At 65.6% G+C, this 43,528-nt stretch carries 31 protein-coding genes and 2 pseudogenes; 10 read left to right on the top strand and 23 right to left on the bottom strand.

The genetic code is table 11. The features are described from left to right. The 4 genes from JOY90_RS00885 to JOY90_RS00870 form a co-directional block, all read right to left on the bottom strand. A partial coding sequence (locus tag JOY90_RS00885) for a filamentous hemagglutinin N-terminal domain-containing protein (protein ID WP_291689289.1) occupies positions 1-9,156 on the bottom strand: 9,156 nt, incomplete at its 3' end. A 162-nt stretch (positions 9,157-9,318) separates the two neighbouring features. Continuing rightward, the gene (locus JOY90_RS00880) at positions 9,319-10,287 is read right to left on the bottom strand and encodes a FecR domain-containing protein (RefSeq protein WP_291689288.1); all 969 of its coding nucleotides are present in this window, start codon (positions 10,285-10,287) and stop codon (positions 9,319-9,321) included. Next, on the bottom strand, positions 10,284-10,883 hold the full coding sequence (locus JOY90_RS00875; protein WP_291689287.1) for an RNA polymerase sigma factor: 600 nt from the start codon (positions 10,881-10,883) through the stop codon (positions 10,284-10,286). Before JOY90_RS00875 ends, JOY90_RS00880 begins: the two co-directional genes overlap by 4 nt. After that, positions 10,880-11,566 carry a secretin and TonB N-terminal domain-containing protein gene (locus tag JOY90_RS00870; protein WP_291689286.1) on the bottom strand — a complete coding sequence of 229 codons (687 nt, stop codon included), beginning with the start codon at positions 11,564-11,566 and terminating at the stop codon, positions 10,880-10,882. Before JOY90_RS00870 ends, JOY90_RS00875 begins: the two co-directional genes overlap by 4 nt. Before the next feature lie 599 nt (positions 11,567-12,165). Here JOY90_RS00870 and JOY90_RS00865 point away from each other — a divergent pair. Further along, the gene (locus tag JOY90_RS00865) at positions 12,166-15,153 is read left to right on the top strand and encodes a patatin-like phospholipase family protein (protein WP_291689285.1); all 2,988 of its coding nucleotides are present in this window, start codon (positions 12,166-12,168) and stop codon (positions 15,151-15,153) included. 81 nt (positions 15,154-15,234) lie between these two features. Here the strand turns inward: JOY90_RS00865 and JOY90_RS00860 are convergent, their stop codons facing one another. From JOY90_RS00860 to JOY90_RS00845, 4 genes are all read right to left on the bottom strand, one after another. Further along, positions 15,235-15,981 (bottom strand): Crp/Fnr family transcriptional regulator, encoded by a 747-nt coding sequence (locus JOY90_RS00860; protein WP_291689284.1) that lies wholly within the window; start codon positions 15,979-15,981, stop codon positions 15,235-15,237. After that, complete coding sequence (locus JOY90_RS00855) at positions 15,981-19,148, bottom strand: CheR family methyltransferase (protein ID WP_291689283.1); 3,168 nt, start codon at positions 19,146-19,148, stop codon at positions 15,981-15,983. The genes JOY90_RS00860 and JOY90_RS00855 overlap by 1 nt, the downstream gene beginning before the upstream one ends. Before the next feature lie 660 nt (positions 19,149-19,808). Then, positions 19,809-20,075, bottom strand: coding sequence for a hypothetical protein (locus JOY90_RS00850; protein WP_291689282.1), 267 nt, complete (start codon positions 20,073-20,075; stop codon positions 19,809-19,811). 10 nt (positions 20,076-20,085) lie between these two features. Beyond that, positions 20,086-21,087, bottom strand: a complete 1,002-nt coding sequence (locus JOY90_RS00845) for a chemotaxis protein CheB (RefSeq protein ID WP_291689281.1) — start codon at positions 21,085-21,087, stop codon at positions 20,086-20,088. Positions 21,088-21,212: 125 nt separating this feature from the next. Here JOY90_RS00845 and JOY90_RS00840 point away from each other — a divergent pair, with 125 nt between their 5' ends. Together JOY90_RS00840 and JOY90_RS00835 are read left to right on the top strand one after the other, a co-directional pair. Continuing rightward, a complete protein-coding gene (locus JOY90_RS00840) occupies positions 21,213-21,608 on the top strand; it encodes a response regulator (protein ID WP_291689280.1) in 396 nt (131 codons plus the stop codon). A gap of 146 nt (positions 21,609-21,754) precedes the next feature. Next, positions 21,755-22,075, top strand: coding sequence for a hypothetical protein (locus JOY90_RS00835; protein WP_291689279.1), 321 nt, complete (start codon positions 21,755-21,757; stop codon positions 22,073-22,075). Positions 22,076-22,400: 325 nt separating this feature from the next. Here the strand turns inward: JOY90_RS00835 and JOY90_RS00830 are convergent, their stop codons facing one another. The 6 genes from JOY90_RS00830 to epmA form a co-directional block, all read right to left on the bottom strand. Further along, positions 22,401-22,616: a tRNA 5-methylaminomethyl-2-thiouridine synthase gene (locus JOY90_RS00830; RefSeq protein ID WP_291689278.1), complete on the bottom strand. Its 216-nt coding sequence runs from the start codon at positions 22,614-22,616 to the stop codon at positions 22,401-22,403. A 61-nt stretch (positions 22,617-22,677) separates the two neighbouring features. Continuing rightward, positions 22,678-22,875: a hypothetical protein gene (locus tag JOY90_RS00825; RefSeq protein ID WP_291689277.1), complete on the bottom strand. Its 198-nt coding sequence runs from the start codon at positions 22,873-22,875 to the stop codon at positions 22,678-22,680. A 288-nt stretch (positions 22,876-23,163) separates the two neighbouring features. Further along, complete coding sequence (locus tag JOY90_RS00820) at positions 23,164-23,589, bottom strand: hypothetical protein (protein ID WP_291689276.1); 426 nt, start codon at positions 23,587-23,589, stop codon at positions 23,164-23,166. A 227-nt stretch (positions 23,590-23,816) separates the two neighbouring features. Continuing rightward, a complete protein-coding gene (locus tag JOY90_RS00815) occupies positions 23,817-24,062 on the bottom strand; it encodes a hypothetical protein (protein WP_291689275.1) in 246 nt (81 codons plus the stop codon). A 44-nt stretch (positions 24,063-24,106) separates the two neighbouring features. Next, on the bottom strand, positions 24,107-25,189 hold the full coding sequence (locus tag JOY90_RS00810) for a lysine-2,3-aminomutase-like protein (RefSeq protein ID WP_291689274.1): 1,083 nt from the start codon (positions 25,187-25,189) through the stop codon (positions 24,107-24,109). A gap of 5 nt (positions 25,190-25,194) precedes the next feature. Then, positions 25,195-26,247, bottom strand: a complete 1,053-nt coding sequence (epmA, locus tag JOY90_RS00805) for an EF-P lysine aminoacylase EpmA (RefSeq protein WP_291689291.1) — start codon at positions 26,245-26,247, stop codon at positions 25,195-25,197. Positions 26,248-26,385: 138 nt separating this feature from the next. Between epmA and efp the strand changes: the two genes are divergently transcribed. The 3 genes from efp to JOY90_RS00790 all read left to right on the top strand — a co-directional run bounded on the left by efp (position 26,386) and on the right by JOY90_RS00790 (position 29,921). Further along, positions 26,386-26,952, top strand: a complete 567-nt coding sequence (gene efp / locus JOY90_RS00800) for an elongation factor P (protein ID WP_291689273.1) — start codon at positions 26,386-26,388, stop codon at positions 26,950-26,952. Between the two features lie 78 nt (positions 26,953-27,030). After that, positions 27,031-28,593 (top strand): peptidoglycan DD-metalloendopeptidase family protein, encoded by a 1,563-nt coding sequence (locus JOY90_RS00795; protein WP_291689272.1) that lies wholly within the window; start codon positions 27,031-27,033, stop codon positions 28,591-28,593. A 95-nt stretch (positions 28,594-28,688) separates the two neighbouring features. Next, the gene (locus JOY90_RS00790; protein ID WP_291689271.1) at positions 28,689-29,921 is read left to right on the top strand and encodes a lytic murein transglycosylase; all 1,233 of its coding nucleotides are present in this window, start codon (positions 28,689-28,691) and stop codon (positions 29,919-29,921) included. A 2-nt stretch (positions 29,922-29,923) separates the two neighbouring features. Here JOY90_RS00790 and JOY90_RS00785 read toward each other — a convergent pair whose 3' ends face one another. Then, positions 29,924-30,727, bottom strand: a complete 804-nt coding sequence (locus JOY90_RS00785) for a glucose 1-dehydrogenase (protein ID WP_291689270.1) — start codon at positions 30,725-30,727, stop codon at positions 29,924-29,926. 26 nt (positions 30,728-30,753) lie between these two features. Beyond that, the gene (gene recJ, locus JOY90_RS00780; RefSeq protein WP_291689269.1) at positions 30,754-32,598 is read right to left on the bottom strand and encodes a single-stranded-DNA-specific exonuclease RecJ; all 1,845 of its coding nucleotides are present in this window, start codon (positions 32,596-32,598) and stop codon (positions 30,754-30,756) included. 192 nt (positions 32,599-32,790) lie between these two features. On the opposite strand from recJ, the pseudogene JOY90_RS00775 reads away from it, so the two are divergent. Together JOY90_RS00775 and JOY90_RS00770 are read left to right on the top strand one after the other, a co-directional pair. Beyond that, positions 32,791-33,063: pseudogene (locus JOY90_RS00775) on the top strand (methyl-accepting chemotaxis protein); the annotation flags it as partial. A gap of 386 nt (positions 33,064-33,449) precedes the next feature. Further along, entirely contained in the window at positions 33,450-34,022 is a 573-nt protein-coding gene (locus JOY90_RS00770; protein WP_291689268.1) for a hypothetical protein, read from the top strand. 51 nt (positions 34,023-34,073) lie between these two features. Here JOY90_RS00770 and JOY90_RS00765 read toward each other — a convergent pair whose 3' ends face one another. From JOY90_RS00765 to JOY90_RS00745, 5 genes are all read right to left on the bottom strand, one after another. Then, positions 34,074-34,793 (bottom strand): haloacid dehalogenase type II, encoded by a 720-nt coding sequence (locus JOY90_RS00765; protein ID WP_291689267.1) that lies wholly within the window; start codon positions 34,791-34,793, stop codon positions 34,074-34,076. Between the two features lie 86 nt (positions 34,794-34,879). Further along, positions 34,880-35,881: a class II fructose-bisphosphatase gene (glpX, locus tag JOY90_RS00760; protein WP_291689266.1), complete on the bottom strand. Its 1,002-nt coding sequence runs from the start codon at positions 35,879-35,881 to the stop codon at positions 34,880-34,882. A gap of 72 nt (positions 35,882-35,953) precedes the next feature. After that, entirely contained in the window at positions 35,954-37,273 is a 1,320-nt protein-coding gene (locus JOY90_RS00755) for a homoserine dehydrogenase (protein ID WP_291689265.1), read from the bottom strand. Between the two features lie 27 nt (positions 37,274-37,300). Next, on the bottom strand, positions 37,301-38,521 hold the full coding sequence (locus JOY90_RS00750; RefSeq protein ID WP_291689264.1) for an LL-diaminopimelate aminotransferase: 1,221 nt from the start codon (positions 38,519-38,521) through the stop codon (positions 37,301-37,303). 217 nt (positions 38,522-38,738) lie between these two features. Then, positions 38,739-39,137, bottom strand: a complete 399-nt coding sequence (locus JOY90_RS00745; protein WP_367276863.1) for a transposase — start codon at positions 39,135-39,137, stop codon at positions 38,739-38,741. A 290-nt stretch (positions 39,138-39,427) separates the two neighbouring features. Here JOY90_RS00745 and JOY90_RS00740 point away from each other — a divergent pair, with 290 nt between their 5' ends. Together JOY90_RS00740 and JOY90_RS00735 are read left to right on the top strand one after the other, a co-directional pair. Further along, a complete protein-coding gene (locus JOY90_RS00740) occupies positions 39,428-41,233 on the top strand; it encodes a class I poly(R)-hydroxyalkanoic acid synthase (protein WP_291689263.1) in 1,806 nt (601 codons plus the stop codon). A 152-nt stretch (positions 41,234-41,385) separates the two neighbouring features. Then, on the top strand, positions 41,386-41,784 hold the full coding sequence (locus JOY90_RS00735) for an MAPEG family protein (protein ID WP_291689262.1): 399 nt from the start codon (positions 41,386-41,388) through the stop codon (positions 41,782-41,784). Between the two features lie 142 nt (positions 41,785-41,926). On the opposite strand, the gene JOY90_RS00730 is transcribed toward JOY90_RS00735, so the two are convergent. Further along, positions 41,927-42,862, bottom strand: coding sequence for an alpha/beta fold hydrolase (locus JOY90_RS00730; protein WP_291689261.1), 936 nt, complete (start codon positions 42,860-42,862; stop codon positions 41,927-41,929). Between the two features lie 205 nt (positions 42,863-43,067). After that, positions 43,068-43,528: pseudogene (locus tag JOY90_RS00725) on the bottom strand (N-acetyl-gamma-glutamyl-phosphate reductase); the annotation flags it as partial.

The raw sequence follows: 43,528 nt of genomic DNA, 5'->3' as shown, positions 1-43,528 counted from the left end.
GCTGACGGACGCGTTGATCTTGATGTTGTTGAGGGCACGCAATGCCAGCGTGCCCGGCTCGTTGCCGTGCGTCGTCCTGAAATAGAGGGTCGTATTGCCCGACGAATCGTCGGTGCCGGCGCCGAGATTCCAGTTGCTCGCGACGGTGATGTTGCCGCCGTTGATCGAGGCACTGGGATTGACGAGATCGATCTCGGGGCGCACGTGGATATTGGAGCCCGACGCGGAACCTACAAGACTGAAATTCTCGATGAACAACGGCAGCGTGCCGCTTGCCGTGCCATTGGGGTCGACGCTGCCATAGAAGCCGGTGTGATCCGGGTTCGGGGACGTGACCGTGAAAATCTGCCCGGTCGACAGCGGCGATTGCGGCGTGGGAGCCAGGATCGCCTTGCCATTCTGATCCTTGCCCGGCAGCGCATTGCCCTTGTCGTCGAACCATCCGGCGGGATCGATGATGCCGTCGAAATGCGTCTTGCCGGTCGTGCCGCCGGCATCCGTCGTGCTCCACACCGCATAGGCGTTGATCACGACGCCCTTGCCGATCGCATGGCCGCCCGCATCCGCGACGCCGGCTACGGCCGCACGGAAGTCGATGTTGACGGAGTTGACGGTGTCGGTCTTGTCGGAAAGAAGCGGCGCACGAAGGTCGATTTCGCCGCCGGAATTATCGATGTTCGGCCCGCCCAGGCCGCCGCTGACGTCGAGCAGCGCGCCGTCGACGACGATGGCGCCCGAGGCATGGACCGTCCGCGCACCATCGCTGGTCGTGATCGTCTGGGCCGCCGCGACATGCTCATAGCCATAGGTCGGGTTGAGCTTGCCGTTGGGGGTGCCTGTGGTGCCGAGCGTGATGGTGCCACCTGTCTGCACCATGGTGGACGCGCCTTTGGCATAGGCGGGATCGGCCGGGTCATCGGCCTGGTAGCGCGCCAGCAGCCGCGCGCTGGGCCCCACATAGACGCCGCCGATGACGTCGGTGTACGAGACGCCGTCCACGTCCTTCACGGTCGAGGCCACGCCGGCGCCGTAGAGCGCGATCCGGCCGCCGCTCGGTCCGCTGGCGTCGATGGTGCCGTCGACGATCACGCTGCCATTGTTGGCGACCAGCAGCACGCTGCCGGAAGTGAGGGTCATGCCGGCATCGATGACGATGTCGCCGCTGCCGATCCGCAGGGCAAAGCTGCCGGTGAATTCGCTCGCCGGGATCGGGCCGAAGACCGTCCCGCCGGTCGTCAGCGAGAAATTGCCGCCGAGATCCTTGAAGGCAGCACGTCCGTTCATGACGCCATCGAGCGTCGCATTGCGGGCCGCGAGGATCGACAATGATCCGGCATAGCCGAAGCCTGCCGCGGAGACGTCGACCACCGCGTCCTGCCCGATCACGACATTGCCGGTCGTCGACGTGAGCCGGACGTTGCCGGCGGGTGCGTCGTCGATGAGGTCGAGAATGGCGATCTGCGAGCCCGCGGCGTTGATCACCGCTCCCGCGCCGAGCACGACATCGCCCTGGGTCGCGGTCAGGCTGACATTGCCCGACAGCGCCTGGATGGTCACGGTGTCCGTGATGGTGCCGGCGGTGACGGCAAGCGCGCCGCCGATATTGCTGGCGGCGAGCGCCGGCGGCGTGCTGCCGGGCGTCGCAGCCATCGTGATCCGGCCCGGCGCCGACAAGGATTGCGACGCGCCGCTGTTGACCACGATCGCCGGCGCGGTGAGATGCACGTTGGGACCGGAGAACGTGATCGTGGGCACGCTGGTATAACCCGAGCCGTCCGCGCCCAGCGTGATCCCGGTGATGACGCCGCCGGATACGGCCGCCGTCGCGGTGGCGCCGGTGCCGCCGCCGCCGGAGATCGTGATGGTGGTCGCAATGCCATAGCCGTCGCCGCCCTTGGTGACGCCGATGCCGACGATGCCCAGCGAGGCGCTGAGGGTTGCGCCGCTGCCGCTCGCGCTCGCGACGCTGACCGCGGTGATCGGCCCGGTGAAACCGCGGCCCGTGCTCGTGATCGTGACGCCGGTGATGGCTCCGTTGGCATCGACGGTCACCGTGCCCGAAAAGCCGGTACCGTCGGGTCCGGTCACCGTTACCACTTCGCCGTTCCGATAGCCGGAGCCGCCCGCAGTCACCGCGAGCTGGGTGACTCCAAGCGAAGCGGTCGCGGCCGCGACCGGTCCGGTGTCCAGGCTGCCGGCACCGCTGAAGGCGATCGACTGCCCGGCGTTGAGATAGATTTCGCTGAAGCCGGCCAGACTTTTCGACCCCGTGTCCTCGGTGATCGTGCCGGTGGCGGCAAGCGTGAGCGTCCCCGCCCCCGTGCTCTTCCCGATGCCGGTGGCGCCGCGGCTGTTGGCGAGATCGATGTTGGTGGCGTTGATCGTGGTGTCGCCGCCCTGGCCGTAGAGTCCCGCGCCGTCGAAGGTCAACGTCCCGATCGGATGATCGGCGTCGCCGATCGTGAGCCGCCCGCCCGGCCCGCCGTCGAACAGATTGATCACCGTGGCGCTGCGCAGCGTGACCGACACCGCATCGGCGAAGTTCGCGAGCACCGCTGCGCTCAGCACGACACCGGAATTGCCGCCGCCGATGTTGATCACCGAGCCTGCGACGTCGTAGTTCGCCGCTTTCAGCACGGCATTGGCGGAAAGCGTGCCGCTGCCGCTGGTGTCGAGCGTGAGCGCATTGCCGCCGTCGATGACGGCGTCCTGGACCGTGAGCTGCCCGAGCGCCGTCTTGCTGACCGGCGGCGTTGCCGTGGGACTCGTATCGGGGGGACTATAGAGACCGGGCACGAAAAAGCGCTTCACGTTCACCGCCCTTCCGTTGGAGACGCGCAACAGCGCGCCGTCGCCGGTCACGCCCGCGGTGTAGCCGGTCAGACTGCCGGTGCCATTGAACTGCGCGACGGGATCGGCGCCGATGGTGATGTCGCGGTCCGTGCCTTTGGGCACGCTGCCGATCGCGCCGATGTAGCTGCCGGCATCGACCGTGAGCCCGTGCACGCTCGGGCTCGCGCTGGTCGGTGCGACCGTCACGAGCAGCAGTTCAGGCCCGGTGAGCCGATGCGCCGCGTCGGTCCTGACCTCGAGATTGAGCGCGCTGGGCGTGACGGTCTCGGTCCCATCGGACGCGACCTTGGCGGTGCCACCGATCAGCACGGTGGCGGCGTCGAGCCCGCTGATCTGGTCGGCATCGAGCACGAGATAGTTCGCCTGGCCGGTGCAGCCGGGCGCGCTGCCGATCTTGCAGTCAGCCAGTGGCTCGTCGCGGTCCTTGGCCAGGATCAGGATGTTGGCGCCGCTGATCTGGACCTGGCCGCCGCCGCCGACGAGGCCCGGTGCGAGATCGCTGGTGCCCGGTCCGAACAGGTTGGTGCCAGCGAGGCTGAGCGAATTGGTCGCGCCCAATACCAGCACGCCGCCATCGATCGGCAGCGGCGGCGGGTTCCGTCCGGCGGATTTGGCCTGATCGCTGAAGAACTGCGTTCCCGAGGTAACGTCGATCCGCGAATATTTCGACCACACCGCCTGCGACTGGAGCTGGAACAGCGCCGATTGCGACGACTGCGCGCCGGTCAGCGCGTTGCCGATCTTGCCGACGACATATTGCGAGCCGTCGGCGCCGGTCGAGCCCGTCGCGGATGGATTGACGTTGCTCGCCACCTGCACGACGCGGTAGGCGCCGGGCAAGGTCGCATACATGCCGGGCATCAGAACATAGGTCCCGGGGGCAATGCCGCTTCCTGCGCCGATCGTGACCGTCTGGCCCGGCTTGATCGCGTTGGGGAACGGCACTTGATTGCCGCCGCTGCTGCTCACGCCATTCGGCAGCAGCAGGCCGGAAAAATAGGGATTGTTGGCGAAGGTCGGATCGTAGGCCGCGACCTTGGCCTCGTAGCTCGGCACCAGCGCGTAGACCTGCCGCCCGTCGGCATAGGTCGGCGTCATGATCCCGGTCGTGAGGTTCTGCTGATAGGTGGTCAGCGCATTGCGGGTGCCGCCGGTGCCGGCAACGAACTCGGTGGCGTAGATGTCGCCGCCGCCGCTGAGGTCGAGCACGGCGCCCTGGCTCGTCGTGACATTGGCGCCGTTCAGGCTGATCGATTTCGCTGGCGGCGCGTTGATGGCGGTGCCTACATTCCAGGTCGAGTCATCCACCGTAGTGCCATCGGGAATGACGAGCCCGGCGGCCGAGACCGAGGTCAGGCTGCCCGGGCCAAGGATCACGGTCTGGGTCGGCACGACCTTGCCGACCAGATCCGCCGCGAACGGAGTGATGACCGATGGAATCGCGCTGCTGTCCTGCATGCCGACGATGATCTGGCCGAGCGGTGCCCATAACGTGCCGTTCTGCAGAATGGTCTGCGCGCTCAGCAGGACCTCGCCGCCGGCCGACAGCGGCGCCACCGGCGTGCCGTTCTGCTCGATCCGGATGGTGCTGGCGGACGAAAGCGTGCCGGTCGACATCAGCAGGAAATCGGTGTTGCTGACCGGATAGACCTCGGCCGCGCGCAGCGTCAGATTGCCCGGCACCGCCAGCAGGCCGGCGTAGGCCGTTTGCGCGTTGGCGACGCCGATGATGAGGCCGTCATTGTTAGGCAGCAGCCGGATCGCGCCGCTGCTGGTGAGATTGACATTGACGGCGTCGTCGATCGCAATGGCCCGCTCGAGATCGATCCATTGCGCGGAGATATTCAGGGTGCCGTCGGCGAGCTTGGGCGTGCCGAGAGTTCCGCCGCTGGTCTTGCCGGCGATCCAGACATAGCCGGCGTCCAGGTTCACGATGGTGGAGCCGATAGCGGGAATGCACGTCGCGCCGCAACTGGGTGGCGTGAAGGTGAAGCCGCTCGGGGCGATGCTGGCGCCCGGCGGCAACAGCATGCTGCTCGCCGGCAGCAGCGTGAGGTGGCTCGCCGCCAGCGTGAGCGCGCCGGGCACGGTGACGGTGAGCGAACCGTTGAACGCGATGGTGCCGCTGGCGTTCAACGTGACCGAGTCGAAGCCGCTGTCGCTCAGCGTATCGGCGCCGATGAAGGCGCCGGTTGGCGTCGTCGCCCCCATCGCCGGCATGTGAGCGGCAACGACGCCTGCGGGCTCGACGACGATGGTGCTGGGCGCCGGCAAGTTTCCGCTCGGGAACAGGGTCGTGGAGCCCACCACGATGAACTGCCCCATGGTCAGGATGCCGCCGGAAGCTTCCGGCGCTCCGCCCGCCGCATCGACGGTGCCGGCGAAGTAGACGTTGCCGCCGAGCTGCAGAACGCCGCCATTGCTCCAGGCCGCCTGCCCAACCAGGCGCGGCCCCGTGCCCAATCCCATCACCGGCAGCTCGATCAGATGGCTCGCCGCCGACACCGCCCCGCCCGAAAGATCGAGCTCGGCTCCGGGCTCGACCAGCACGACACCCTTGGTCACCGAGGTTGTCGACAGCGTGATGGTGCCACCGTCGAGCACGCTGCCGGTGGAATAATTCGTGACGCGCGGATTGGGCAGAAACGTTCCGCTGACGTCGAGCACGGCGGTCGAGGCGATGTCGACCGAGCCGCCGACCACGTTGATGGTCCCTGCCGGCGCAACGACGCTGCCGAGCACCTGCACCGTGCCGCCGCTGAGGCTGACGACAGCCTGTGGATCGGTGATGATGCTGGCGCCGCGATCGAGCAGAACCTCATTGAAGCTGGACGTCAACGACAGGCTCGCCGGCTTGCGCAGGCCGTCGGGCAGCAGCCCGACCCGGTCGAAGCGACCCACCAGGGTGCCGGTCGGGATCAGCGGGGCATTGTCGGGAATGAGGTCGTTGGTCTGCTGCGGCGCGACCTGGGTACCCGCCGTGACTGTCGTGCCGGTCGCCGTGTCCGTCAGGCTGTATTGCGAGAAGCCGCCGATGAAGAACGAGGGCGGCAGGACCAGGAGTCCGGCCTTGGCATCCGAGATCGCAATGTCCTCCAGCGGCACGCCGGCCTGTGCAGCGTCGGCGGTGGCGACCGCGCCGGACAGATACGAGGTGACCTGCTTCGCGGCACCATCGACCAGGATGCCCGGCGCCTGCAGCGTCAGCGTGCCGCCGCCGTCGAACCCACCGGCATAGATGGCGCCGCCGAGCACGACATTCGCCTGGTTGAAGACGCCCGAGCTCGGCGTCGTGTTGTAGGCGTTGCCGCCTTCCGGGGTATGGCCGAGCAGGATCACATAGGGAGTCAGCGAGAGGCTGCCGCCCTTGCCGACAGGCAGGCCGTCGGCGCCGATCTTGAGCTTGCCGTTCGAACCGACATAGCCGCCGCCGGAGACGTCGACGATGCTGCCGGGCGACAACACGATGCTCTGCGTGACGTCGGTGAAGATGCCCTTGCCGCTGGGGGGTCCATTGCTGGCTTCGATGGTGGAAATGCTGACGGTGCCACCATCGAGGAAGGCCTGGCCGAACATCTGGTCCGGCGACAGGCGGCTGTCGTTGATCCACAGCCCGTGCACGTCGAGCACCGCATCGGGCCCGATCACCACGGCCGGCGTCGGCGGCGCCTCCGGATGCGACTTGTCATCATAGGTGAAGCCGGTGAGGCTGATCTTGCCGGCCGGCGCACTGATCACGCCGCCGATGGTCCCGACATTGTCGAGCGTGACGCTGCCGCCGGGGCGCACGATCAGCGCGGCATCGGCGCTCATGTCGAGTTCACGCGCGCCCGTGATCGAAATCGAGTTGAAGCCGACCTGCGACAAGCCGTCGGAGAAGATCGGGAAGACATTCTTGGCCAGCACCGGCGACCAGGACGAGGCGGTGGCGAAGCTGAAACCCCCGGCAATCAGCCCATAAGGATCGGAGCCCGCGTCCGCCAGCGGCTCCAGCCGGACGCTGTAGCCGAACCCGCCCCCCGTGGCGAAGCTGACGTTCAGGGAGGCGCCCATGGGGATCTGGTCGGAGGCCCCGAGATTCGATGAGCCGGCCAGCGCACGCTGACGCTCACCGACCACCACGTCGGCGACGAGGTCCGAGCCGGACAGGATCGGCACCTGTGCCGTCACGCCGATGCTGCCGGCATTGGCGCCGGCGATGTAGCCCTGCTCGAAATGCCCACCGCCGATCACGGGGCTGGAGAAAACCTCGGTGACGTCGATCCCCTGCTTCGGATTGTTCCAATGCGCATGCGCCACGGTGAACTGGCCGGCGATGCCGATGATGGGGATGTTCGGATTGGCGTTGCCGATGGCGTAGATGCGCCCGTCGGCGCCGACCAGGCGCGTCGTGCTGATCGTGCCGCCCCGATACTGCACATAGCCGCCCGAGACGTTGATCGAAGCGCCGGCCTGCTGGATGAAATTCTGCGCCGAAGTCGTGAAGTTGCCGCCGACCGTGAGCAACTGGTCGATCGCCTCGGGGATCAGCCCGGCATAGCCCGCCGCATCCAGGAGCGGCGAGCCGATCCATTGCAGGCCATCGGCGCGGGTGCCGGCCAGCCGCGCGTCGATGGTCACGGTATGGCTGATCAGAGCCGCGGCGAGCGGCGTGTCGGCCACCTCGGCCTGGGTGATGAGAATGCTGACGTCGTTGACCGACATCGGCAGCACGACGCCGGCGAGGCCGGACAGGTCGATGCTGCTGCCCGGCTCGAGCAGCACCGTGCTGCCGACGTTTGCGGCGCTGATCGTGAGCGCGGCGCTCGGCGCCTTGATCAGCGCGCCGCCAAGGCCCGCGCCAAAGCCCTCGATGTCGACATTGCCGCCTGCCTGGAGGGTGATCTTCGGCTGCAACACGCTCTGGAAATACGGAGCGCTGGTGCTCGCGCCATTGACCGTGACGCTCGAATTGGCAGTCGCGGTCGGCAGCGTGCCGCTGCTCTCGTCCGGCAGGATCGCGGTGATGCTGTCGGGACCGAGCACGATGTCGCCGCCATTGCCACTGGTCGAGACGGTGCTCAGCAGGATCGAAGCGGTACGCGTGGTGCTGGTGGTGGCGGAGATGCCGCCGAGCTGGCTGATGCGGCCGCCCGCCAGCGTCACCGCGCCATCGCCGGACAGCAGCAACGCGTTCGTGGCATTGCTCACCGCGGTGCCATTCTGCATGATCGTCTGAAAGGCGGTCTGCGTCCCGACCGCGCCCGGTGCCGGCGCGGCCAGGCCGATTCCCTTGCCCGCGGCCAGAATGATCTGGCCGTTCTGGGTCATGATCGTGCCCGCATTGGTGACGCCGCCGGCGCCGAGCAGCGCCACGAAGCCGCCGTCGCCGGTCGGGGTCAGCCTCGCGCTGGTGTCGATCACCGCGCCGGGCTCGACGGTGACGGTGCCGGTGGTTCCGGCAAACACCGCGCCCGAGCCTCTCATATTCGGATCTCCCAGCGTCGAGAGTGCGGCCGAGAACAAACCGTTCTGCATATAGAGCTGATAATTATTCGCGCTGTAGGTCGGCGTCAGGTCGAGCGTCGAGGCGATCAGCGTGTGCACGTCGACCTGGCTGGCGCCGCCGAAGATGATGCCGTTCTGGTTGATCAGCAGCACCTCGCCGTCGGCCTTGATCCGCCCGAGGATCTGGCTCGGCACGTTGCTTGCCGTGATCCTGTTCAGTGCGACCCAACTCGCATTGCCCTGCTGGTCGAAGGTGAGCGTGGTGTTGCGGCCGATGTTGAAGGACTGCCAGTACAGCAGCGCCTGGGCCTGGGTCTGCTGCACGGTGACGTTGTTCTGGCCGTCGCTCATCGTCTGTACCGGCGTGTTGGCGCCGATCCAGGTCGTGACCGGATTGGCGACGCCGGGCGCGGCAAGGCCGCTGTCTGGAACCAGGCCGCCCGCTCCTGCCGCGGACAACCCGTCCGGCACGTCACGCGTGCCGATCAGATGGTTCGGCCCGCCCAGCGCCGCCGCGCGCGCCGCGGCCTGCGCCGCCTGCATCGCCTTGATCACCGCCGCCGCGCGCGCCAGCGAAGCCTGGCTCTGCTGCGCGAGGATTGCCGCCTGCTGCGCTGCCGACAGCGCCGCATTGCTCGCCGCGGTCGCGGCCGACGTGCTCGCCGATGAGCCGACCGGATGGGCCGTCGCCGGCGACGAAGCTGCGTGGATCAGGCACGCCAAGGCACTGACGCCGGCCAGATAGCCGGCACGATTGGTGCGCCAGCGGATTTGGCGGGTGTTGTCGATGCGGGGCGCCGCTGCGCAATCGGTCATGAGAAAGCTTCCTTGGAATTGACGCGCGAAGCCGGTGCCGGCCCGACGCGCCGCGATCGAACGTTCGAAGAGGAGACGGTCTCTCGGCGGCGGACGTGAACAAGATTGTTTGTGAATGTTTCGTGACGCACGTTTCGTGACGCAGGCCGGCGGCGCCGCTCGCTAGCTCAGCAGCACGACGCCGCCCGGCAATGCGCGCGCACGCGCGCCGAAGGCATATTCGATCCACACCAGCACCTCGTCCATGCGGCGGATGCTGAAGCGGCCGTTGACCGGGTTCTTGGCCAGCGACCTGTTCATCAGGATCACGAGACCCGGACGATAGCGATTGATCTCCGCGATCACCTCAGAAAGCGGCGTCAGATGGAAGACGAGGAACCCGTCATGCCAGGCCGCGGCTTCGAGGGGATCGATGACGGTCGCGGGCTGCAATCCCCCGGCGGAATCATAGCGAACCTGCCGGTTTGCACCGACCTTCGCCCGTCGTGTGCCGAGCTGCACCTCCAGCTCGCCCTCGAAACAGGTGACGCAGACCACGCCACCGGTGTTGCGCACGTCGAACCGGGCCCGCGTGGCGATGGCGCGGCCGGCGCCGGCCTCGACCTCCAGCATGCGCTGTGAGGTGGCAAAACCGGCCTCGCCTGCGATCAGCCTGATCTGGTCGCGATCTGGTGCGGCGGCGGGGACGGCGATGCTGGTTTGCGAATTCATCCGCACCGAGACATCGCCGGCGAGCAGGATGCGGCGCTGTTCGCCCGTCGCGGTCCGATAGTCCGCCGCGAGCTCGCTCAGCGACGGCCAAAGTCCGAGCGGCGGCCGCGCGGCGGCATAGCTCGCTGTGCCGACGGCCAGCATGCCGACTGCTCCGAGCACGGCACGCCGGCCGATCAGAGGCGGCGTCCAGTCGGGCAGATCCGCACGCCGGCGCAGCCTGTCCCCGACCAGGCCGAAATCCCGCCATTGCCTGACGGCCTCCGCGAACGCGGCCTCGTGCGAGGAGCTCTGCCGACGCCATTGCCGGATGGCTTCGGCGTCGCCGGTCCTCGCCTCCCCCGAGACGAGGCGCGCAACGAGGCGGTGCGCTTCGCGGTCCAACGGCTCGACCTCGCCATTTCGATCGCGGACTGTCATTCGTCCCCACCCGGCTCGAACTCTCCGACGCCTTCCACGCCCGCCGATTTCTGCCTTGAAGACGTTTCCGAAGGGTGAGACGCGAACAATTTTCGTCGCCGGATTCGTGCCGCGCAATAGTCCTGGGCCTCCTGCAGCTCCCGCTGCACCAGCCGCACCGAGATCCGGTAGCGCGCGGCGATCTCACGGCGCGACAGGCCGTCGAGGCGGGCCGCCAGCAGGATCGCGCGCCGCCGGGGCGTCAGCTCCGCCATCGCCGCCTCGAGCGCACGCAGCTCCGCGCGCGCCGTCACGACCTGCTCGGGATCCGGGGCCTCCGCCGCGACGCTGAGCAGCGTATCGACTTCGGCCGTGGTCAGGCGACGATCCTCGGCGCGCTGGCGGTCGCGGGCGAGATTGACCGCGATGCGGAAGAGGTAGGCATCGTGGCTGTGGATCGTGGCAATGCCCTCGCCGCGCTCCAGCCGCAGCCACGTATCCTGCAACGCCTCGCCGGCCAGCTCCGAGGAGCCGAGATGCCGGGTGAGACGCGCCTTGAAATCCGCGTAGCGGGAAAGCAGCAGGCGGCGAAGCGCGGCCAGGCTCGTGTCGGTCATGGCGCGGCCCCGGCCGAGGTGCGACCGATCTCGTTGCAGTCCCGCATCGCATTCTGCGATGGCGGCTCCAGCACCAGAATCACCGGCTGCGCGAATCCCGGCGGAGGCGGAGCCCCGATGACGAGGCTGCGAACCGTCCCGCCGATCTCGTCGTCGAGCGCGCGGTCTCCTGTCGAGCCCAGCAGCTCGGCCTTGAAGACCGCGCCGGATGGCCCGATCCGAAAACCGACCGCGACGTGGTGAGTGTCCGGCATCAGGCGCCGGCTGGCGCAGAACGCCTGCTTCAGGCTGGCCTGGATGCGGCCATAGTAGCGATAGACGACGTCCGCGGCGGCGGCATTGGCCGGCGCGGGCGGCAGCTCGCTCTCGACGAGCACGAAGGCGTCGGCCGCCACATAACGCGGCGCAAGCCCCGTCCCTTCCAGCAACAGCCGCAGGGCGGCTTCCGGCGCGAAGCGGCCCCGCACCGCGGCGGACCGCCGTCCAACCGCCAGTTGTCCATTGTAGAGAACGTCGCGGTGAGCTGCGACGCTGTAGGCATCGAGCGCGGATGCGAGCGGCTGCGCGGGAATATCGAAGGCGAGCGGCCGGTCCGCTTCGTCCGCACGGCCGTCGGGCGTTGCGACGGCTGCCGCGTCAGCGGCTGCCGCGACATGCGTGACCAGGCTTGTCCCGACCATCATCGAGATGGCGGCAACCAGCCTGAACGGCCTGGAAGCGCGCGCGACGGGCCGGGATGGCAGCGGCTCATGGAGATGAAGACGACCGGGCAGAGTTCAGAGTCCCATTGATCGACGGTAAGCCGTCTCCTATGTGCCGGGCCTCGTTTACACTAATATGTCACACGCCAATTGCGCCGAACGGGCGCGCGCCGCCGTGCCCCGGCCAGGACGTTTCCCGAGCGGTGGACCAACATTCGGTGGCGCTTGTCTTTCGATCTCCACGCGCTATGATCCGACAAATTGACCATTCTATTCTCATAAACCAGTAGATGAGTTCACATTTGGAACGAAAATCGATACGCGGCGGCATCGAAGGCGTCAGATACGCAAATTGAGCGACCGCTTGAACGCTTCCATGGATCAAGACAGGCTGAGTGGCATCTCCTTCTAGGATGCGCTTCAAACGCTGGCCGACATCGGTGCAGTGGACCACGAGGTGACCGCCCAGGCGCGGTCCTCGACAAACGAGACGAAGAAGCCGGCGTTCGACACGGGATGGTCTCTTGACGGGACGCTGGCCGAACTGTTTTTCAAGTATGCATTGCCGGAGGGAAAATACGATGGCGGCGTTGGATAGCGAAAGCACGATGTCAGCGTTGAGCCTTGCACAGGCGCTCTGGGATGAGCGACAGGCGCTGGCCGGCAAGCCCCTGCATTTCCCTCCGCTGCCATCGCCGCCAGATTCCGGCGCGGACCCGGATGTGAAGCAGGAAGCAGCCCTCGCAGGATCGCCGGCGGAGACGCTGCCGGAAGATATTCTGGAAATTTACCGGAAGCTGAATGCGGATGACCGCTGGGCGATATGCCTGTCCGGGGGCGGCATCCGCAGCGCGGCATTTGCCCTCGGCGTCCTGCAGCGCCTTGCCGCCTTGACGGCCAAGTCAAAGCGCCCGGGAGAGGAGAACGAAAACGAATCTGCGTTGCAACAGTTCGAATATCTTTCGACCGTGTCGGGTGGCGGCTACATCGGAAGCTGGCTCTCGGCCTGGCTTTTCCAGCAACGGCAGAACGCAGCAGGTGGAAGTGTCTCCTGCGGCGCTCGGGCTCAGGCGACGAACGGGGTGGTTGCCGCGCTCAACGCGCGACCGACCGGTGCCGCGGGCAGCGGTGGGCGGATCCGAGATCATGAGGAGGCCGAATCGATCTCCAATCTCAGGCGCGACAGCCACTATCTCGCCCCGAGCTTCTCGGCGATCTCCCCCGACCTTTGGGGCGACATTGCCGGCGTCGTGCGCAACCTCTCCTTGAACTGGGTCCTGCTCATCCCGCCGATGATCCTTGCCGTGGTCGCGACCAAGGCTCTCTGGTATCTTGCCATCTACGCCGGCGATATCACCCACTCCCTGATGTGGTTCCGGGGCCTGATGATCGCGGCAACGCTGTGCTTCATCATCAGCCTCTCGTTCACGACCGCAAACCGCCCGGCACGTGGCCTGATCAATGCTCCGCAGCCGCGCTTTCTCATTTTCGACCTGGCCGCATTTCTCCTGGGTTCCGCGCTGCTGGTCTTCATCTTGAGAAGCCCGAACGGCCTGGAGACTCTCTCGGAGCTCATCCAGGCCGGCTTCGTCTGGCTTGGTTTGGCTTTCGACCAGGGGAAGGACCTCTCTTTCGGCACCGCAGTGATCATCCGCGGCGTCATTCTCGGCTTCGTTACCTACCTGCTCTCATGGGTGTTCGCGCCGTTGTGGCGCCTGTTGCCGGGAAAGGCGGAGCAAGCGCCGCCCGGAAAGAAGCACTGGCATCTGTGGGCCGATCTCGGCACCTGGTCCCTGGCCGGCGCGGCGTTTGGCGCGATGGTGAGCACGGGACTGCTGCTGCTCTGGCACTTCAGCAAGAGCAGCTCTCACGCGGCGGCCCTCGCCTGCGTCTTCGGCGTGCCCTGGATCGTGTCGGCACGGGTCATCGCGGACGTCATCTTCATCTCGTTCGCGGAGTTCGCGCCCGGAACCGACGCCGGACTCGAATTCCAGGCCCGGTCGAGCGGCATCTTCACGCTCGCCTATATCGGCTGGCTCATCTGGTTCGGCCTCGTGCTGCTGTCGCCGCTGGCTGCGACGTGGATCGGCGGTCACCTGAGCGGATGGCTGGCCGCCGCCGGAGGTGTCGCCGGTGCGTTCTCGGTGATCGTCGGCTCGAGCTCGAAGACCAAGGCCATCATTCAATCCCCGGGTCTTCGCCAATATTTCACCCTCAACACGATGGCCTCGGTCGCGGCCGCGATCTTCGCCGCGATCCTCGTGGCGCTGCTGTCGATCACGATCGACTGGGCCTTCACGTTCGACCCATTCGAGCACGGTCCCGACTACCCGTCCTGCAAGCTCGTGGCGATTACCGCCGTGTTGCTGCTCGCGCTGATCGCTCTCGCATCGCTCGTCATCAGCATCAACCGCTACTCGCTGCACAGCATCTACCGCAACCGGCTGGTCCGTGCCTTCCTCGGCGCGTCGCGTAACGACAAGAACCGAGACGTGACGAAGAATGCCTTCACGGATTTCGACAGCCGCGACAGCCCGCTGCTGCGCCAGCTTTGGGAGCACGGCGTCAAGCCGCGTGGTCTCCACTGGAAGCCGTTCCACGTCATCAACGCAGCGCTCAATCTCGTATCGTCGAAGAATCTCGCATGGCAGGAGCGGATGGCGGCGCCCTTCACGTTCTCCCCGCTCCATTGCGGCAGCGGCAGTGCGATATTTTCCGACGGCGCCTACCGGACGACGTATGCCACCACCATGCAGCCCTGGCCCTATGGCGGAACTCTCGGCCTCACGCTCGGGACCGCAATGGCGATCTCCGGCGCCGCCGTGAGCCCGAACATGGGCTACAATTCGTCGCCCGGCGTCGCCTTCCTGATGGCGCTGTTCAATGTGCGGCTCGGCTGGTGGCTGGCTAATCCACGTGGCGACAATCCCTCCTACTGGAGAACAAAGCCCATCAGCGCGTTGCGGCCGTTCTTCATGGAGATGTTCGGCCTGACCAGCGAGACCGAGCGTTGGGTCTATCTGTCCGATGGCGGCCACTTCGAGAATCTCGGCATCTACGAAATGGTCCGGCGGCGTTGCCGCCTCATCGTGGTCAGCGACGCGGGCTGCGACCCCGACTATACCTTCGAGGACCTCGGCAACGCGCTTCGCAAGATCTGGATCGACCTCGGCGTGCGGATCGATCTCCACGGCCTTGACCGGCTGAAGAAGCGGTTCAAGGAACGTCCCACTCCGGCAACCCGGGACCCTTATTGGGCGGTTGGCGACATCCGCTACGGCGAAGCCGACGATGCGGCCTCGAAGGATGGCGTGCTCCTCTATTTGAAGTCCGGCCTGAACGGAACGGAGTCGATGGGCATCCTCAGCTATGCGATATCCCACGCGTCGTTCCCGCACGAATCGACGGCGAACCAGTTCTTCACGGAATCGCAGTTCGAAAGCTACCGCATGCTCGGATACGAGATTGCCGGACGCGCGTTCGAGGCCGGTGGCGGCCTCTCCGGCACGCCATGCGCATTGGTCTCGATCGTCGAAAAGCTGAAGGAGCAGATCAAGCAGCAGCCTTGATTCCTCCGCCGCCGGGAACGGGCACGGACGTGATCCCTCTCCCGTCGGGCGACCCGGCGCCGCGACCTGCACGCCGCCGCGTCAGCCGATGGCCTGCGGATATTGCAGGTAGTTGGCATTGAACAATGCGAGGTTCTTCAGCGCGTCGAGATCGTTGATCGTCAGCGTCCGCTCGCGCAGCACGATCAGATCACCCGCCCGCAATTCCTGCAGCGTGCGGTTGAGATGCACCACCGAGAGGCCGGTCGCATCGGCAAGATCCATCTGCGTGACCGGAAAGGCGCAGCTGTTGCCGTCCATCAGGCCGACCGGCCGCAGCCGCTCGCAGATCTCGCACAGCAGATGCGCGACGCGCTCCAGCGCGACCCGGCGGCCGATGTTGAGCACCCATTCGCGCTGGATCGAGGCGTTGGCGAGGGTCTCGCACCAGAATGCATCTGCCAGCATCCGATCGCTGGCAATCAGCTCATCGAACTGCTCCCGCCTGATCTCGGAATAGGTCACGGGCGTCAATGAGCTGATCGAATGATCCATGCGCGCCAGCAGGTAGACATAGGCGTCGCAGCTGTCGCCGGGCAGCACGAAATTGACGATCTGCCGCCGTCCGTCCTCCAGCGTCTTGTAGCGTGCGAGCCAGCCCGACAGTACGATCCGGATGCGGTCGGACGGATCGCCCTCGGACACGAGATCGTGCCCCGCGCCCACGCGCAGGATGCGCTCGCGGACCACCTTGTCGAGTGCGCTTGCCGCCGCTGCGGACAGCGGCCGGAAGCTTCTCAGCCGGCGGATCACCGTATCGCTCTGGCCCCCCTCCGAACGCATGTGCATCAGCCATCCATCTGCGGGGTGTGAATGACGCGCCGGTCCAGCGGGACCTTGATCATGCACTGGACCCCGGCTGGATTGAACTGCAACGATGTGGCCGCCTTGAGCTCGAAAGCGAGCGTCCGCTCCAGCATCTCGGTGCCGAAGCCCTTGCGCCGAGGCGGCTTCACCTTCGGACCGCCCTTTTCCCGCCATTCGAACACCAGCTCCCGGGGACTGCCGGTCTGCTCGATATGCCAGGAAATGTCGATGCGCCCGCCAGCCTGGCTCAGCGCGCCGTATTTGACGGCATTGGTCGCGAGCTCGTGCACCGCCAGCGCAAACGCCTCCGCGGGTTTCGGCTGCAGCCGGATCGCCGGCCCCACGATCCGCACCTGCTCGCCTTCGCGGGCGTTATAGGCCGTCATCTCCTCGGCGACCAGATATTCCAGATCGACGCCGCCTTCGGGATCGCGCGTCACCAGCGCCTGGGTGCGCGCAAAGGCGTTCAGCCTGCCGTCGAGATGCGCGGCATAATCCTCGACGTTGGAGCTCGTTTCCGCCGAGCGGCGCGCGATCGAGCGGACCACGCCCAGCGTGTTGCGCACGCGGTGCTGCAGCTCGGCGAGCAGCAGCCGCTGGCGCTCCTCGGCCCGGGTGATGGCGGTGACGTCGATGAAGGTGATGACCGCGCCGGCGATGAAATTGTCGATCGAGCGATAGGGCAGGATCCGCACGATGTAGCGCGTGCCGCTGTCGGGCGCGGTCAGCTCGCGCTCGGCGCTCGCCAGCGTCCGCAGCACGCCGCGGACGTCGTCGTAGAGCGCCTCGATCGGGATCTTCGCCTTGATGTGGGAGATCGGCCGGCCGACATCGGTCTCGACCAGGTGCAGCACCTGGGTGATCGCCGGCGTGAAGTTCATCACCCGCATGTCGTTGTCGAGGAACACGGTCGCGATCTGCGTGCTTTCCAGGAAATTCTTCAGGTCGCTGGTGGCGCGGGTCAGCTCCTGCACGCGGTGTGCCAATTCGCCATTGACGGTGGTGAGCTCCTCGTTGACCGATTGCAGCTCTTCGCGCGAGGTTTCCAGCTCCTCATTGGCCGATTGCAGCTCCTCGTTGAGCGACTGGTACTCCTCGTTGGAGGATTTCAGCTCCTCATTGGTGCTCTCGAGCTCCTCGATGGTGGCCTGCAATCGTTCGCGCGTCGCGCGCAACTCGCTTTCCAGCCGCTCGACATGCTCGCTGCGGATCAGGGCGCCATTGTTGCTGTTCCGGCCATCGATGGCGCGGACCGGCCCGTCCTTGAACAGCACGACGAAATTGCGATGTCCGTCCGCCCCCTCCTGGATCGGCTCGACGGTGATGTCGACCAGCACGCTGTGGCCGTTGACGCCGAGCGAGACCTGCTCCGCCTGCACCACCTCGTTGATGTCCCGGGCACGGCTCAGCGCGGTGCGCAGCTCCAGCCGGAGGTCGCGATGCACCAGGCTGAGGAGATCGAGGGTCGCGGCGCCCGCGGTCGGCTCGATGTAGCGTCCCGTGCGACCCGAGAAATGCAGGATCTGGAAATTGTCGTCGATGATCACATAGGCCGGCGCATAGCGCTCCGCGACGCGCTGGGCGCGGCGCTCGAGACCCACGTCCGGGCCGAAATTGCGGACCACCGGCACCTCGATCGGCGTGCGCCCTGCACCGGTCGTGATCGGGAATTCCGGCGGCAGCCGCGTGCCGGTCTCCAGCTTCCGGAAGATGCGCGCGCGCCGGTCGACCGGCGTGAACAGCTTGGGGTGGCGCGTGACGTTCTCGGAATTGCCGAGGAACAGGAAGCGGCCCGGCAGCAGCGCGAAGTGAAACAACGGGATGACGCGGTTCTGCAGCTCCGAATTCAGATAGATCAACAGATTGCGGCAGGACACCAGGTCGAGCTTGGAGAATGGCGCGTCCTTGATGACGTTGTGCTGCGAGAAGATGCACATCTCGCGCAATTCCTTGACTACGCAATAGGTATCGCCCTCGCGGACGAACCAGCGCGCCAGGCGTTCGGCCGACATGTCGTTCTCGATGCTGGTGCGGTAGCGTCCGACGCGCGCGGCGGCCAGCGCCTTGCCGTCGATGTCGGTCGCGAAAATCTGCACCAACGGCGGCGCGTCCAGCTTCGCCATCTGCTCACGCAGCAGGATCGCGATCGAATAGGCCTCCTCGCCGGTGGCGCAGCCCAGCACCCAGATCCGCACCTGCTGGCCTGCGGACTTGTCTTCGAATATCCTGGGGACGACCTGCGTTTCCAGCACCTCGAACTCCCGCTTGTCGCGGAAGAACTCGGTGACGCCGATCAGCAGATCGTTGAAGAGATATTGGGCCTCCTCCCTGTCATTGCGGAGGAAGTCGACATAGGCGGCGATGTCGTCGATCTGGACCACCTGCATGCGCCGCTGCACCCGCCGCAGGAAGGTGTTCTGCTTGTAGCCGTGAAAATCGTTGCCGGTCTTGTTGCGCAGGATGTCGGCGATCCGCGCCAGCGAGGTGGCCGCGGCGGCGAGCACCTCGTCGAAGCCCTGCTTCTCCTCGAGCCGGCGCAGGTGCCTCGCATAGACCTGGATGTGCTCGGGGATATCCTCGGGCACCAGCACGAAATCGGCGATCGCCGCAGCCGATTTGCCGTCGGCGAGGTGGTCGGATGCTTGCTGCGCCCTTCGCTCCGCGATCACAAGGCCGCCATGGTCCTTCAGGGTCGCAAACCCCAGCGTCCCGTCGCCGTCGGTGCCGCCAAGGATCACCCCGATCGATTGCTCGGCACGATCCTCGGCCAGCGAGACCAGGAAACTGTCGATGGTGGCGCGTTCGCCCGGCGCCTGCTCGGCCTTGCGAACCGCGAACCTGTCGCCCTGCAGCGTCGTGATCATATCGGCCGGGCCAAGATAGATCGCGGCGCCATCGATCTCGAGGCCGTCGGCCGCTTCGATCAGCTTGATGCCGTCAAGCTGCTGAATCCGGTCGCGCAGCCAGACTTCGTCCAGCGCCTCCCGGTGCTGCAGCACGAGCACGACGGCCTGGTCGGAAGGCAATGTGAGCCGCGAGAGAAAACGCTCGATGCTGTCCCGCGTGGCGGCAGAGGCGCCGAGACCGATGACCAGCGGTTTCCTCGACCTCTGGCCTTCCATCCCCTGGGTTTCGACGCCCTCATTCATCGGTTTCAGTTCTTTGCTAGAAGGTTCACGACCGAAGGGGCTTACAAGCTAGCCCGGCGGAAGCGCAAGCGGAACAGTTGGCTGCGGGATGGCCCGGCTCCCGTCGAGATCAGGCCATCCCGCCGTCCCGATCGGAGGTTAATCTGCTGCAAGCGCGCTGGTTGCACGGCCGGTTGGCTCCAGCCACGTCAAGACCCGTCACCTTACCCGGTCTGCAGCGCCGTTTGGAGCGCCTGAACGAGGCCAGGAGCTGTTTTTCGACAGCCGAGGCGGAACGCCTGTTTTGGACTGAACGACATCGCAACCGCACATTTGAGGAATTTCGCGGCCGGAAACGAATGCGTCTTTGCCTGGAGCCAATCGGGCGTATGCTTCTTCAAACAACTGAAGCCGCACGAGCCCTCCATCCAGCCCTGACAGCATCGCAGCCGCTTGAAGACAAGGGTGCAGGGAGCAAAAAAATCCATAGGGAACAATGCCTCACCAGCACGGCTCGGACGTTTCGGAAGAACTGGCTGACTTGACGCGGCAAGCCGAACGGGCCGTCGCGCGGGCACAGGAGCTGCTCCGGGAAAATGAACGTTGGCGCGACCTTGCGGTGCAACAACTCGAGCACATGCTCGAACTCGGGGCCGAGTTCCGCAGAGCTCCAAAGATTCACTATCCTTGACGGCCTTCAGCTTCTCTCTTCTGAAGGTAGGCGATCCGCCGCTCGATCAGCCCGCGATGACGCTCCCACTCGATCAGGATGCTCTTCAGGAGACGGACCAGCCGTTCTGCCTCCTTGACGTTCTGCCCCGAAGCCCGCAGCGACGCCAGCAGGTCCTCCTGGTTGCGCAGCCGGCTCCAGCCTTCCTCGATATCGGCTTCCGCCTTCAGAAGCTGCCGTCTCTCGGCCTCGATCTCCAGCGTCCTCGATTCGGCCATGGGGATGCGCCTAGGCGTTTGCCGGCTTCGCATTGAATGACTGTAGCACGACCTGTCGGATCATATCAGCATAACGGCGATATTCCGCGGCGCGTGCGTCGTACATTTGCGCGACCGCCGGCCGTCCGCTTTTCCGACCGTCCTCCGCCATCCGGTGCACCAGTTCGGCGCGCTCCTCGATGATGCGCATGGCAATCCGCAGCGCTTCATCCACCCGGCCTTCCTGCTCCTTGGCCAGCGCATCCGCGGTGTAGGCATGGCCGACCTGGCAGCGGAAGCGCAGGCCCGGCTCGGTGTTCAGCTCCGACAGCACGCCGCCGCAGCTCGGACAGGTCAAGGCCGCTGGCGCGGCAATGCCGGCGAGGCTGTCGCTGCCGATCCGTTCGCCCGCGGCGATCTCGACCTCCAGCCTGATCTCCGGTGGAACCGGCGAAGCCTTGCCGGCCTCCTCGCGGACCAGGTCGGACAGGACATCTCCGATGCCTGCCGCCGGGACGCAAAGATCGACGGTCGTCACCTCCAGCGCCCTTCGCGGCATCTCGTCGACAACGGCGTCCGACGGGTCCTGCACCAGGGCAACCCCGCCGCAGCGCTTGATCGCGCTGAGACCCGCCGCGCCGTCCGACAGGAACCCGCTGAGCACCACCCCGATCACCCTCGGGCCGTGATGCAACGCAGCCGAGCGGAACAAGGGATCGATGGCCGGCCGCACCAGATTCTCCCGCGGCCCACGACGAAGCATCATGTGCTGGTCGGAGAGCAGCAGATGATAGTCGGGCACTGCCAGATACACATGGCCGGGCTCGATCAACAATCCATTCTCAGCCTGCCGGACCGGCAGACTGCCGGCTGCGCGGGCGACCGTCGAGAGCATCCCGATCCCCTGGGATGGGACATGAAGCACGACGAAAATCGCCGCCGGCAGATCGATTTCCAGCCGGCCGAGAATTTGCTTCAGGGGGGCGGTGGCTCCGGACGAACCGCCGATGACAATGATGTCGCGGTTGGGCACGATATCCCCTATTGTGTCGCAGTCTCGGGAACCGGCGGTTCCGTGACGCGTTCAAGTGAGGACAAGGTTCGCCGGGAACGGACGTTCCTATTGCTTTCGAACTGGGAGGTCGGTTGGAGAGCCAAATGTCTTCGTCAGTTGCAGAATTGGCCGTGGCGCCCCTGGCGGGCCGGCGCGTGCTCATCGTGGAGGACGAATACTTCCTTGCGGACGACCTCGCCCACGCCCTGCGAGCGCTGGGCGCCGAGATCATCGGCCCGACCGGCGAGTTCAATGAGGCCCGGCAGTTCCTGAATATTTCCTCGGCGATCGACGGCGCACTGCTCGACATCAATCTCCGGAACGAGATGATCTTCCCGCTGGCACGCGAATTGCGGGTGCGGCGGGTGCCATTCACGTTCACCACCGGCTACGATCGAACGTCGCTCCCGAGCGACCTCCGGGACGTGCCGATCTGGGAGAAACCGCTCAACATTCAAGCGGTTGCGAGATCGTTGGCGGATGACATCCTGCGCCGCTGAGCGGAGTGGCGCGGTCGCGCAGAGACGGTAGCAACCATCCCTTCTCAGGCAGGCGTATTATCCGAGCATCACCGGCCGATGTTCAGTCGGTAGGCGTCGGTGGCTGAGAGACCGGTGCGCTCCAGCCTGCGAAGCTGGAGCGCGACATGCAGTACCGGATCCACCGGGCATCGGACGATGGCGCGATCGGCGCCGAAACGCCTCTTCGCTCCTGCGAACTGGTGGAAAAATCCGTCAACCTGCTCAAGCAGAGCCCGCTCCCGACACCTTTCTGGGCCGGGAGCAGATCAGGCATGGCCCGCCGGAGCGCGAACCATGACTCCGGCGCGATGCTTTGGCGCGATCCGATCGGGCTGCTCCTTGAGCTTCCATCAACAGCCCTGATCGGCGGTCGTTGTGTTTTTCGCTCCTTCAGCTTGCTGCGCCGCGGTCGGCTGGCCCTGCATCTGACGTTGTGCATCCTGTGACGATGTCGCCGTATTGTCGGCGGCCTTGTTCATCGTATCGGTGGGCGGATGCCCCTTCGTCTCGCCCGAAGTTGAAGCGGAGCCGGTCGTCTGGCCGGTATGGCCGGGCGTTGCGCCGGACCCTGCGTCGCGGCTTGCCGTGTTGCTGCAGGGGCCGGCCTGCGATGCCGTGATGGTGAAGACCAGCAGGGCTGCGGAACATAGAAGCTTGCGGGAAGTGATCATCGTTACCTCCATGGTTTTTGGCAGATGGTCGCCGCGAAGCCAACCGGTTCGTCGGCGGCCTGTTCCTGGATTTCGCGGAAGCTCGGTCGCGGCATTCGCGTCAGCGAAAGCGACGCGACGTAATCGACAGGGCGAACACCGGGACGTTCCCTTCAGCGACTTCGAGCAACCATCGCTCGCCCGGCTCCAGGCTGCCCTCGATGTCACGACACAGCAGCGTCGCCTCGCGCCAGGCTGCTGCATCGTTCGGAAGATCCGCACCCTGCGCATCGTCAAACGGCCGGCTGTTGCGAATATGAAAATGGTATCTCGGCATCAAACCCATCCGGAACAAGCAAGGCCCAAATCGCCGGAACCGGGAGCCCGGCGGAAGGGATTCAACGTTGCTCGCGCGACTTGATCTCGCGATCGATGCGCATCTGGGCACGGCGTTTCGCGAGCGCTTCCAGCCGTGTTTCCGTCCGGCCCGATACGACCTTATGGTCGATCCGGAAGGAATAGCACCATACGCCCTCGCTCTCGTATTCGACGAGGGAGCACTCTACGTCCTTGTAGCGAATGGATGTTCTTGCCATTTGCAACATTCGGTAGCGGCCTGAATGCCAACGATCGATCCTCGCCAGCGTTCCTCGCGCGGCGAGGCGGACCGGCCGGACGGGCGAATCAGTCCGCTCTGGCGGCTTTTGCCCATGCTGCGGTCGACCGAGGACCTCGAAATCGGCTGCGCCAGGAAGCCAATTTCACGAGGCCTTTCAGGCTATTGCGGCGCACCGCCCGGCGGGGCTCGATTTTTTTCTTTCTTTTTTTCAGAAATTATGGTTATTTGGGCGCATCCCGCCTCGATGAGAGGGGCGTACGCGTCGTCACGGACGTTGAGGCGGGGAGCGATGGACGCGATCGTATCGCTGGACGAGCGATGCAGTTGCGGACGGCGAAAACGTGTGGTTCTGGCGCCCCGACGCTGGCGCTAAGTTCGCGATGATGCTTGGCATCACGCGGATGACGGGGGCAAAAAAGCCCGGTCCCCGGGAAGAGCACGTCATAAGCGTTAACACCATCGCGCAGGGAATGCCGGTGATTTCGGCTGAACCTGTGGTAACCGCCGCGTGCGTTCTTGTTGCACGCGGGCCATGGGTGAGGCTGAACCACCCGGCATTCCCTGCGCCCTCTATGATTTCGAGGGCGACGTCTTTGCAAAGCTCGGGCGAAATGCGCCGCGAGAACGCGAGCGCTTGTGCTCCGCTATCGCACACCTCCGCAGTCATGCCCGCGAAAGCGGCATCCAGCATCCCAGAGGCTTCTCGGATGAACTCAACTGTCTCTGGAATGCTGGATTGCCCGGTCCCGCCTGCGCCAAAGGCTTCGGCGGGCGCGCAAGCCGGGCGACGACAGGGTGCCCGAATTCGGAGGGTGGGCTAAGCGGCCACTTGCACCGATGCACACCACGCAAAGGAAGAAGCGTGCCCACCATCTTGGAGCGACACCGCCGAAACGATGGTGGCACGGCGCAACGCGACTAACACCCGCGGCAGATGCTCTTGATCTTCTTGTCGAGCAGCGCGTCTTCCTTGTTCACCGGCTCGTTCGGGTTGCTGAGATTCTTCTCGTTCGGCAACTGGTCCGCGCGCGGCTGGCGGTGACCGATCGGCGCCGGCGGAACGCCGCCGGCGTTGTTGGACGAATTCGAGTTGCGGCCCTGGGCCATGGCCTCGGGCGCGCCGGCCATCAACAGGAGCGCCAATCCGACGATGAGTTTTTTCATGTTGCTCCTCCCCGTCTCACGAAATGCGATGCGCCGGACCAGGTTCACGGCCTCGGCGGATAGAGATGTACGCCACCGCAATAGTCGACGACACGATAGCGCGTTTGCTCTCGCCCTACACCCTCCTCCATCCCGGAATCGTCGGGCAAGAGATAATTCGGGCCGACCGGCGACTTGCCGGCGCCGCCGGGAATGTCGAGCACATATTCCGGCTGGCACAGGCCCGAGACCCGGCCGCGCAGGCGCCGCATCAGCTCCTGGCCCTCGGCAAGCGTGGTGCGCAGATGAGCGGTGCCTGGCGCGAGATCGCCATGATGCAGATAATACGGCTTGATACGGCATTCAACGAAGGCGCGCATCAACTGTTCCAGCGCCTCGACACGATCGTTGACACCGCGCAACAGCACCGTCTGGCTGACCATGGGAATTCCTGCGTCGATCAGCCGCGCAGCCGCCGCGCGCGCACGCGGCGTCAACTCGCGCGCATGGTTGGCATGCAGCGCGACCCAGGTCGCGGCCCCCTCGGTCTTCAATGCGGCGACCATCGCCTCGCTCACGCGTGCGGGGTCCGCCACCGGCACGCGGGTGTGAAGGCGGATGATCCTGACGTGATCGATGGCGGCGAGCTCCTTCATGATGTCGCCGAGCCGGCGCGCCGACAGCATCAGGGGATCGCCGCCGGTGAGGATGACCTCCCAGATCTCCGGCTGCGCGCGGATATAGGCAAGCGCCTGCGTATAGGCCGCGTCCGACAGCGCGCTGTCCTTGCCCGGCCCGACCATCTCGCGACGGAAGCAGAAGCGGCAATACACCGCGCAGACATGAACGAGCTTGAACAGCACCCGGTCCGGGTAGCGGTGCATGATGCCCGGCACCGGCGAGAAGGCCTGATCGCCGATCGGATCGACGTTCTCGCCTGCCTCGCGTTGCAGCTCCGCCGCGGTCGGGACGAACTGGCGCGCGATCGGATCGCCGGGATCGTTCGGGTCGATCAGCGCCGCAAGCTCCGGCGTGATCGCGACCGCGTAGCGCGCGGCGACCTGCCGCAACTCGGCAAGATCGGTCGCGTGCACGAGGCCGTGGGCGACCAGCTCGCCCGGCTCACGCAAGGTCGTCGTCGCCTGCATTCCGCTCACCTGCCGCCTGACGGTGGCGTCCACACCACCTGATCGATCCGATGCGCCCCGCTTGCCAGCATCACCAGCCGGTCGAAGCCGAGCGCCACGCCGCTTGCATCGGGCATTTCGGCGACGGCTGCAAGAAACTCCTCGTCGAGCGGGTAGCGCTCGCCGTAACGAAGTGCCTTCTCGTCCATGGCGAGGCGGAACCGCCGGCGCTGCTCGTCGGCATCGGTCAATTCGCCAAAACCATTGGCGAGTTCGACCCCGCAGGCATAGATCTCGAAACGCTCGGCGACACGCGGATCGGACGCCTTCGCCCGCGCCAGCGCCGCTTCCGGTGCGGGATATTCGAACAGAACGGTCAAACGCCCCTGCCCCAGCCTCGGCTCGACGTGCTCGACCAGGATTTTCGAGAAGATGTCCGACCACGTATCGTCATCGGCGATCTTCACCCGCTCCCTCGCCGCCCGCGCCAGGCCGTCGCGATCGCCTTCGCCATCCGCGATGGTGGCGAGCAGGTCGATATCGGCCCATCGTTCGAACGCCGCAGCCACCGTGAGCCATTCCGCCGCCGCCAAGGGATCGGCGAGACGGCCCCGAAACGCGAAGGCCGCGATTCCGGTCGCCCGCGCCGCCTCTGCGACGATGGCGAGGCTGTCGGCGATGATCGCCTCGTACGCCGCATTCGCCCGGTACCATTCCAGCATGGTGAATTCCGGCAGATGCAGGTCGCCGCGCTCGCGATCGCGGAACACGCGCGCGAATTCGAAAATCCGGTCTTCGCCGGCGGCGAGCAGCTTCTTGCAGGCGAATTCCGGCGAGGTGCGCAGGTATCGAATCACCCGCTCGCCATCGGGGCCGGTCAATTCGGTGCGCGGCGCATGGAGGTGGGTCTCGTTGCCGGGCGACACCTGCAGAATCCCGGTCTCGACCTCGACGAAATCCCGCTGCTCGAACCAGGCCCGCACCGCCCGCGTCATCGCACCTCTGGCGCGCAGAAACGGCCTGATGTCGCCGTGCCGCCCGGGCGACCACCAGGGCGAGGTTGGATCGTCCAGTGGCATCAACAGGTAGCCTCCCGGGACCCTAAAACGCTGGCATCGGAGCGCAAAATCAGTATGTTGCGGCCCGAAATATTGAACACGGCCTCGCAACGTCCCTGTCCCCTCCGGTATCGGCCCCAAACCCCAGGAAAAGCCACTTTGAGAGTCATCGCCAGTTCCATCCGCAAGGGCAACGTCATCGAGCAGGACGGCAAGCTTTACGTCGTTCTGAGCGCCGAGAACATCCATCCCGGCAAGGGAACGCCCGTGAGCCAGATCGAGATGCGCCGAATCAGCGACGGCGTGAAGATCTCCGAGCGCTACAAGACCACCGACCAGGTCGAGAAGGCGACCGTGGAGGAGCGCAACTTCACCTATCTCTACGAGGACGGCGACGGCTTCCATTTCATGAACCCCGAAACCTACGACCAGATCCAGGTGCCGAAGGACGTCATCGGGGGCTCGGCGGCCTATCTCCAGGAGAGCATGGTGGTCAAGCTCTCGCTCCACGAGATGAACCCGATTGCGGTGCAATTGCCGCAGCGCGCGACGCTCGAGGTGGTGGAGACCGAGCCCGTGACCAAGGGTCAGACGGCATCCTCGTCCTACAAGCCCGCCGTGCTGTCGAACGGCGTGCGCACCTCCGTGCCTCCGCACATCTCCACGGGAACGCGGATCGTGGTGATGACCGAGGATGGCTCCTATGTGGAGCGGGCCAAGGACTGATCGCAAGGGCTGATCTAAAGGGCTTGCGCCGGAGGGGGCGACGCATTGGGGAGAGGGCCTGTCCGGTTCGTCATCGGCTTGTCGGCAGCTCTCGCTTCGCTGCTCGCGGGATGGGATTCTGCCGCTGCGGATGAGTTCCTGACGCCGGCGGTCTCGGTGGTCCGCGTCGAGTGGCGCGCCGTGGTCGATCAGCTCCGCACCGAGATCGGCGGCACGCCGGCGGTGGCCGCGAATTTCAGCTTTGCCGGCCAGCGCCGCGTCGGCGCCTCCCATCCGCGGTCGATGCCGGCGCTGGTGCAGCTCAATGCGGCGACCGCGCCGGTCTTTGCGGGTATCGCGCGCAGCACGGTGCCGGTGCTGCTGCCGTTCGACACGTCGGCCTATCTCGCGGACGAGCTCGGCGGCACGCCGCCGGCCCCGCTGCCGCGCTACCAGGCCGAGTTCAACCCCGTCGATTTCTTCGACGCCGGCCCGGCCGGCTACGACGCGGTGTTCTCGCTGGCGCCGGACATGGGCCAGCCGCAGCGGACCTTTGCGAAGCCCGTCCTGGTCGAGATCACCGGCTCGCTTCTGACCTACGACCTCAACGATCCCCAGGGCGGCAAGGGCGAGCCGGTCAGGTCGCTCGCGGTGGAGTTCCCCGATCTGCGGCGTTTCATCCGCGAAGGCTATGTGCGCTACGCTTTCACCCGTTTCGGCGTTCCCTATGTGGTGTCGATCCAGTGCCTGGACTCTGCGCCGCGCGTGCGAAGGCTCGCCTGCCGCGAGGCTTATCCGGTCGCCGAGCGTTTCCTGAAAGCGCTGCGCATCGCCGGCGGGCTGCCGGCGCGGCCGAGGCCGGATCTGGCGGCCACCGCCGTGGAACGGCCGCGCGCCTTCTCGCCCGACTTCACCTATCGGCCGGTCGGCGAAATCCTCCTCGGCAGCGGCTTCCACAGGCAGCGCGGTCGCGTCGACCTCACTGCCTATTCGCAAATCCGCTTCCCGCTGGAAGCGCCCGCCTATGTGCATTCGCAATCCTTCGGCCGCCGCTCCGGCAGCAAGGCCGATCAGCCCAACAGCGCCTATCCCTGGCGCGACAATTTCTGCGAGGCGCGCAGCTTCGGCGTCGGCCAATGCGCCAACGGCTTCGGCCATCAGGGCGAGGACATTCGCCCGGGCGCCTGCCCCTCGCACGGCGAAGGCCCGAACACCTGCGATCCCAGGCAACAGCCGATCGTCGCGGTTCGTGACGGCGTCGTGATCCGTGCACCGAGGCAGCAGGCGGCGACGCTGCAGATCAACGGCCGCAACGAGCATATCCGTTTCCGTTACATGCATATGTCGCCGTCGCGGATGGACGCCGACGGCCTCCTGAACGGGCGCCAGATCACCGAAGGCGAGAAGATCGGCGTGGTCTCGAACTACCTCGATCATCCCAATGGCACCACGCGCCACCTGCATTTCGACGTGCAGGTGTTCACCCGCGACGGCTGGATCTGGGTGAATCCCTACGCCACCCTGATCTCGGCCTATGAGCGGCTGATCGGCGGGCGGGGCCGCGAGCTCGGAGCGGAAATCGCGACGTCGGCGGCGACGAACGTGCCGCTGCCGCCGGCAGACGCGGTTCGCCCCGGCCTGCAGGAGGGCAGCGAGAATTAGCGCCGTCTCGCGAAAGTGGCAGATTTGCCGGCGCAGAACCCGGATCGAGCGGAACGGTTGTGCTTCCGCCACCATTGCACGATGAGATGCTGCTCATGAAACCGCCTGATTGCGTGCGCCACCCGACGCGCCGCGCGCTGCTCCAGTCCGGCCTCGGCGCGGCCGCCCTGCTCGCCGAGCCGCTTGCGGCATTTGCCGCACCTGCCGGCTTCGACGCCTGGCGCGACGGCTTTCGCGCCCGCGCGCTCGCCGCCGGCATCAGCGACGCCACCTGGAACCACGCCATGGGTCATGTCGAGCCCGACATGACGGTGTTCAAGGAGATCAAGAACCAGCCCGAGTTCAAGGAGGAGACCTGGCAGTACGTCAACCGCCGCGTGTCCGACTGGCGCATCATCAACGGCAAGGTCGCGCTGAAGAACAATGCCGCGCTGTTCGAACGGATCGAAAGGGACTTCGGCGTCGAGCGTGGCACGCTGCTCGCGCTCTGGGGCGTGGAGTCGGCGTTCGGCGATCCGCTGGTGCAGCAGAACCACATGCGCCCGGTGTTTCCCTCGCTGGCCGCGCTCGCCTGGAACGAGCCGCGCCGCAAGGCGTATTGGGAAGCGGAATTGATCAACGCGCTGAAGATCGTCGATCGCGGCTGGAGCACGCCGAACGAGATGCAGGGCTCCTGGGCCGGCGCCATGGGCCACACGCAATGGATGCCCGAGGTCTGGCTCAATGTCGGCATCGACTATGACCGCGACGGCAAGATCTCGCCCTTCGGCAAGCCGGACGACGCGCTGGGATCGACCGCGAAATTCCTGGTCAACCGCGGCCATTATCACCGCGGCGAGCACTGGGGCTACGAGGTCCGCCCGCCCGGCGGCGCGGTGGGCGGCAGCCGGAGCTATGCTGCCTGGTCGAGCGCCGGCGTTGCGCGCGCCGACGGCGAGGCCTTTCCGCAGCCGAATGCGACCGCACAGATGTGGGTGCCGGTGCCGGGCGGACCGACGTTCCTGCTGGGTCCGAATTTCTATTCGGTGAAGAGCTACAATCCCGCGATGAACTATGCGCTCGCGATCTGCCATCTCGGCGACCGCATTCTCGGCGGCGGGCCGTTCATCCAGCCGTTCCCGGGCTCGGAACGCGCGCTGACCTTGGCGGAGGTGCAGGAAATGCAGACGCGCCTCACGAAGGCCGGCTTCGACACCGGCGGCACCGACGGGCGCGTCGGCAACGACACCATGAAGGCGATCCGCGACTACCAGATGAAGACGGGGCTTCAGCCCGCCGACGGCTATGGCGGGCTGAAGGTGTTGGCGCGCCTGCGGCAGGGCGGCTAGTGTCAGAACCGCCGCGCGATGCCCCCGGCGAACATGCCGCCGTCGATCACGAGCTCGGCCCCGGTCATGTAGCTCGACGCGTCGGAGGCGAGAAAAAGCACGCCGTTGGCGATGTCGCTGGCCTGCCCGGCCCGCCCGAGCGGCGTCGCGAGCCGCGCGCGCTCCTCGGGATCGATCGGCGCGTTGGCGCCGGCAGCAGCGGTCGGAATCTTGCCCCAAATCGGCGTGTCGATGATGCCGGGATGCACCGAGTTGACGCGGATGCCGTCGCCCGCCGCGGCGCATTCCATCGCCACCGCCTTGGCGAACAGCCTGACGCCGCCCTTGGTCGCGCTGTAGCCCGCGAGCCCGGGCGCGCCGCGCAGGCCCGCCAGCGACGACATCATGATGACCGAACCGCCGCCGCTCTTGCGCATCAGCGGCAGGCCGTACTTCACCGAGAGAAAGACGCCGTCGAGATTGATCGCCATCTGCCGCCGCCAATCGGCGAACGACATCTCGACGATCGACGGCACGCCAATGCCGATGCCGGCATTCGAGACCAGGATGTCCAGCCGACCGAAGCGTTGCTCGATCTCGGCGGTGAGCTCCGCCCAGCGCGGCTCGCTGGTGACATCCTGCTGCAGGAAGATCGCGCGGCCTCCCGCCTTCTCGATGCTGGCGACGACTTCCAGCCCCTTCAGCTCATCGACATCGCTGACGATGACGGAAGCGCCCTCTTGCGCCAGCAGTTCCGCGGTCGCAGCACCGATGCCCGAGGCTCCGCCCGTGACCAACGCAACCTTGCCCTCGACCTGTCCTGCCATATCCACTCCCTGCTGTTTTTCGTTTTCTACCGGATCACCGCCGGCCCCGGATCGGGCACCGCGACATCGAGCACGCGCAATTGCACGCGTTCGACGCCTTGATAGCGGTCCAGCACCAGCGCGCCCGCGACATGCAGGCTCTGGCCCCGATGCTGGATCAGCGCCTGGCCGAGCTTCTGGCCGACCGCGCGAAACGCCATCCCGTTCACGACAGCGCCGTCGCCGGACTGAAATCGCACACGCAGATGCGCCTGGCCGACCTCCTCGGCGAAGGCGAGCTGATGCGACGGCAGCGCCAGTATCGGCTCCGGGTTGCCGCTGCCGAAGGGGCCGGCACGACTGAGTGTCGCGACCAGCTCGGTCGTCACGCCGCGCGCGCTCACCGCACCGTCGATCAGGAGCTCGTTGACATGCCGCGCCTGGGCGACATCGGCCGCCAGCGCGCTCTCGAGATAGGCGCGGAATTCGCCGAGCTTCTCCTTGCGCAACGTCACGCCGGCGGCCATCGCGTGCCCGCCGCCCTTCAGCAGCACACCGTCGATGACCGCCTGCCGCACCGCCTTGCCGAGATCGACACCGCCAATCGAGCGGCCGGAACCAGTGCCGAGGCCGCCGGGCTCGAGCGCAACGGCAAAGGCCGGCCGCGCAAATTTCTCCTTCAGCCTTGCCGCCACGAGGCCGACCACGCCGGGATGCCAGCCCTCGGACGCCGTGACGATGACACTGCCCTTGTCCTCCAGGCCGAGCGACGCCAGCGCTTCGGCCTCCGCCTGCGCCTCCGCTGCCTGCTCGATGATGCGGCGCTCGCTATTGAGCCGATCGAGCTCCGCCGCGATCCGCGCGGCCTCCGAGACATCGCCTTCCAGCAGCAGCCGCACGCCGAGATCCGCGCGACCGATCCGCCCGCCGGCGTTGATGCGCGGTCCGAGCAGGAAGCCGAGATGCCAGGCCTCCGGCGGGCCATTCAGCCGCGAGACGTCCATCAAGGCGGTGTGGCCGACATGGTCGCGGCGGCGGAGCGCGATCAGGCCTTTCGCGACCAGCGCGCGGTTGAGCCCGATCAGCGGCGCCACGTCGGCGACGGTGCCGAGCGCCACGTGATGCAGCATGCCGAGCAAGTCCGGCTCCGGCATCTCGCCGGTCCAGAAGCCGCGGGCACGCAGCTCGCGATTGACCGCGACCAGCGTGACCAGCGTCAGGCCGACGGCGGCGAGATAGCCAAGGCCCGAGAGGTCGTCGGGCCGGTTCGGATTCACCAGCGCGTCGACGTCGGGCAATTCGAGGCCGGCCTGGTGATGGTCGATGACGACGACGGACATGCCAAGCCGCTTCGCCTCGGCGAGCGGCTCGAGGCTGGTGGTGCCGCAATCGACGGTGACCAGCAGCGTCGCGCCCCTGGCCGCGAGTACGCGCACCGCGTCGGTGTTCGGGCCATAGCCCTCGAACAGCCGGTCGGGAATGTGGATCAGCGGATCGAGCCCGCAGTGACGCAGGTGCCAGGCGAGCAGGGCCGCCGAGGTGGCGCCATCGACGTCATAGTCGCCGAAGATCGCAACCTTCTCCGCACGCACGGCCGCGTCCGCGATGCGCTTGGCCGCGGCCTCCATCTGCGTCACCGTGAAGGGGTCCGGCATCAGCTTTCGGATGGTGGGATCGAGAAAATCCGGGACCGCGTCGATCTCGACGCCACGTCCGGCCAGCACCCGCGCCAGCATTTCCGGAAGCAGATGGCGCTGCGAGATGGCCAGCGCCCGCGCCGCGCCGCGCGTATCCAGCCGGTCGCGCCACAGCTTTGCGGTCAGCGACTGCGTGACGCCGAGAAAGGCGGGCGGCTGTTCAACCGGCAAGGCGGAGGCGGCAAGCGGCGGCATGTTCAATCGCGAAAGAGGCACGAAAGCCGCGCGTCGCGGCAGGCTGCGGACGCCGCATCTCGAATCCGAACGCGGCCCTCGTTCTTAGTTCAAATGGCTGCGCGAAGCAGCGCCTTGCCCAAATAACGTGCACCATTATCCCGCATATCTACAGGCTGCGCCAAGAGAGATTAAACCATGATTCAGGTCTGTGCGATTCACTTCGACTGGGAGCCGCAGGCAAAAGCCATCGTCCAGGGCGTGCGTGTCGGCTCGGCCGACCGGGCCCGCGTGCTGCTCGTCGATTCGAACTTGCGGGTGATCGCGGCCTCCGACGGCCATGGCCTGCTGTCGGAGCGCATCTCGTTGTCGCTCGACGGCCGGCGCAGCGGCTTCTATCACGACCGCGCCGGCACACTGGTGGCGTTCCACGCCACCCCGGGCTACGAGACCTACAAGGGCCTCGGCTGGCACGGCGTGATCCTCAGCGGGCCGCGTGATGCCAAGCGCGCCGGACTGAACGGCGACAGCGCCCTCGATGCGTCATGGACGTGCATTCGACGTCTTGGTCATGTCCATCGCTGGCCACTGCTCGGAAAGAGGTGGCAAAGCCCATTTCCTTGCCGTCTCGGAGACATCAACAGGCGAACAAGACCGGTCGAATCGGTCGAAAATGCCCCGAATGTCGCGCAAGGCCCGGCTTTTGACGTTTGCAGCGCTGGTCAATTTCCGAAGACCCATTTTCCTGTACGCCCGCAACGCCATGGGGCGCGCCTGGTCTCGACAGCGCAAGGCGCATCGGCGGGAAAGGAACACAAATGTTTTTGGACCACGAGGATGCGAAGAAATACCCCAAATGCAAAGAGCTTATGATGAAGCTCGAAGCCAGCCTGAAGCACCAGCCCGACGTGTTGAAGGCGTTCTTCACCGTCTGTAATGCGGCCCGTCAACCTACGCCCACCAAGGATGTCGAAAAGATCGCGCGAGAGAAGGCGCTGAGATACGGACCGGGTCCCCGGATCAAGGTGTATGAGCGAGGAGAGTCGTTTTACATCCCGGGAATTGTCCAGGACACCGAGGGAGGACCACGAAAAGTAGTCCAGGCATGCGCAATCAACGACACCGTCACCGCCGTTCTGCACAAGACGCCAGTGGTCATCGAAATGATTTCTCCTTGGTTCGATGCATTTGAGTTCGGCTACTATCCCGGCGATCAGGGCCGCCCCGGCAGACGGCTGACGATCACGCTGCTTCACGAGCTCGTCCATTGGGTCCGCGGTCAGACGAAAGCTTCCGATAACGCTACGCTCCCAGGCTATATACCAGATCAGGAGGCCGGCGAACTCTTCGAGAAAGTCGCCTATGGCGACACGATTGCAACAAATCTCTGCAACGATGATGAAATATTGGACGCTGTCACCTCGTTCAGGCGCCGGCCATTCTAGTTCGTACTCCGCTGCCGCCGCGCCATGAGGTCTCCGAGCGGCGTTCCGACACTAGCATCCCATGCGGTGGGCGATGCCGCCGAAATCCTTGGCGACGATGTCCCAGTCGCCCCTCGCCTCGAAATCATATTTCTGCAAGGGACCGTATTCGGTCGGGCGTGCCACGAAGGCGGTCTTCAGGCCGAGCTTCTGCGCGGCCCTCAGGTCATGGTTATGCGCCGCGACCATCATCACCTGCTCCGGCGGCAAGCCGAGCAATCTCGCAGCGCCGAGATAGGTCTCGGCGTCGGGCTTGTAGTGCTCGAACAGCTCCGCCGACAGGATCAGGTCCCAGGGCAGGCCCGCAAACTTCGCCATGTTGGTGAGCAGCGCGACGTTACCGTTGGAGAGCGGCGAGATCACGTATTTCGTCTTCAGCCGTGTCAGGCCGGCGACGCTGTCCGGCCACGGATGCAGGCGGTGCCAGCCCATCGTGAGGTGACGCAGGTCGGCGTCGTTCAGGCCGGTGATGCCGAGCTCGGCCACGAGCTTTTCCAACGAACGGCGATGCAGCACGTCGAGGATGACGTAGTCGTCCTGCGGGTTCTTGCGCACGACGTCCATCGAGGCCGCATAGACGGCACGCCAGCCATCGACCAGGGCGGTCCAATCGGCCTTCTTGCCATTGGCTTCGCCCCATTTGGTGAAATCGTTGATCAGGCTGGTGCGCCAGTCGACGACCGTCCCGAACACGTCGAACACCAGTGCTTTCACCGCCGAAATATCCGACATTTGCGTTTCCCCTATTGTTGTTGTTGTCGCCCTCGTTGTCCGTCATTTCGGGATGCGCGAGCGCAGACCCGGAACGACGCGGCTCGTCAGTCCAGGTGGAACTTCTCGAGCTGGCGGTGCTCGGCCTTGATGTAGCGCACGGTGCCGGTGACGGAGCGCATCACCACCGTTTCGGTCTCGATCACGTTGTCCTTGCGGAACTTGACGCCTGTCAGCAGCGAGCCGGTGGTGACGCCGGTCGCCGCGAACAGGCAGTCGCCGCGCGCCATGTCCTCGATGCCATAGATCATGCGCGGATCGTGGATGCCCATCTTGTGAGCGCGCTCGCGCTTCTCCTCGCTGTCGAGAATGAGCCGGCACTGCATCTGGCCGCCGATGCAGCGCAGCGCCACCGCCGCGAGCACGCCCTCGGGCGCGCCGCCGATGCCGAGATACATGTCGACGCCGGTGTTGTCGGGATCGGCGCAATGGATCACGCCGGCGACGTCGCCATCGGTGATCAGGCGCACCGCGGCGCCGGTCGAGCGCACACCCTGGATGATGTCGGCATGGCGCAACCGGTCGAGCACCAGAACCGTGATCGCCGAGGGATCGACGCCCTTGGCCTTGGCGAGGCGGCGGACATTGTCGGCCGGCGAAGCATCGAGCTCGACGACGCCCTTGGGATAACCGGGACCGACCGCGAGCTTTTCCATGTAGACGTCGGGCGCATGCAGCAGCGTGCCGCCATCGGCCATCGCCATGGTGGCGATCGCGCCCGGCATGTTTTTCGCGCACAGCGTGGTGCCCTCGAGCGGGTCGACGGCGATGTCCACCTTGGGGCCGGCCTTGAGGCCGACGGTCTCGCCGATATAGAGCATCGGCGCCTCGTCGCGCTCACCCTCGCCGATCACCACCGTGCCCTCGATCGGCAGCTTGTTGAGCTCGCGGCGCATTGCGTCGACGGCGGCCTGGTCGGCCGCCTTCTCATTGCCGTGGCCGCGCAGCCGCGCGGCCGACACCGCCGCCCGCTCCGTCACCCGCACGAGTTCGAGCGTGAGGATGCGTTCGAGCAACAATTGCGGCGGGACGGAAATATGGGTCGACATCAGCAAACTCCTTCAAGCCACGCAGGCGAAGCTTACCCCCGCATAGCACTGCTTTACGCGCGATGTGCGCATTCAATTCTTCTCGATCCGGATCACCTGCGGCCGGCCCGAAATCACCTTGTCGCGCTGCACCGCGGAAAGCGCGCGGTACACGGCATCCTCATGGGTCGCATAGGTAATCAGGATGACCGGCACCGGCGCGGCCTTGGCCGGGACCGCCGTGGTGCTGCTGCCGTTGGGATGGCGCTGCACGATCGATTCGATCGAAATCTTCTGTTCCGCGAGCCGTGTCGCGATCGTCGCCGCGGTGCCGGCATGATCGCGCGCCAAAAGGCGGATGTAATAGCCGCCCTCGTGACGCTCCATCGGCGCCTTCGCGGTCTCCTGCAGGCGCTCGACCGGCCGGCCGAACGGCGCCGCGCGAATGCCGCGCGCGACGTCGGCGATGTCGGCGACGACGGCGGACGCGGTCGCGGCCCCGCCGGCGCCGGGCCCAACCAGCGTGATCGGCGGGATCCCTGTCCCATCGATGGTGAGGGCATTGGTCACGCCCATCACCTGCGCGATCGACGAGGTCTTTGGCACCATGGTCGGATGCACGCGCTGCTCGATGCCCTTGGCGGTACGCACCGCCACCCCGAGCAGTTTGACGCGATAACCGAGATCGGAGGCCGCACGGAGATCCTCCGGGGTGATTGAGGAGATGCCTTCGACATAAACCGCGCTCTGCGCGACCCTTGTGCCGAAGGCCAGGCTCGCGAGAATCGCCAGCTTCTGCGCGGTGTCGTGGCCGTCGATGTCGAAGGACGGGTCGGCCTCGGCATAGCCGAGACGCTGGGCGTCCTTCAGGCATTCGTCGAATGACAGGCCCTCCTGTTCCATCCGGGTCAGGATGTAATTGCAGGTGCCGTTGAGTATGCCGTAGACGCGATCGATGGCAGTGGCCGCAAGCCCCTCGCGCAGCGTCTTCACCACGGGAATCGCGGCGCCCACCGCGGCCTCGAAATTCAGCGCGCCGCCCTTCTGCTCGGCCAGTTTGGCGAGCCGCACACCATGCTTGGCCAGCAGAGCCTTGTTGGCCGTGACGACGGACTTGCCAGCCTTCAGCGCAGCCTCGACCGCCGACAGCGCCGGCTCCCCTGCTCCGCCCATCAGTTCGACGAAACAGTCGACCTCCGGATCGACGGCAAGCTCGAGCGGCGACTTCGCCCAGGCGACGTCGGCCAACTCAAGGTCGCGCTTCTTCGCCTTGGACCGGGCGGTGACCGCCGTCACGCGCACGTTGCGGCCGCAGCGCGCGGACAGCGTGCGCGCCTGGGTCTCGATGAGGCGAACGACTTCGGCGCCCACGGTGCCGAGTCCCGCGATACCCACTTTCAGGGCTGCGACCATGACGTGAAACGACCTTGCGGAAGAAAATTACCGCCGGGTGGCGAGGGGAACCACGTTGTGCAACGTTTCGATGCCGCTTTCAAGGAAACGGCGCACCCCGCGCGCGGCCTGGCGAATGCGCTGCTCGTTTTCCACCATCGCGATCCGCACAAACCCCTCGCCATGCTCGCCAAAACCGACGCCGGGCGAGACCACAACCCCGGACTTTTCCACCATCAGGGTTGCAAACTGCATGCTGCTGACCCCTTCAAAGGCTTTTGGCAGCGGCGCCCAGGCGAACATCGACGCCTGCGGCGGCGGGATCTCCCATCCCGCCCGGGCAAACGATTCGACCAGCGTGTCGCGGCGCCTGCGATAGGTTTCGCGCATCTCGCGAATGCAATCGTCGGGTCCGTTGAGGGCGGCGGTTGCGGCAACCTGGACCGGCGTGAAGGCGCCGTAGTCGAGATAGGATTTGACCCGCGCCAGCGCCGCGATGATCCGCTCGTTGCCGACGGCAAAGCCCATGCGCCAGCCGGCCATCGAATAGGTTTTTGACATCGAGGTGAATTCGACTGTCACATCGACCGCACCCGGCACCTGCAGCACCGAGGGCGGTGGATTGGCGTCGTCGAAATAGACCTCGGCATAAGCGAGGTCGGACAGGATGAAGATCTCGTGCCGCTTCGCAAACGCGACGAGATCCCGGTAGAAATCGAGACTCGCAACATAGGCGGTCGGGTTACTCGGGTAGCAGACCACGAGCGCCAGCGGCTTTGGAATCGAGTGCAGGATGGCGCGTTCGACCGCCTCGAAGAATTGCGGGGTCGGTTCGGAAGGAACCGAACGGATCACGCCGCCCGCCATCAGGAAGCCGAAAGCGTGAATCGGATAGCTCGGATTCGGGCACAGGATGACGTCGCCGGGCGCCGTGATCGCCTGGGCCACGTTGGCAAAGCCCTCCTTCGACCCCAAGGTCGCCACGACCTGGGTTTCGGGGTTCAGCTTGACCCCAAAACGCCGCGCATAATAGGCGGCCTGGGCCTTGCGCAGCCCCGTAATGCCGCGCGAGGCGGAATAACGGTCGGTCCGCGGCTTGCCCAGCGTCTCCTTCAGTTTCTCCAGCACATGGAGCGGCGCCGGCAGATCCGGATTGCCCATGCCGAGGTCGATGATGTCGGCGCCGGCGTTCCGCGCGGCCGCCTTGGCCCGGTTCACTTGCTCGAAGACATAAGGCGGCAGGCGACGGATGCGGTAAAAATCTTCCATGGCTCCTTCACTCCGGCAACCGATCGGGCACGCCGCAAGCCAAACGACACCGCACAAGATTCTCGGACGCCTGATCCGTCCGGCACTATCCGTGCAAAATCAAAGACTTACGGCAAGCTCTGCAGGCGAGAACGACATCTCTCGCCGATCACTTTGCGATTGTTTGATACTTTTAGCATGGCGGGCCGGCCATTCCAGCCGTTAGACGGCCATCCCCTCAATCTTCGGCCCGGCTCTCGCCCGGCGGCGGCTTCGCCCGCCGCGTCTGTTTGGGCGGGCCAGCGTCCTTGTTAGCGGCCGCGGGGGGCGTCGGAGCCGTGGCTGTCGGAGCGGCCGCCGTGGCCTGGTGGTCCCGGGCCTTGAGCAGCTCGGCCTGAATCTTGGCCCGCTCCGCAGGGGGAATGACCTGCTCTTCGCGGTCAGGCGGCAGGTCGTGAACCGGCAGATAGCCGTTGGGCTCGTGCGGAGCCGGCGTCTCGGCCGTGCTGCCGACCGGCAGATCGGCGATCGAGGTGGAACAACCGGCCAGCGCAAGCGTCATCGCGACGAGCGCGCCCAGAGAGAGCACACCGCCAAACCCTCGACCAATCACCTGCCTTCGTCGGTCCGCCGCCATGGCCTTGTCAGAAGCTTCCCTCGCACCATCCCGACCGGAGATTTCATTGACCGGTCTTGGCAACCAGGCCCGACGCATTGTCGCGCCGAAATGATCGGCTGCCGAACTGAAACTTGCCGTGGGACTTTAGTTTGTCCGAACCAAGGTAGTTTATCGCAATGCAACAGAAACGCGAAGCGTCATGATGCGTCATTCACCTGATAAATACTTTGAAACATACCGGTCCTTGTTAACACCACAATCCGATCAATCGCGGTGACGGACCGCCCCTGAAGCGTTAGTGTCGCATCATGAACGACGTATCGGTTGAAGCACATACTGGCAAGAAGTTCGATCCGGAAGCCTTTGCGATGAATTTCGCGAAGGCGATGGAGAACAGCGGCAAGGCGCTCGCGGCCTATCTGAAGCCGCGCGAGAGCGGCGAAGTCGTCGACAAGCCGCCGAACGAACTCACCGAAATGGTCAAGACCCTGACCGCCGTCGCCGAATACTGGCTGTCGGACAATGAGCGTTCATCCGACCTGCAGACCCGGATTGCCAAGGGCTATCTCGATCTCTGGGGCTCGGCCGTGCGGCGGATGGCCGGCGAAGAGGCGCCGCCAGCCATTTCACCGGCGCCGCGCGACAAGCGTTTTGCCGATCCGGAATGGAAGTCGAACCAGTTCTTCGATTTCGTGATGCAGCTCTATCTGCTCACGGCGCAATGGGCGCACGATCTCGTGCGCAATGCCGAGGGGCTCGATCCGCATACCCGCAAGAAGGCCGAGTTCTACGTGGGCCAGATCACCAACGCGCTGTCGCCGTCGAACTTCGTGCTGACCAATCCTGAAGTGCTGCGCGAGACGATTACGTCCAGCGGCAGCAATCTGGTGCGCGGAATGCAGATGCTGGCCGAGGACATCGAGGCCGGCAAGGGAACGCTGAAAATCCGCCAATCCGATCCCGCCAATCTCGCGGTCGGCGTCAACATGGCGACGACGGCCGGTAAGGTGATTTTCCAGAACGACCTGATGCAACTGATCCAGTACCAGGCGGCGACCGAGAAGGTGCTGCGCACGCCGCTTTTGATCGTGCCGCCCTGGATCAACAAGTTCTACATCCTCGACCTGCGGCCAGAAAAATCCTTCATCAAATGGTGTGTCGATCAGGGCGTCACCGTATTCGTGATCTCCTGGGTCAATCCCGACAAGACGCTCGGGGCAAAGACCTGGGAAGATTACATGAAGGAAGGCCCGCTCGCCGCCATGGACGTCATCGAACAGGCGACCGGCGAGATGAAGGTCCACACCATGGGCTATTGCGTCGGCGGCACGCTGCTCGCCACCACGCTGGCCTGGCTGGCCGAGAAGCGGCGCCAGCGCGTCGCCTCGGCGACCTTCCTCGCCGCGCAGGTCGACTTCACCCATGCCGGCGATCTCCTCGTCTTCGTCGACGAAGGACAGATCTCGGCGCTCGAAAAGGACATGCAGGAAAGCGGCGTGCTCGAAGGCAACAAGATGGCGATGGCCTTCAACATGCTGCGGTCCAACGACCTGATCTGGTCCTATGTCGTGAGCAACTACCTGAAGGGACAGCCGCCCTCGGCATTCGATCTGCTGCATTGGAACTCTGATGCGACGCGGATGCCGGCGGCCAACCATTCCTACTACCTGCGCAACTGCTATCTGGAGAACCGCCTGACCTCCGGCAGCCTGGTGTTGGACAACACGCTGCTCGACCTCGGCAAGGTCAAGGTGCCGGTCTACAATCTGGCCACGCGCGAGGACCATATCGCGCCGGCGGACTCCGTGCTGCACGGCTCGAAATTCTTCGGCGGACCGGTGAAATATGTCCTCGCCGGCTCCGGCCACATCGCGGGCGTCATCAACCCGCCCGCCTCCAGAAAATATCAGTATTGGACCAACGAGAACATCAGGGATGTCTCGCTTGCCGACTGGATGAAGGCAGCCGACGAGCACAAGGGCTCGTGGTGGCCGGACTGGCGCGGCTGGCTCGGCCAGATCGATTCCGAGGAGGTCGAAGCCCGCAGCGTCGGCGGCGACGCGCTGCCGCCGATCGAGGATGCGCCCGGCAGCTACGTCAAGGTGCGCGCCTGACGCGGTCGACTTTTTTCTTGATGCAAGTCGGTCACGCGTCGTTCGAACGCGCTATAGTCGGGGAAAATCCGCCCGCGCGGCGCCACAATCATGGTGAAGTGGGAACCTGGGGCTGCTGCCGGGCATATTGTTTTGCACTGAGGGGAAAATCCATGACGCGTGAATTGTTCTGGCTGACGCTGACGGTCATTCTGACGGGCGTATTGTGGATCCCCTACAGCATCAATCGCACCCAGGTCCGCGGCCTCATGGGCGCGATGGCCAATCCCGCGCGCGGCGACAAGCCGCATGCGCCATGGGCGACGCGGCTGATGTTCGCGCACGACAACGCGGTCGAGAATCTCGTGATCTTCGCCCCGCTGGTGCTGATCCTCAATGCGCTCGACTATTCCACCACGTGGACGGCGCTGGCCGCCGCCGTCTTCTTCTGGGCCCGCGTTGCCCATGTGATCGTCTACACGCTCGGCCTGCCGGTCTTCCGCACGGCGGCCTTCACTGTCGGCTTCCTGGCAGAGGTCGTCCTGGTGCTCGGAATCTTCAAGGTGGTTTAAGACTTGTAGGATGGGCAAAGGCGCTCTTGCGCCGTGCCCACCAGCGCTGCGACGTGGTGCGAAATGGTGGGCTCGCTTCGCTTGGCCCACCCCCGCTCCTTTGCTATCCACCTGGCGCTCGTCAAAGGGCCATCAGGGGAGGCTACCGCAAAGCCGCCATCGCCTGCGCGATGCGTTCAGCATCGGCATAGGTAACCATGTGCCCGGCGTTCTCGACGAGCCGGAGTTGAGAGCGGTCGAGCACCTCCTGGAGACGTCGCGACTGCGCGGGCTCGATCAGTCGGTCCTGCGCGCCGTGGAAGAGCCGGACCGGGCACCCGATGCTGGGATATTGCGCCTCGAATTGTGCCGCGACGGGAACAAGGAAGGCACTCTCCTCCGCAGCCGCCCTCAGCTGTTTCGGTCGCAGTGTGAGGCAAACGGGAAACCTGTTGGTAAATTCTGCCGGGACCGGGCGAGGTGAGAACAGTTTTCGAAGCAGGCTCGGCAGGATGAGATAGGAGATGATCGGGGCCACCGTGTAACGGATCAGGTCGCCGAACAGCGGGATCGCCGGCCCCGACATCAGCCAGAAGTCCAAGCGCATGTTCGGAAAATAATAGCCGGATGCGAGCACGATCCCGCGGATCGGATAGTCGCTGCGCAAGGCAAGCGCGATTGCGACAAGCGTGCCCCATGAATGTCCGAGGACCGCGGGATTGCGGATCCCGAGTTGTTGAAGAGCGTTTGCGAACAAGGCCGCCTGGGCGGTCGCGGTCCAGATGCGGGAGCGCGGCCGCTGGCTGTGGCCAAACCCCGGCCGGTCAAAACACAGGACGCGATGACCGCGCGCAAGAAGGTCGACCAGCCCGCTGATTTGCAGGTCCTGCAGCATCGTTCCGTTGCCATGAAACAGGACGACGCAAGGTGCGTCGGTTTCACCCCGGTCAATGTAGTGAAGCCGCACGCCATCACATTCGACAAACCGCCCGGAGGGAGGGTGCCTTCGCTCGGCGATGAGCTGGAAGATGATGTTGCCGAGCACCAGAAGGATCAAGATGACGACAATGATCAGGACGACGATTTCCGCATGCGACATCTGCTGAGCTCCATCAGGGGGCTCAACTCGCAAGCGTATTGCCGCATCACCGAACCCGTCTGTGGAGAACAGAAAGCTGGCGCGCTCGTTCCTCCGGTCGAGGGAAGGGTCCCCAGCAGTGGCGTCTCCTCACCACGCCACCGCTGATTTCGGCATTGATCTCTGCCTTGGTGCGGACTCGACGCGATCCCGGCACCGCACACCGTCAGTCGGCAAAGCCCAGCATCAGCCGCATGTTCTGCACCGCGGCGCCCGAGGCACCTTTGCCGAGGTTGTCGAGCCGCGCCACCAGAACCGCCTGCGGATATTTTTGGCTGGCAAAGACGTAGAGCTCGAGCTTGTTGGTTTCGTTCAGCGCCTCCGGCTCGATCCGCCCGCCTCTGGCCGCGTCGTTGTCGAGCGGCATCACCGAGACATAGGTGCTGCCCTCGTAGCGTTTCGCCAATGTCGCATGCAGATCGGCGGCCGCCGGTTTGCCCGGCAGCGTGTCGAGATGCAGCGGCACCGACACCAGCATGCCCTGCCGGTAGTTGCCGACCGAGGGCACGAAGATCGGACGCCGCGTCAGGCTCGAGTAAAGCTGCGTCTCCGGCAGATGCTTGTGCTCGAAGCCGAGGCCGTACAGCTCGAAGGACGGCGCGCTGCCGTCCTCAAAACTCTGGATCA

It is taken from the genome of Bradyrhizobium sp. (genome assembly GCF_019242285.1).
In the GTDB taxonomy this organism is placed as follows: domain Bacteria; phylum Pseudomonadota; class Alphaproteobacteria; order Rhizobiales; family Xanthobacteraceae; genus Bradyrhizobium.
Note: the sequence above shows the minus strand (reverse complement) of the source record. Positions and strands in the feature narration are given on the sequence as shown.

Bases quoted from the DNA above. Each gene is read 5' to 3' on its own strand.
- JOY90_RS00880 (WP_291689288.1), bottom strand. From the start codon at position 10,287: ATGACAGTCCGCGATCGAAATGGCGAGGTCGAGCCGTTGGACCGCGAA.
- JOY90_RS00875 (WP_291689287.1), bottom strand. From the start codon at position 10,883: ATGACCGACACGAGCCTGGCCGCGCTTCGCCGCCTGCTGCTTTCCCGC.
- JOY90_RS00870 (WP_291689286.1), bottom strand. From the start codon at position 11,566: ATGATGGTCGGGACAAGCCTGGTCACGCATGTCGCGGCAGCCGCTGAC.
- JOY90_RS00865 (WP_291689285.1), top strand. From the start codon at position 12,166: ATGGCGGCGTTGGATAGCGAAAGCACGATGTCAGCGTTGAGCCTTGCA.
- JOY90_RS00860 (WP_291689284.1), bottom strand. From the start codon at position 15,981: ATGCACATGCGTTCGGAGGGGGGCCAGAGCGATACGGTGATCCGCCGG.
- JOY90_RS00855 (WP_291689283.1), bottom strand. From the start codon at position 19,148: ATGAATGAGGGCGTCGAAACCCAGGGGATGGAAGGCCAGAGGTCGAGG.
- JOY90_RS00850 (WP_291689282.1), bottom strand. From the start codon at position 20,075: ATGGCCGAATCGAGGACGCTGGAGATCGAGGCCGAGAGACGGCAGCTT.
- JOY90_RS00840 (WP_291689280.1), top strand. From the start codon at position 21,213: ATGTCTTCGTCAGTTGCAGAATTGGCCGTGGCGCCCCTGGCGGGCCGG.
- JOY90_RS00835 (WP_291689279.1), top strand. From the start codon at position 21,755: ATGCAGTACCGGATCCACCGGGCATCGGACGATGGCGCGATCGGCGCC.
- JOY90_RS00830 (WP_291689278.1), bottom strand. From the start codon at position 22,616: ATGCCGAGATACCATTTTCATATTCGCAACAGCCGGCCGTTTGACGAT.
- JOY90_RS00825 (WP_291689277.1), bottom strand. From the start codon at position 22,875: ATGGCAAGAACATCCATTCGCTACAAGGACGTAGAGTGCTCCCTCGTC.
- JOY90_RS00820 (WP_291689276.1), bottom strand. From the start codon at position 23,589: ATGCTGGATGCCGCTTTCGCGGGCATGACTGCGGAGGTGTGCGATAGC.
- JOY90_RS00815 (WP_291689275.1), bottom strand. From the start codon at position 24,062: ATGAAAAAACTCATCGTCGGATTGGCGCTCCTGTTGATGGCCGGCGCG.
- JOY90_RS00810 (WP_291689274.1), bottom strand. From the start codon at position 25,189: ATGCAGGCGACGACGACCTTGCGTGAGCCGGGCGAGCTGGTCGCCCAC.
- epmA (WP_291689291.1), bottom strand. From the start codon at position 26,247: ATGCCACTGGACGATCCAACCTCGCCCTGGTGGTCGCCCGGGCGGCAC.
- JOY90_RS00790 (WP_291689271.1), top strand. From the start codon at position 28,689: ATGAAACCGCCTGATTGCGTGCGCCACCCGACGCGCCGCGCGCTGCTC.
- JOY90_RS00785 (WP_291689270.1), bottom strand. From the start codon at position 30,727: ATGGCAGGACAGGTCGAGGGCAAGGTTGCGTTGGTCACGGGCGGAGCC.
- recJ (WP_291689269.1), bottom strand. From the start codon at position 32,598: ATGCCGCCGCTTGCCGCCTCCGCCTTGCCGGTTGAACAGCCGCCCGCC.
- JOY90_RS00770 (WP_291689268.1), top strand. From the start codon at position 33,450: ATGAAGCTCGAAGCCAGCCTGAAGCACCAGCCCGACGTGTTGAAGGCG.
- JOY90_RS00765 (WP_291689267.1), bottom strand. From the start codon at position 34,793: ATGTCGGATATTTCGGCGGTGAAAGCACTGGTGTTCGACGTGTTCGGG.
- glpX (WP_291689266.1), bottom strand. From the start codon at position 35,881: ATGTCGACCCATATTTCCGTCCCGCCGCAATTGTTGCTCGAACGCATC.
- JOY90_RS00755 (WP_291689265.1), bottom strand. From the start codon at position 37,273: ATGGTCGCAGCCCTGAAAGTGGGTATCGCGGGACTCGGCACCGTGGGC.
- JOY90_RS00750 (WP_291689264.1), bottom strand. From the start codon at position 38,521: ATGGAAGATTTTTACCGCATCCGTCGCCTGCCGCCTTATGTCTTCGAG.
- JOY90_RS00745 (WP_367276863.1), bottom strand. From the start codon at position 39,137: ATGGCGGCGGACCGACGAAGGCAGGTGATTGGTCGAGGGTTTGGCGGT.
- JOY90_RS00740 (WP_291689263.1), top strand. From the start codon at position 39,428: ATGAACGACGTATCGGTTGAAGCACATACTGGCAAGAAGTTCGATCCG.
- JOY90_RS00735 (WP_291689262.1), top strand. From the start codon at position 41,386: ATGACGCGTGAATTGTTCTGGCTGACGCTGACGGTCATTCTGACGGGC.
- JOY90_RS00730 (WP_291689261.1), bottom strand. From the start codon at position 42,862: ATGTCGCATGCGGAAATCGTCGTCCTGATCATTGTCGTCATCTTGATC.